This is a genomic window from Frankia sp. QA3, assembly GCF_000262465.1.
Classification (GTDB): domain Bacteria; phylum Actinomycetota; class Actinomycetes; order Frankiales; family Frankiaceae; genus Frankia.
This window is the reverse complement of the sequence record NZ_CM001489.1, coordinates 6,020,336-6,077,536: the sequence shown is the minus strand read 5'-3', so window position 1 is coordinate 6,077,536 and position 57,201 is coordinate 6,020,336. Positions and strand designations below refer to the sequence as shown.

At 71.4% G+C, this 57,201-nt stretch carries 42 protein-coding genes, 1 tRNA gene, 6 pseudogenes and 1 riboswitch; of the genes and pseudogenes, 22 read left to right on the top strand and 27 right to left on the bottom strand.

Features of this window, described 5'->3' with window-relative positions; genetic code table 11:
* Positions 1–188: 188 nt before the first annotated feature.
* The 4 genes from FRAQA3DRAFT_RS24925 to FRAQA3DRAFT_RS24910 form a co-directional block, all read right to left on the bottom strand.
* Positions 189–587, bottom strand: coding sequence for a hypothetical protein (locus FRAQA3DRAFT_RS24925; protein WP_009741823.1), 399 nt, complete (start codon positions 585–587; stop codon positions 189–191).
* Positions 588–906: 319 nt separating this feature from the next.
* Positions 907–1,110 (bottom strand): hypothetical protein, encoded by a 204-nt coding sequence (locus tag FRAQA3DRAFT_RS35425; protein ID WP_157467650.1) that lies wholly within the window; start codon positions 1,108–1,110, stop codon positions 907–909.
* Between the two features lie 325 nt (positions 1,111–1,435).
* A complete protein-coding gene (locus FRAQA3DRAFT_RS24915; protein ID WP_009741821.1) occupies positions 1,436–2,221 on the bottom strand; it encodes an SDR family NAD(P)-dependent oxidoreductase in 786 nt (261 codons plus the stop codon).
* 1,512 nt (positions 2,222–3,733) lie between these two features.
* On the bottom strand, positions 3,734–3,937 hold the full coding sequence (locus tag FRAQA3DRAFT_RS24910) for a hypothetical protein (protein WP_035921455.1): 204 nt from the start codon (positions 3,935–3,937) through the stop codon (positions 3,734–3,736).
* 121 nt (positions 3,938–4,058) lie between these two features.
* Here FRAQA3DRAFT_RS24910 and FRAQA3DRAFT_RS24905 point away from each other — a divergent pair, with 121 nt between their 5' ends.
* Positions 4,059–4,244 (top strand): hypothetical protein, encoded by a 186-nt coding sequence (locus FRAQA3DRAFT_RS24905; protein WP_035921454.1) that lies wholly within the window; start codon positions 4,059–4,061, stop codon positions 4,242–4,244.
* Between the two features lie 88 nt (positions 4,245–4,332).
* Here FRAQA3DRAFT_RS24905 and FRAQA3DRAFT_RS24900 read toward each other — a convergent pair whose 3' ends face one another.
* The 3 genes from FRAQA3DRAFT_RS24900 to FRAQA3DRAFT_RS24890 form a co-directional block, all read right to left on the bottom strand.
* Positions 4,333–4,662 (bottom strand): hypothetical protein, encoded by a 330-nt coding sequence (locus tag FRAQA3DRAFT_RS24900; protein ID WP_009741819.1) that lies wholly within the window; start codon positions 4,660–4,662, stop codon positions 4,333–4,335.
* Between the two features lie 1,202 nt (positions 4,663–5,864).
* Positions 5,865–7,694 carry a WD40 repeat domain-containing serine/threonine protein kinase gene (locus FRAQA3DRAFT_RS31795; RefSeq protein ID WP_009741818.1) on the bottom strand — a complete coding sequence of 610 codons (1,830 nt, stop codon included), beginning with the start codon at positions 7,692–7,694 and terminating at the stop codon, positions 5,865–5,867.
* 450 nt (positions 7,695–8,144) lie between these two features.
* On the bottom strand, positions 8,145–8,951 hold the full coding sequence (locus FRAQA3DRAFT_RS24890) for an SAM-dependent methyltransferase (protein ID WP_157468733.1): 807 nt from the start codon (positions 8,949–8,951) through the stop codon (positions 8,145–8,147).
* 184 nt (positions 8,952–9,135) lie between these two features.
* Between FRAQA3DRAFT_RS24890 and FRAQA3DRAFT_RS33600 the strand changes: the two are divergent.
* Positions 9,136–9,597 (top strand): annotated as a pseudogene (locus tag FRAQA3DRAFT_RS33600) (IS3 family transposase); the annotation flags it as partial.
* Positions 9,598–9,634: 37 nt separating this feature from the next.
* Here the strand turns inward: FRAQA3DRAFT_RS33600 and FRAQA3DRAFT_RS24885 are convergent.
* Positions 9,635–9,964, bottom strand: a complete 330-nt coding sequence (locus FRAQA3DRAFT_RS24885; protein WP_157467648.1) for a hypothetical protein — start codon at positions 9,962–9,964, stop codon at positions 9,635–9,637.
* Between the two features lie 454 nt (positions 9,965–10,418).
* On the opposite strand from FRAQA3DRAFT_RS24885, the pseudogene FRAQA3DRAFT_RS33595 reads away from it, so the two are divergent.
* The 3 genes and pseudogenes from FRAQA3DRAFT_RS33595 to FRAQA3DRAFT_RS38940 form a co-directional block, all read left to right on the top strand.
* A pseudogene (locus tag FRAQA3DRAFT_RS33595) lies at positions 10,419–10,769 on the top strand (helix-turn-helix domain-containing protein); the annotation flags it as partial.
* A gap of 290 nt (positions 10,770–11,059) precedes the next feature.
* The gene (locus FRAQA3DRAFT_RS24880; protein WP_063820816.1) at positions 11,060–11,950 is read left to right on the top strand and encodes an alpha/beta fold hydrolase; all 891 of its coding nucleotides are present in this window, start codon (positions 11,060–11,062) and stop codon (positions 11,948–11,950) included.
* 1,416 nt (positions 11,951–13,366) lie between these two features.
* Positions 13,367–13,447 carry a hypothetical protein gene (locus FRAQA3DRAFT_RS38940; RefSeq protein WP_369809477.1) on the top strand — a complete coding sequence of 27 codons (81 nt, stop codon included), beginning with the start codon at positions 13,367–13,369 and terminating at the stop codon, positions 13,445–13,447.
* Positions 13,448–13,896: 449 nt separating this feature from the next.
* On the opposite strand, the gene FRAQA3DRAFT_RS24875 is transcribed toward FRAQA3DRAFT_RS38940, so the two are convergent.
* Genes FRAQA3DRAFT_RS24875 through FRAQA3DRAFT_RS24850 form a run of 6 tightly spaced genes read right to left on the bottom strand, consistent with a single transcriptional unit; the run spans position 13,897 to position 19,557 of the window.
* Positions 13,897–15,159 carry a cytochrome P450 gene (locus tag FRAQA3DRAFT_RS24875; RefSeq protein ID WP_009741813.1) on the bottom strand — a complete coding sequence of 421 codons (1,263 nt, stop codon included), beginning with the start codon at positions 15,157–15,159 and terminating at the stop codon, positions 13,897–13,899.
* Positions 15,152–16,411, bottom strand: coding sequence for a cytochrome P450 (locus tag FRAQA3DRAFT_RS24870; RefSeq protein ID WP_009741812.1), 1,260 nt, complete (start codon positions 16,409–16,411; stop codon positions 15,152–15,154). The genes FRAQA3DRAFT_RS24875 and FRAQA3DRAFT_RS24870 overlap by 8 nt, the downstream gene beginning before the upstream one ends.
* The gene (locus tag FRAQA3DRAFT_RS24865; RefSeq protein WP_009741811.1) at positions 16,408–17,037 is read right to left on the bottom strand and encodes an ATP/GTP-binding protein; all 630 of its coding nucleotides are present in this window, start codon (positions 17,035–17,037) and stop codon (positions 16,408–16,410) included. Before FRAQA3DRAFT_RS24865 ends, FRAQA3DRAFT_RS24870 begins: the two co-directional genes overlap by 4 nt.
* Positions 17,018–17,371 (bottom strand): DUF742 domain-containing protein, encoded by a 354-nt coding sequence (locus FRAQA3DRAFT_RS24860; RefSeq protein ID WP_009741810.1) that lies wholly within the window; start codon positions 17,369–17,371, stop codon positions 17,018–17,020. The genes FRAQA3DRAFT_RS24865 and FRAQA3DRAFT_RS24860 overlap by 20 nt, the downstream gene beginning before the upstream one ends.
* A 3-nt stretch (positions 17,372–17,374) precedes the next feature.
* Positions 17,375–17,806 (bottom strand): roadblock/LC7 domain-containing protein, encoded by a 432-nt coding sequence (locus FRAQA3DRAFT_RS24855; protein WP_009741809.1) that lies wholly within the window; start codon positions 17,804–17,806, stop codon positions 17,375–17,377.
* On the bottom strand, positions 17,803–19,557 hold the full coding sequence (locus FRAQA3DRAFT_RS24850) for an ATP-binding protein (RefSeq protein ID WP_232291747.1): 1,755 nt from the start codon (positions 19,555–19,557) through the stop codon (positions 17,803–17,805). The genes FRAQA3DRAFT_RS24855 and FRAQA3DRAFT_RS24850 overlap by 4 nt, the downstream gene beginning before the upstream one ends.
* A gap of 515 nt (positions 19,558–20,072) precedes the next feature.
* Between FRAQA3DRAFT_RS24850 and FRAQA3DRAFT_RS33590 the strand changes: the two are divergent.
* The 4 genes and pseudogenes from FRAQA3DRAFT_RS33590 to FRAQA3DRAFT_RS24840 form a co-directional block, all read left to right on the top strand.
* Positions 20,073–20,363, top strand: a pseudogene (locus FRAQA3DRAFT_RS33590) (IS6 family transposase); the annotation flags it as partial.
* Between the two features lie 27 nt (positions 20,364–20,390).
* Positions 20,391–21,457 (top strand): annotated as a pseudogene (locus FRAQA3DRAFT_RS24845) (integrase core domain-containing protein).
* Positions 21,458–21,642: 185 nt separating this feature from the next.
* The gene (locus tag FRAQA3DRAFT_RS35420; protein WP_157467644.1) at positions 21,643–21,912 is read left to right on the top strand and encodes a NucA/NucB deoxyribonuclease domain-containing protein; all 270 of its coding nucleotides are present in this window, start codon (positions 21,643–21,645) and stop codon (positions 21,910–21,912) included.
* A 10-nt stretch (positions 21,913–21,922) separates the two neighbouring features.
* Positions 21,923–22,435, top strand: a complete 513-nt coding sequence (locus tag FRAQA3DRAFT_RS24840; protein WP_009741807.1) for a hypothetical protein — start codon at positions 21,923–21,925, stop codon at positions 22,433–22,435.
* Positions 22,436–23,233: 798 nt separating this feature from the next.
* On the opposite strand, the gene FRAQA3DRAFT_RS24835 is transcribed toward FRAQA3DRAFT_RS24840, so the two are convergent.
* Positions 23,234–23,309: transfer RNA gene (locus FRAQA3DRAFT_RS24835), tRNA-Thr, on the bottom strand.
* Positions 23,310–23,593: 284 nt separating this feature from the next.
* Here FRAQA3DRAFT_RS24835 and FRAQA3DRAFT_RS24830 point away from each other — a divergent pair.
* Together FRAQA3DRAFT_RS24830 and FRAQA3DRAFT_RS24825 are read left to right on the top strand one after the other, a co-directional pair.
* Complete coding sequence (locus FRAQA3DRAFT_RS24830; RefSeq protein ID WP_232291746.1) at positions 23,594–24,250, top strand: hypothetical protein; 657 nt, start codon at positions 23,594–23,596, stop codon at positions 24,248–24,250.
* Between the two features lie 58 nt (positions 24,251–24,308).
* Complete coding sequence (locus tag FRAQA3DRAFT_RS24825; RefSeq protein ID WP_083873667.1) at positions 24,309–24,485, top strand: TraR/DksA C4-type zinc finger protein; 177 nt, start codon at positions 24,309–24,311, stop codon at positions 24,483–24,485.
* 18 nt (positions 24,486–24,503) lie between these two features.
* On the opposite strand, the gene FRAQA3DRAFT_RS24820 is transcribed toward FRAQA3DRAFT_RS24825, so the two are convergent.
* Together FRAQA3DRAFT_RS24820 and FRAQA3DRAFT_RS24815 are read right to left on the bottom strand one after the other, a co-directional pair.
* Positions 24,504–25,220, bottom strand: a complete 717-nt coding sequence (locus FRAQA3DRAFT_RS24820) for a PP2C family protein-serine/threonine phosphatase (RefSeq protein WP_035921450.1) — start codon at positions 25,218–25,220, stop codon at positions 24,504–24,506.
* Between the two features lie 479 nt (positions 25,221–25,699).
* Complete coding sequence (locus FRAQA3DRAFT_RS24815) at positions 25,700–26,185, bottom strand: SsgA family sporulation/cell division regulator (RefSeq protein WP_009741804.1); 486 nt, start codon at positions 26,183–26,185, stop codon at positions 25,700–25,702.
* A 641-nt stretch (positions 26,186–26,826) separates the two neighbouring features.
* Here FRAQA3DRAFT_RS24815 and FRAQA3DRAFT_RS24810 point away from each other — a divergent pair.
* Complete coding sequence (locus tag FRAQA3DRAFT_RS24810; protein ID WP_009741803.1) at positions 26,827–27,678, top strand: CYTH domain-containing protein; 852 nt, start codon at positions 26,827–26,829, stop codon at positions 27,676–27,678.
* Here the strand turns inward: FRAQA3DRAFT_RS24810 and FRAQA3DRAFT_RS24805 are convergent.
* Both FRAQA3DRAFT_RS24805 and FRAQA3DRAFT_RS24800 read right to left on the bottom strand, forming a co-directional pair.
* Complete coding sequence (locus FRAQA3DRAFT_RS24805; protein WP_009741802.1) at positions 27,605–28,792, bottom strand: iron-containing redox enzyme family protein; 1,188 nt, start codon at positions 28,790–28,792, stop codon at positions 27,605–27,607. The two genes, FRAQA3DRAFT_RS24810 and FRAQA3DRAFT_RS24805, sit on opposite strands and share 74 nt — an antisense overlap.
* Positions 28,789–29,772, bottom strand: a complete 984-nt coding sequence (locus FRAQA3DRAFT_RS24800; protein WP_009741801.1) for a methyltransferase — start codon at positions 29,770–29,772, stop codon at positions 28,789–28,791. The genes FRAQA3DRAFT_RS24805 and FRAQA3DRAFT_RS24800 overlap by 4 nt, the downstream gene beginning before the upstream one ends.
* Positions 29,773–30,105: 333 nt before the next feature.
* Here FRAQA3DRAFT_RS24800 and FRAQA3DRAFT_RS24795 point away from each other — a divergent pair, with 333 nt between their 5' ends.
* Complete coding sequence (locus FRAQA3DRAFT_RS24795) at positions 30,106–30,858, top strand: MgtC/SapB family protein (RefSeq protein ID WP_009741800.1); 753 nt, start codon at positions 30,106–30,108, stop codon at positions 30,856–30,858.
* Positions 30,859–30,929: 71 nt separating this feature from the next.
* Here FRAQA3DRAFT_RS24795 and FRAQA3DRAFT_RS24790 read toward each other — a convergent pair whose 3' ends face one another.
* Both FRAQA3DRAFT_RS24790 and FRAQA3DRAFT_RS33580 read right to left on the bottom strand, forming a co-directional pair.
* Complete coding sequence (locus FRAQA3DRAFT_RS24790) at positions 30,930–32,477, bottom strand: serine hydrolase (RefSeq protein ID WP_009741799.1); 1,548 nt, start codon at positions 32,475–32,477, stop codon at positions 30,930–30,932.
* A gap of 191 nt (positions 32,478–32,668) precedes the next feature.
* Positions 32,669–32,803, bottom strand: coding sequence for a 2-oxoglutarate and iron-dependent oxygenase domain-containing protein (locus FRAQA3DRAFT_RS33580; RefSeq protein WP_157467642.1), 135 nt, complete (start codon positions 32,801–32,803; stop codon positions 32,669–32,671).
* Positions 32,804–33,160: 357 nt separating this feature from the next.
* Here FRAQA3DRAFT_RS33580 and FRAQA3DRAFT_RS24785 point away from each other — a divergent pair, with 357 nt between their 5' ends.
* Positions 33,161–33,751, top strand: coding sequence for a superoxide dismutase family protein (locus FRAQA3DRAFT_RS24785; protein ID WP_009741797.1), 591 nt, complete (start codon positions 33,161–33,163; stop codon positions 33,749–33,751).
* 171 nt (positions 33,752–33,922) lie between these two features.
* Here the strand turns inward: FRAQA3DRAFT_RS24785 and FRAQA3DRAFT_RS33575 are convergent.
* A pseudogene (locus FRAQA3DRAFT_RS33575) lies at positions 33,923–34,168 on the bottom strand (DUF3291 domain-containing protein); the annotation flags it as partial.
* A gap of 655 nt (positions 34,169–34,823) precedes the next feature.
* Here FRAQA3DRAFT_RS33575 and FRAQA3DRAFT_RS24780 point away from each other — a divergent pair.
* Positions 34,824–35,288, top strand: coding sequence for a hemerythrin domain-containing protein (locus FRAQA3DRAFT_RS24780; protein ID WP_009741796.1), 465 nt, complete (start codon positions 34,824–34,826; stop codon positions 35,286–35,288).
* A 326-nt stretch (positions 35,289–35,614) separates the two neighbouring features.
* Here the strand turns inward: FRAQA3DRAFT_RS24780 and FRAQA3DRAFT_RS38935 are convergent.
* Positions 35,615–36,182, bottom strand: a pseudogene (locus tag FRAQA3DRAFT_RS38935) (radical SAM protein); the annotation flags it as partial.
* A 483-nt stretch (positions 36,183–36,665) separates the two neighbouring features.
* On the opposite strand from FRAQA3DRAFT_RS38935, the gene idi reads away from it, so the two are divergent.
* The 4 genes from idi to FRAQA3DRAFT_RS38305 all read left to right on the top strand — a co-directional run bounded on the left by idi (position 36,666) and on the right by FRAQA3DRAFT_RS38305 (position 45,089).
* The gene (gene idi / locus FRAQA3DRAFT_RS24770) at positions 36,666–37,250 is read left to right on the top strand and encodes an isopentenyl-diphosphate Delta-isomerase (protein ID WP_009741795.1); all 585 of its coding nucleotides are present in this window, start codon (positions 36,666–36,668) and stop codon (positions 37,248–37,250) included.
* 1,813 nt (positions 37,251–39,063) lie between these two features.
* Positions 39,064–40,482, top strand: coding sequence for a family 2B encapsulin nanocompartment shell protein (locus tag FRAQA3DRAFT_RS24765; protein WP_009741793.1), 1,419 nt, complete (start codon positions 39,064–39,066; stop codon positions 40,480–40,482).
* Positions 40,483–40,601: 119 nt separating this feature from the next.
* Complete coding sequence (locus FRAQA3DRAFT_RS24760) at positions 40,602–42,878, top strand: family 2 encapsulin nanocompartment cargo protein terpene cyclase (protein WP_009741792.1); 2,277 nt, start codon at positions 40,602–40,604, stop codon at positions 42,876–42,878.
* A gap of 318 nt (positions 42,879–43,196) precedes the next feature.
* Positions 43,197–45,089, top strand: a complete 1,893-nt coding sequence (locus FRAQA3DRAFT_RS38305) for a serine/threonine-protein kinase (protein ID WP_009741791.1) — start codon at positions 43,197–43,199, stop codon at positions 45,087–45,089.
* Positions 45,090–45,138: 49 nt separating this feature from the next.
* Here the strand turns inward: FRAQA3DRAFT_RS38305 and FRAQA3DRAFT_RS24750 are convergent, their stop codons facing one another.
* Entirely contained in the window at positions 45,139–47,031 is a 1,893-nt protein-coding gene (locus FRAQA3DRAFT_RS24750) for an ABC transporter ATP-binding protein (RefSeq protein ID WP_009741790.1), read from the bottom strand.
* Positions 47,032–47,815: 784 nt separating this feature from the next.
* On the opposite strand from FRAQA3DRAFT_RS24750, the gene FRAQA3DRAFT_RS24745 reads away from it, so the two are divergent.
* Entirely contained in the window at positions 47,816–49,186 is a 1,371-nt protein-coding gene (locus tag FRAQA3DRAFT_RS24745) for a lipase (protein WP_009741789.1), read from the top strand.
* A 52-nt stretch (positions 49,187–49,238) separates the two neighbouring features.
* On the opposite strand, the gene FRAQA3DRAFT_RS24740 is transcribed toward FRAQA3DRAFT_RS24745, so the two are convergent.
* Positions 49,239–50,132: a hypothetical protein gene (locus FRAQA3DRAFT_RS24740; protein WP_232291743.1), complete on the bottom strand. Its 894-nt coding sequence runs from the start codon at positions 50,130–50,132 to the stop codon at positions 49,239–49,241.
* Between the two features lie 899 nt (positions 50,133–51,031).
* On the opposite strand from FRAQA3DRAFT_RS24740, the gene FRAQA3DRAFT_RS24735 reads away from it, so the two are divergent.
* Together FRAQA3DRAFT_RS24735 and FRAQA3DRAFT_RS24730 are read left to right on the top strand one after the other, a co-directional pair.
* The gene (locus FRAQA3DRAFT_RS24735) at positions 51,032–52,684 is read left to right on the top strand and encodes a peptide deformylase (RefSeq protein ID WP_009741787.1); all 1,653 of its coding nucleotides are present in this window, start codon (positions 51,032–51,034) and stop codon (positions 52,682–52,684) included.
* A gap of 533 nt (positions 52,685–53,217) precedes the next feature.
* Positions 53,218–53,394: riboswitch (cyclic di-AMP (ydaO/yuaA leader) on the top strand.
* Between the two features lie 2 nt (positions 53,395–53,396).
* Positions 53,397–53,777, top strand: coding sequence for a transglycosylase family protein (locus FRAQA3DRAFT_RS24730; protein ID WP_009741786.1), 381 nt, complete (start codon positions 53,397–53,399; stop codon positions 53,775–53,777).
* A 121-nt stretch (positions 53,778–53,898) separates the two neighbouring features.
* On the opposite strand, the gene FRAQA3DRAFT_RS24725 is transcribed toward FRAQA3DRAFT_RS24730, so the two are convergent.
* Both FRAQA3DRAFT_RS24725 and rlmB read right to left on the bottom strand, forming a co-directional pair.
* Positions 53,899–56,064 (bottom strand): hypothetical protein, encoded by a 2,166-nt coding sequence (locus tag FRAQA3DRAFT_RS24725; protein ID WP_009741785.1) that lies wholly within the window; start codon positions 56,062–56,064, stop codon positions 53,899–53,901.
* Positions 56,065–56,259: 195 nt separating this feature from the next.
* Positions 56,260–57,201, bottom strand: a 942-nt coding sequence (gene rlmB, locus FRAQA3DRAFT_RS24720) for a 23S rRNA (guanosine(2251)-2'-O)-methyltransferase RlmB (RefSeq protein WP_009741784.1), incomplete at its 5' end; no start/stop codon positions are given.

Sequence of the window (57,201 nt, the reverse complement as noted above, 5' to 3'; positions counted from 1 at the left end):
TAGGTGCGTCCCTTCCGAATCGGGAGTGTCGCACGGGCCAGCAGTCGTCGGACAGTGAATGGTCCGCTGAACGGACCGGAGCGCCCTGCGCTCGGTCCCGTTACGCCCGCGTCTGTGGCGGCTGTCACCAGCGGAGGTCTTCCTTCACCACTACCGGCGGCTGATCGCCCCGGACTCCGCCGTCGCTTTCACTCGGCAAGTCGCGGTAGGCACAGGGCCGTGCAGGTGTTGTCGTCGCCAGGAAAGACTGCCGCTATCCCGTTGCGCAGGGCGCAGGCCACCAACGGTGGCGCGGAACGGGTGGGCTCGGCGTCGGAGGGAACGTGGACCGCGCCTCTGGAGTCGGGGGCGAGCAACCCGTAGCGCCACAGCGTGGAGCAGACCTCGGCTGCCGGAATCACGGTCTTGCTGCCGTCGGCCGCTGTCGCCTGGGCCGCGGAGGTGCCGAAGAGGTTGTCGTCCCCGCCGTCCAGAGACGCCCTGGAGTAGCAGCGGATCTGGTCGGTAACCGTCGCCGGGGCGAAGGCCGCGAAAGCAGCCGCGGTTCCCCCTCCCGTCACCACGACCGCGACGGCTCCGATAATCACCAGCCGCCGCGCTCCGATCCGACGAGTCCGGTCGGGCTCGGACGAACCAGTCACATAGCTGTTGAGGAGCTGGCGGCGCCGCTCCCACCGTTCCGGGGGAACGGCTTGTTCCGGCGGAGCTCAAGAAAATCAAAGTCAGACATCTTCATCACGTCCTCTCTCCGGAGCTACCTGCCGCCCGAATTCGTCTTTTCGGTTGAAATGCTTTCACCTCGCCATGGGTTTTTGCCAGGCGAGCCCGGGCCCGCGAGCCGTGGCCGTACGGTCCCGACGGGTATATCCAGCGCAAGCGCGGTCTCCTCATAGCTGAGGTTGGCCATCACCACCAGAGCGACGACGTCGCGTTCCCCCGCTTCAGTCCCGCGAGGTCGCTCAGGACCTTCTGGCACCGCCGCTCGTCGTCGAGCCGAGCGGCGACATCGTCGGCGGGATCGGGCTGCACATCGGGTGGCTGAAGCCGATGCAGCGCGGCGTCATAGCGGCGGGCCGCCCGAGTCTGGTTTCGGACGACGTTCGTGGCCACACCCAGCATCCACGGCAGCAGCGAACCGGACGGGGCAACCACGTCCGACCGACGTCGCCACGCCTCGACGCCGCGCGGAGTGCGGGGGCCGCTGGCGGAGATCGGGGCGCAGTGGTCCGAGCTCGCCGGCAGGCCGCAGATCGCCACCGGCCAGTGGAGGCGCGGGCCTGTCTGGATCGGACGGCCGAGTGGACCTCTGCAGGTGATGCGGTCACCCTGCACGCGGCCACGATCAGATTCAAAGGGCATTGGTCGGCCCCGGCGATGCGGTCGGAGAGGGCGGCTGCTGCTGCCGCCGGGTCACAAGCGCCGCCAAGTCAGGACACTAAGGAAGCGTCGTCAGGCCGCCCTCGACCATGAACGTCATCCCCGTGAGGTAGCTCGCGTCGGGCCCGGCGAGGAACACCGCCACACGCGCACAGTCTCGGGGAACCCCCCACCGCCGCAGCGGGATCTGAGCCTCGGCCGCCTCTCGCGCGCCGGGGTGATCGGCGAAGACACCTTCGGCGGCGTCGGTAAGGATGACCGGGTTGAGGACGTTCACCGTGATCCCGTGCTGCCCCCAGCCGTTGGACGCGGTCCGGCTCAGCGCGCGGATCGCCTCCTTGTTGCAGTTGTAGGAGGCAGACTCGGCGTTACACATGATGCCGCGGCGGGACCCGAAGTTCAGGATCCGTCCGCCGCCCGCGGCCTTCATGTACGGAAAAACGGCCTGCATGGCCCTGAGCGTCGCCTTGACGCCCGTCTCGAAGTTCCAGTCCCACTCAGCTTCGTCAACGTCCTCCAGATTCGTCGGTTTGCTGGATGCACGCGGCTGGTCGCGGGTGCCGAAACTCTGCGCGTTGTTGACGAGGATGTCCACGCCGCCGTACTCGGCCACTGTGCGGTCGACCATCTCGCGGATGTTCTGCGCCACGCCGACGTCGCAGGTGACGCCCAACGCGTCGCCGCCTCGGGAGCGGATTCCGCCGACCACCTCGCTGACGGTACTGGCGGTCCGGGAGGCGACGGCGACGCGAGCTCCTTCCAGCGCGAACTCCTCCGCGATCGCTCGGCCAATACCCCGTCCGGCACCGGTCACGATGGCAACCTTGCCGTCTAACACACCCATGCGATTCTCCTCGATCCGTCGTCGGCGGTTGGCCCGCCGCCGACCGCCGCCACCGACCGCCGTCGCGGGCCGCCCAAGCGTACGGTCTCGGCCTACCTGCGCAGGATGTTGCTGGACGAGCACGCCGGACTGACCTGGTTCCGGAAGTCCCTGCTCGTCGCTACCGAGGAGCTGCGACAGCGCGCCGCACTCGGTCAGGCAAGCCACGTCAAGGATCCAGAAGCCGTCGCGGCGGTGTTCTTCGTGCTGTCCACAGCACCGCTGGCAGCCGCCGGTCACCGCGGTCAGACAGCGGCGGGCCTGAGGGCCGTCCGGACTGGCTCACCGAACACGCCTGAGACCGTCGCGGGGGCGCCATCTGGTCGGCGGCCGGGGGGTCCTCCGAGATGACGGCCGTCGTGCTGGGGCGCTGCCTTCATGCGGGTCGTCGATCTCGTACCACGTGTTGTTGCGATCCTCGCCGGGCGCGGACGCCCGGCGCTGCCCTGGCAGGCGGCCAGGTCGACCTCCAGGCCGCCGGCGGCCGATCAGCTCCCGGTCAGAGTCGTCGAATCAGAGTCGCCGAATCAGAGTCGCCGAAGAAGAAGAACCGCGCGAGCTCCCTCGCGACGGCACGCCGTCGAAGCGCCCGTACGCCGCTACCTGTTCATCCGAGAGGAACTCCACCGGCACCCCCAGATCATCGGCCCGGCCGCCAGCGGCTACGGAGCTACGGACCTTTAATTCGCCGGGTCGGGTGGATTGGTGGTGGCTGGGCTCTGGGTCTGGGGTGTGGTCGTGCTGGCTGTACGGGGGTGGGTGTGCGGTCCCGGGGTGTGGCTGTCGCCGCGTCGGCGAGGAGCGCCGGTGGTGTCTGGCTGCCAGGTGTCTGGGGTGGTGGGCCACGACGACGCGGTGGTGACGGGGCGGTGGTTGGGAGGGCGATGGCCGTGGTGCGGCGACGGTGTGGGTCGGGTCTGAGTGTGGGTCGGGTCTGAGTGTGGGTCGACGCGGGCCGGGGCTCGGTCCGGACGCGGTGCCCGGCCCCACGGAACATCATGATCGCGGCTGATGTCGATCCGGTCCGGTTCCGCGGAACATTATGATCACCGGGGTCCGGTTCCGCGGAACACCACGACCGCCAGGGCTGGGGTTGGGTTCGGGCGGGGTCGGGTTCGGGCGGGGTCGGGTTCGGGCGGGGTCGGGAAAGTGTCGGTGGTGGGTGGGAGCCTGCCCGTGTCCGATGATCCACGACACCCCTGGCCCGGTGATCATGATGGTTGGTTCGGCGGCGACTCCGACGGCTGTGTCCGCGGCGGTCCCGGTATCCGGCACGTCCCTGGCGGAGGGGGAGGTGGATACCGGTGTGTTGGTCGGTCTGGAGGCATCGAGCTGCCGGTGGGCGGGGCGGATCGCGGTGGCGAGGTGCGGCTGGCTGATGCTGCTGGCTGTTTTCCGACCGGCGGGAAGGCCGCTCCAGGGCCGGGACGCCCTCGTGGGCCCACCGGGGTGTCGCGGCGGTACGGCATCGGGCTACGTGCCGCCCGGCAATATCTGGCCACCGCCCACGCCGTGGAACGCCCCGTTACCGCGCAGGGCGCGCAGTTCGAGTAGCTGCACCGCGGCCGGTGCCTCGTCGCGTAGCCGGTCCAGCGGCATCGACCAGCAGGTGTCGATCCGGCCAGTCCCCGTGAGGTGACTGACAACCCGACGCGGCAGCCCCAGCTGCTCCCACATCCGACACAGATGGTGACGCTACGTGTAAACCATCACTCGTCGCACCCAGACCAGCCCCGGAATTAACGCGGAGGAAGCCTGGCTTTAATTTTGGGTGAATCCGCGTGTGCGACTCTGTGGTATGCAGCCAGGTGGTGTTCCCGAGGCCGATATCGTCAAGATAGCAGCGTCGATAGACGACATCCCCACCATAGAGGAAACCGACGCAATGCTGGAAGAGCTACGCCAGCTTCCCCGCACCGCAGACACGGTCAAGCTGATTGACGACCTTCTGGAGCTCCGGTCGCTACTCGGCGCGACGTGCTGAGAACGCGCGCCGAGTAGCGAACGGAAGCTGGGCTGCGCACCGGCTTACTTACGATGCGCCTAAGCCTGACCGACCTGACCTCGAAAGGCTACTGCTGGGAGCCGAACGGCTGGCCCTGCTGGCCACCCTGGCCGCCCTGGCCACCCTGCTGACCGCCGCCGAAACGCTCGCCGGACACTCCGCCCTGGCCACCGCCGACGCCCACCAGCTCCCGCAGGCGGTTCTCGACGTACCGCTCGCTGTGGTGCGTCTTGTCCGCAATCCGCGCGACGAGGTCCTCGATGTCCGTCGCGGCGTCGAGATCCGCCGCACTGACCTGACCGAACTGGTCAAGGATGCGGTAACGGAGCTGCCGCCAGTTCTGGCGCAGCTGCTGCTCCACCTGCTGGCGCTGCTGCTGCTGCTCCTGCTGGGTCATTATTATGATCCCTTCTCAGTAGTCATTCTACGAACGCGCTGAAGTTGCGGAGGGGACGCTACCCCAGCCGGTTCGGACAGTGCCAACCCGACATCGAATTCGAATGTATACACCCAGCCCAGGGCATCTGGCACCCAACGACCCGCAGCGGCCCGGACGCGTGTCCCCCCTTCGGGAATCAAAGCGGAAACACGGACTATAAAGGCTCTCCTGTCGGGCGCCGTTTGCCGCCTTCCTGGCCGCGTCGGCGCACAGCCGGTGGCACCTGGTTCGCGCACATTACTAAGCCCCCGTCCCCGCTCGCCTGCACTGCCACTCTCAGCTGTATTCAGGAGTGTTGGTGACAACGGTTCCGTGAAGACCGGTATGGCGCCCAGTCCGCTGAACGCTGCTGGCAGGCTGGGAATCTGCAACGCGCCAGGCCGGCGCGGGGGGTCGCCGGGCGCAGATGCCGGCGCTACGGCCGCCGCCGGCGGCGCTTCCGGCGGCGCTTCCGACAGGGTGCCGCGCCCGATCGTTGCGGTCCTGTCTTGTGGGCGTCGGTGTGCTGACGGCTCGTGATGCCCGGTTAGGCTTGCCCCACTAGGACGGGGGCCGCCCGGTAGCGATCAAGGCGATGAAGGCCGACAGCCCCACGTCGACCTACGACCTACGAAGTCACAGGTCAGGGGGTATATTTCTGGAGCCGGAGAGGGGACTTGAACCTAACCGCCCGATTACAAGACGCACGGATATATGCCCTATCGTGCCGGAACTTGCCGCGTAGTGCCGTGTTTTCCCATGCCATGGCGCTTCCGATGTCCCGCCGTGTTCGCGGCTGTCGCGACGTGCCGGAACATCTGCACCCACAATGAGCCCACGTCCACGCCACGCCTATGCGTTAGCCCTCGACCGCGGACTGATTGAACGGGTTCGGCCTTCCTGAAGCCGCAGGTCGACCGTGCGCGGCGTTTCCCCGGGCATGTCCAGAGGCTGCGATCGTCAGCACACGGAAGTTACACTCACCCTGCGTGACTTCGATGGGGACCGTAACGGTGTCATACCGGACGGGAAGGGGCCAGGGCCCGCGCTGGTCGTCGACCCGCTCGAGCCGCTGGCGGCGAAGTACGCCGCGGACTGGCCGGCCTGGGGCCACCGGAAGATCCAGCAGCCGCGTGCACCGAGCTGGCGGCGCCGGCCAGCCGCTGGAACCACCCGGGGCCCTACTGCGTCCACAGCCGTATCGTGCGGTCGCCGGCGCTGGCAAGCAGGGTGCTGTTCGGGGCGAATGCCACGGAGTACGCCGTGTCGGTGTGGCCGGTCAGTGGCTTGCCGAGGGGGCGGGGGGTGGCCGGGTCGGCGAGGTCCCACAGTCGCACCGTCTGGTCGTGGCTGGCACTGGCCAGGATCGTGCCGTCCGGGGTGAACGCCACCGCCTGCACCCCGCTGGTATGGCCTGTCAGTGGTGACCCGAGGGGGCAGGGAGCGGCCGGGTCGGCAACGTCCCACAGCCGCACCGTCGTGTCGCCGCTGGCGCTGGCCAGGATCGTGCCATCCGGGGTGAACGCCACCGCATGTACCCAGCTGGTGCGGGTCAGCGGTTCGGCGAGGAAGCGGGGGGTGGCCGGGTGGGTGACGTCCCACAGCCGCACTGTCCCCTCGTAGTCGGCGCTGGCCAGGATGCGTCCGTGCGGGGCGAACGCCAGCGCGTGTACCCAGCCGGTGTGGCCATGCAGCGGTTTGCCCAGTGGACGGGGGATGGCCGGGTCGCTGACGTCCCACAGCCGCACCGTCTTGTCATCGCCGCTGCTGGCGAGCAGAGTGCTGTCCGGGGCGAACGTCACTGCGTTCACCGTGCTGGTGTGGCCGGTCAGCGGGCTGCCGAGTGGGCGGGGGGCGGCCGGGTTGGCCACGTCCCACAGCCGTACCGTCCTGTCGCTGCTGGCGCTGGCCAGGGTGCGCCCGTCCGGGGCGAACGTTACCGCGTTCACCCAGCTGTTGTGGCCGGTGAGCGGGCCGCCGAGTAGTCGGGGGGCGGCCGGGTCGGCGAGGTCCCACAGCCGTACCGTCCACCTGTCGCCGCTGGCCAGGGTCGTGCTGTGCGGGGAGAACGCCACCGAAAGCACCTCGCCGGCGCAGCCGGTCAACGGGGCCCCGAAGGGACGCCACAGCCGGTGACGCCTTTCGACCCGGCGAGGGAGCCGGGTGTTTCCCGGCGGATCTGTCCGGCCGATGCTCGCCAGTCCGGCGCGTACCTGGCCGGCGTCCGCCCGGGTGGCCGGGTCTTTGACGAGCATCCGGCGCAGTGTGTCGGCCAGCGGCGGCGGGGCGTGTCGCGGTGGGGGCGGGTCGGCGTCGAGGATCGCGTAAACGGTGGCTGGGATGTCCTGCCGGAGAAAGGGGGAGATGCCCTCGACCGCCTCGTAGAGGGTCACGCCCAGCGAGAAGATGTCGCTGGCTATGGTGCCCGCCGCGCCGCGCAGACGTTCGGGTGCGGCGTAGGCGAGCGTCATCGGGGCGTGCCCGTTCTTGGTGATCGTGGTGGCGCCCTGGAGGGTGGCGATGCCGAAGTCGGCCAGCTTGGCCGTGCCGGAGGCGGTCAGCAGGATGTTCGCAGGTTTGACGTCGCGGTGGACGATGCCCTTGCCCTCGGCGAACGTGAGTGCGTCGAGCACCGCGAGACCGACCTGGGTAGCCCGGGCGGGGTCCAGCGGCCCGTCGTGGCGCAGAGCGTCGGCCAGGGAACGGCCGTCGATGAGTTCCAGCACGATCCAGGGCAGGTGCTGGTCCTCGACAACGTCATGCACGGTGACGATGTGGGGGTGGCCCCGTAGCCGCGCGGCGCTGCGGGCTTCCCGCTGGGCCCGGGCGACGAGCTCATCCTGTTCGGCGGCGGACTGCCCGCCCAGCATGTTGATCTGTTTGAGGGCAACGGACACGTCCAGGATCTCGTCGACCGCTTCCCAGACCGAGCCCATGCTTCCGCCGCCGAGCCGGCGGATCAGCCGGTAGCGGGACGCGATGACCCGCCCCACAGCCGTGTCGCGCACCATCTCCTACCCACCCTGCGGTCGACACCGACCGGCGGCGATCAGGATGGGGGGAGCTATCACGGGCCAGCACCCACCATCCACCCCTACAAATCCACTTGTTGTCCCCACCACGAGGCGTGATCCTAACGGTGACCGGCGTGGCCACCGAGGGGTCGGGTCCCGTCAGCTCATCGCCGCAGGCAGCACCCCGGGGTGGGGTGACTCGGCCTGCGGATCACCCTCACGGGCATGGGGAGGACTCACACGCTCCGTTCCGCTTCGATCGCATCCCCGAGGCCGCCTGCGCCAAGCACCGCCGTCACCTCACGTCATTTTTCGGGTCAGTCCCGCGGCTGTCGGTAGCGTTCACCGAGCTCGCCGCCGCAGTCTGACTCCCAGGCCCGCCAAGGCCTCCGCGCGTCCCGGCTCTCCGAACGTCAACGGACCCCGATCGACCCCGTCGAGGATGGGCTACGGCTTGCGGCCGACCCCGCCGAAGATGTGGAGCGGCTGCGGCTCGGACGCGGGCGCGGGCCGCCAGAGGGGCGTCGAGACCACACCCGGCTCGACGAGCTGGAGGCCGTCGAAGAAGGACGCGACCTGCTCAGGGGTGCGCAGATTGTAGGGGTGCCCGTCCGCCTGGGTGATCTCGATCGCCTTGTCGACGGCCTCGCCGTGCGTGCCGTCGTTGAGCGCGAGATAGCTTCCCGGCCGCACCCCGTCGAGCAGCCGTTTCACGATCGCGCTCGCCTCGTCGTTGTCGGCGACGTTCCCCACGATGCCGAACATCACGAGAGCGACCGGCTTGGTGAAGTCCAGGAGCTCAGCCGCCTCCGCAAGAATCCTGTCGGGGTCGCGCACGTCGGCGTCGACATAGGCGGTGGCGCCACCGGGCGCGCTGGTCAGCAGCGCGCGGGCGTGCACCAGCACCAGCGGATCGTTGTCGACGTAGACGATCCGGGAGTCCGGGGCGATCCGCTGCGCGACCTCATGGGTGTTGTCGGCGGTCGGCAGGCCGGTGCCGATGTCCAGAAACTGGCGGATGCCCACCTCGCCGGCGAGAAAGGTGATCACTCGGACCAGGAACTCCCGCTGCGCGCGGGCGACCCGCACGATGTCCGGGTAGACCTCGAAGACCTTGTCCCCCAGCTCCCGGTCGGCGGGAAAGTTGTCCTTGCCTCCGAGCCAGTAGTTCCAGACCCGAGCGGAGTGCGGCACGCTCGTGTCCACCCGCGACCATGCGTTCTGCGCCGGCTCGTCAGCACCCATATCGCCCATCATGCACCCCGGGTACACCCCGTACGCGCCCCGCAGCCGGAAGCCCGGTGCCCGGCGCCCGCGGTCCGACGCTTGTTGGCCAGAGTCCGGTGTCCGGCGTCCGGGGCTTGATATCTGACCGCATCGATCGTGTACGCAGTACAGATCGGACGTCACCTACGTCCCGACCGCCCAGGGCTTCCTCTACCTCGCGGTCGTCCTCGACCTGTACGCCCGCAGGATCGTCGGATGGTCCATGTCCGACGAGCAGAAAACACCCCTCGTCGCCGATGCCCTCACCATGGCACTGCGCCACCGCCGCCCCGCACCCGGAATTATTCATCATTCCGATCAAGGAACTCAATATACGTTTCGGGACTTCGCCAAGATCTGCCGCCGCCAGGTACGGCGCTCCGTAGGTCCCGCCGGTGATTGTTATGATAATGCGGTCACCGAGTCGTTCTTCGCGACCCTCGAATGTGAACTTCTCGCCCGGACCAGCTTCGCCACTCACGACGAGGCCCGAGCCGCGATCTTCGACTTCATTGAAGGGTTCTACAACCGGCAGCGCCGCCACTCCACCAACGGATATCTCAGCCCCACGAGCACGAAACCCGTTTCAACGAGTACCATCAAGTCGCATAAACTTTCAAAGCCCTACCTGTGAACGGAACCGGGGCAGCTTCAGGAACGTGTTGCGTGGCTCAGCAGAACACCTCGAACCCGAGGAGCTGCCTGTCACCACGGCGCCACAGCACCGCGGCATACGTGAGACCCTCGGCGTCGCCGTCGGCTCCGTACTGGCCGGGCACCGCGCAGTGTGGTCGGATCTGCCGCCAGCGAGCCGCAGCCTCGGCGGAGGTCAGCCACTGCATCGGACGGCGGAATCCGTGCAGGACGACCCGGCACGCGCTAGCCAGGTGCCGTTCCACCTCCTCGGCGTCGGCCCACTCGCCCCGGTCGCGGTACCACACCTGTCCTTCGTCGTCCCACAACCGGTCGCCGAGCACCCAGTTCCGCGAAGATCTCCTCACCAACCCACACTGGCACACTCGTCCGCAGCCAGAACGGCGGGCCCAGCCGATCGCGGCACTGCCGGCCCTATACCGCGGCGAACCTTCCGTTCCGTAGTTAGATCTGAATCTTCTACTGACGTCCGTGGACGTCCGCCGTGTCCGCTGGTCTGGTGTGTTCCGTCCGCTGTCGTCCGCCAACATCCGGGGTCGTCCACCGGCTTGACTGTCAACTTGGCTGTCATCACCCGGCGGCAAGCCGACCCGTACCGCAGGTGCGCCAGCACCGAGGAACGGAAGCGGCGCGGCAGTATCTTGGCGCGAAGCGGCGGCTCATGCCCGTTAGCCACGCTGACCTGCTGGAGATGCTGGCCACGTGAGAAACGCTCTTAATGCCGTTGGTAGTCAGACTCGACGGGTCGCCTACGGACCCTGTGGGGCTCCGGAACCCCGATTTGGACGGTGACCTGCACGTTTGCCTGCCGGACCGGGCCCGTGTCAGGCAGGCTGGATGGTCATGGTGTGGTCGCTGCTCTACGCCCTGACTCGGAACACTCTCGGGCTGATGCTGCTCCGCGTGCGCGGGGACACAGCGAAGGAGGTGGAACTCCTCGTCCTTCGCCATCAGGTGGCGGTACTGCGCCGGCAGGTGAATCGTCCGACGCTGGAGCCGGCGGATCGGGTGATCCTCGCAGCCCTGTCTCGGCTACTCCCCCGGGCCCGCTGGGGTTCGTTCTTCGTCACCCCGGCCACCGTGTTGCGCCGGCGCCGTGAGCTCCTCGCACGACAATGGACCTACCCACGCAAGACCCCTGGGCGGCCACCAGATCCCCGCACTGGCGGTCAACCCGTTGAATTTGGTGCCATCCTGTGGTCGGTGTAACCAGCTGAAGTCAAATCGACTTGACTCGACGGCGCATTCCTAAGTCGGGGAGCCTGCGACCTGCGTCGATGCGGCGTCGGGGTGCGCGTCACATCACCGCCGCGCAGCGGACAGGCCAAGGGCTGGCGCCTGGGATGCGCGGGGATCATCGGGCGCCCAACCGGCACGCCGGATTGGTCTCGCCTTCACCAGCACCGGTCGACGCTCCAGCACCGGTCTGATGACATGGACGGGTGCCGGCGACGCGATGGGGACCTTGGATCGACGAGCGGTTCGCTCGGCCGCTGCGGCGCGGGCTGCCCGCGTCGGCCCGGACACCGGGGGTGCGCGTCGTCGAGGCCGCCGGTGCGCTGCTGCGCGTCCGCGACGTCGGACATGGGCGGACGCTGGTGTTCGTCGCGGATCCGCCGGTCACCGTGGAGGCCTACAGCGAGGTGATCAGCCGGCTCGCCGGGCGTCACCGGGTGGTGGTCCTCGAGCCGCCGGGATTCGGCTTCTCAACCCCGCCGGCCGGCTTCGACGGTTCCTTCGCCGCGACCGCCCGGGTCGTCGAGGCCTTCCTGGCTGGCCTCGGCGGTGCGCCGATGGGGCTGGTGTTTCCCTGCGCGTTCGGCTACCTCGGCCTGGACATCGCCACCCGCCGCCCCGACCTGGTCGACCGACTCGTGCTCACCCAGGCCCCGGGCTGGGCGCAGCAGATCGCCTGGCGGAACACCGTCGCCCGCAGATCGCCGCTGCGCCTGCCGGGGGTCGGCCAGCTCCTGCTGCGGCCGTGCGCGCCGCTGGTCGCCCGCCGCTGGCTGCGCGCCGCCACCGCCGACGCCACGCTGACCGGCGCGCTCGTCCGCCACAGCGACGCCGCGTTCGCCGCGGGGGCGATGTTCGCCCTCGCCACCGCGTTCCAGGCCTATCTCAGCGGCCCCGCGCCGACCCTGGCGCCGGCCGTCCCGGTCACCCTCCTGTGGGGCGACGCCGACCGGTCCCACCGTGCCAGCGATCCGCAGACGCTGCGCGACCACGTTCCTGCCGTTCGTATCCACCGGTTGCCCGGGACGGGGCACTTCCCCGAGCTGCAACGCCCAGACGCCCTCGCGGCCGCCCTGGCGCTTGACGCAACGACGTGACACCTCCGCCCCTGGCATCCCACTGTCCGTGACAGCCGGAGGGGGCCGTGCCGCAGCCCGCTCAGGACAGCCGGCCAGATCACGAGTCTCGGCGAGAGCGTCGTGGCCGCCGCCCGCCCGGCTGCCTTGGCCAAGCTCACGCGAGCGGTCTGAACAGCCGATCGGCCGGAGGCGCCATGCCGTGACTCCACGCAACGCAACAGCCCCGGCCGGTCGACGGCCCGCCGTCGACACGCCGCCATCGCCTCCCGTCGCGGACGGTCCCACCACCATCGCATACTGGTACGTACTCGACGCGGCCGCCCGAAATCCCCATCACGACATTTCCGGATCCCCGGGCCAAGCCCGCCCGGCAGACGGTCAGGACTGACCTTGCCCGACGCCTCCCGGCAAGCAGCAGACCAGGCAGAAACCGCAGGAAACAGACGGATAGACCCACCCCCGGCCGGTCGACAAGCACACGACGCCCAGAGCGTGCAGACGAACGGGGTCGACGAGCCCACCTACCAGGAACGTCGACTCTTCCCGCGCCCAGCTTCTCAACGTCCCATTCACGATCAGCCAGACTGGCGGGTCGTCACTTTCCGTCACCATTCTCGGCGGACTCAATCATCGATCGAACACCGGCCCTTCGCGCCCCTCCATCGCCTCGCAGCCGGGGCCCCACCGTGGCCAACCCGGACTGCAATCCACCCCTGAGAACGGCACGTAGGCGGACGATTGATCGACACGGTTCTGCCAAATGAGCCCATCTCGAGCCCATCCACGATCTTGAAACCCGTAATTTTGATCTTCAATGCGGTAAAATCGCAGGTCAAAGGGGGTGCGTCTGGAGCCGGCGAGGGGACTTGAACCCCTAACCGCCCGATTACAAGTCGCGCGGTGACGTGCCGCGCCATGCCGCGTCGTGCCGGGTGATGCCGCGTTCTCCCAGGTCACGGCGTTTTCGGTGCCGTGGCGTGCCCGCGGGTGCCGCGCCGTGCCGGAACATCTGCACCCACAATGAGCCCACATCCACGCCGCTCCGGAGATCATCGCACCACTGTGGCCTGATTGGAGAGGGGCTGCCCTTCCTGGGACGGCAGGTCGGCGGGTACTCGATCCTCCTCGGAGGAGGTCGAAGGCTGTGGACGTCCGGGCGCAGGGGATCAGTTGCACCCTGTGTGACTGGAATGCGGATCGGCGGCGTGTCGCCGGGCCAGTACTACTGCGGTGAACCGCTTGCCGATGCCGATCCCGATGCCGGTCAGGACTGCGTACAGGAAACAAGGATCACGCGGAGTCACCCTCTGTACACCACGCCGCTGGACGTGACCGGGCGCGCTCGTCATAGGTGAGCAGGGCCCGCAACTGTCGGAGTTGGGCGAGGCTCAGGGACCGCGGTGCTGGCTTCGGGGTGACCTGCATCCGGAGAACGTGCTGATGGGGCCCGGCGGACCGGTCGTGATCGACTGGCTGTCGTCCCTCCTGGGCCGACGGGCCTGGACGTGGCGATGACGTCGCTGATCCTGGCACAGGTGGCCGGTGCCCTGGGGCGCTGACGCTGGACGCAGAGCGGGCATGACCGGTGCGCGACGCGGTGACCGTTCTTTGCGTGCCTTCGCAGCGGCCGGCCGAGGTCATTCCCCGCGAAGGGCAGATGGCTATGGGCGTGCCACCGCCCGTGATGCCGTGATTGTCCCTACGCGCTTCGGGATCACGAACGGGAGCGCCGCCGTGATCGCCGAGCGCGTATGGCAACGGGCGTCCCGGGGCCTCAGCGGCAGCGCGCGGCCAGCTTCGGCGATCGCTGCCCACCAGGGGTGCGGCGACCGAGCCGCGAGAGTGACCACGTTGCGACAAGCACGGCTCCCCCGGGTAGGCAGCCGGTGGCGATGGCGCGCGGCGTCGAGCGGATGGGAGCAACGCGCGCCTCGGCCGGCTCACATGACGGCCCCGAGCGTCTCTCAGATAACGGAGGGCGGGGCCACGGCGGCCTGGCCGAGCTGGACCGGCAGCGCGGCGGCACTGTTGGAGAAGAACGACGGAACCGGCGGCAGGGTCGCGGGGTCGGCCGCCAGGCGCAGGTCCGGGTACCGGGCGAACAGAGCGGGCAGGGCGACGCCTGCCTCCAGGCGCGCCAGGTGCGCGCCCAGGCACAGGTGCGGTCCGCCGCCAAAGGACAGATGCCGCTGGGGGGCGCGGGTGACGTCGAACTGTTCGGCGTCGGGGCCGTACTGGCGGGGGTCGCGCCCGACACCGCTGTACGCGGCGAGAATCGCGTCGCCCTTCGCGATCGTGACGCCCGCGATCGTGACATCCTCGAGCGGGTAGCGGGCGGGGAAGTTCCCGATCGGCGCGTCCCAGCGCAACACTTCCTCGACCACACTGGACCAGGTCGCGGCGTCACCGGCGACGGCGATGGCCTTCTGGTCCGGATGCGTGAGCAAGGCGCGTACGCCGTTGGTGATGAGGCTCAGCGTGGTCTCGTGGCCGGCGGTGAGCAGCAGCCAGATGGTGTCGACGAGCTCCTCGGTGGTCAGCGCCGCCTCGTCCTCCTCGCGCAGCTTGATCAACGCGCTGGTGAGGTCATCACCGGGCTCGTCGCGACGCAGCCGCACCAGCTCGGCGAGCAGGGCCAGACGCTGCCGCTCGGTGGCCACGGCCTCCTCGCTGCTGGTGTCCGTGCGGAAGATGCTGTCGACAAGCCGGCGGAGCTCGGCGCGCCACTCCCGCGGGACGCCAAGCAGCTCGCAAATCACCTGCATCGGCACCGGGTAGGCGTAATGCGACCGCAGATCCACCGATCCGTCGGGGCCGGCATGGGAGGGGAGCTCGTCCAGCAGTTCGGCGACGATCTGGTTGACGCGGGGACGGAGCTGTTCCACCCGGCCGCGCGTGAACACCCGGGTCACCGGTCGGCGCAGGCGGGAGTGCGCGACGCCGTCGCTGGTCACCATGTTGGTCACCTTGATCATGCCGACCAGCGGCCAGTCGTCGGTGATCGTCCCGTCCTGGATGGCGCTCCAGTTCCGCCAGTTCTTGCTCACCCGCTCGTCCGCCACCAGGTCGGCGAGCAGGGCGTGGTCGGTGACCACCCACACGCGGATGCCGCCGGGCAGCTCGGCCTGCACCACCGGACCCGCCTCCCGCAGCCGGCGCTGTTCGCCGTGGTGATCGGCGCCGAAGGGATCCAGGGGAACCAGCGGGATGGCGGTCGAGTCAGCCATGCGAGACCTCCTGCTCAACGATGGGCACGTCGGATGCGACGAAACGCACTGGAAGGCTCGCCGGGCAGCGGGTCCACGGCGAGGACAACAGCTCGATCTCATCCGGAAGAATGGCCAAGGTGAGATCGTGCAGTTCTGTCAAGACGGTCGTGACGGCTGTGCGGGTGATCAGACGGCTGGGGTCCAGGGCCGGGCAGGTGTGCGGGCCGGCGGAGAACGCCAGGTGCGAACGGTTGCCGGTCTCCAGCCAGGGGTCGTCGGTGTGCATGCGCGCGTCGGCGTTGGCCGCGCCCAGGCCGAGGATCAGGGCGTCGCCCGCGCGGATGGGCTGCCCGGCGAGCTCGGTGTCGGCGAGCGCGTACCGGGCGGGCATGTTGGCCATGGGTGGATCGCGGAACAGCACCTCGTCGAGCGCGTCGTCCACGCCCAGACGGCCGCCGTGCAGGCGCCCGGCGAACCGAGGGTCGGTGAGCATCAGCCGGATGGTCTGCGCGATCCACGAGGTCGTCGTCTCGTAGCCGGCCGAGATCATCAGAACGATGGACTGCACGACCTCGTCGCTGTCGTGCAGGTTCGGGTGCGCCAGGAAGGCGGTGGTGAGGTCCTCGGCCGGGCTGGCCGCGTGCGACTGCATGACCTCGGTCAGGATGCGTTCGAAGGTGCGGTTGCCCTCCTGCGAGTCCTCGCCGCTGCCGAACAGCGCGATCAGGCCGGCCCGCAGCTGATGGCCGTGCTCGGTGGAGATTCCGAACAGGCTGGAGACCGCCAGCATGGGAATGACCGACGCGTACTCGGTGACCAGGTCGGCCTCGCCGCGTTTCGCGAACCCGCGGATCAGCTCTCGGCAGGTCGCCTGCAGCGAGCGCCGGAGGGCGTGCTGGTCCATGCCCGCGATGCCCTCGTCGAGCGGGGCCCGCAGCCGGCGATGCCGTGCTCCGTCCGCGAAGTAGGCGTTGTCCCGCGGGAACATCATCGGTCCCAGTCCGGAGTCCTGGCGCACGACACCGTCGGACAGCAGCCGCCAGTGCGAGGGATTGCGGGCGAACAGGCGCTCGTTGCGCACCACGTGAAGAATCTCGGGATAGCCCATGACCAGCCAGGCCGGTACACCGGGTTCGAGCTCCACCGGTGCGACCTGCCCCCACCGCTCCCGCAGCATCCGGTAGGCGGCCTGTGGGTCGGCGCAGGTGGTGGTCTCCGACAGCGGAGTCAGACCCGTGAAGTCCGACAGGGAATGGCGGGTGGAAATCATCGATGCGCCCCTGTCAGCCGGGAGGATACCGTCGCGTGCTCAACCAGAGTGATCAGCGCTTGGATCGAGGACTGCCTGTCCAGAGCCCGGCAGGACGTCATCGGCGTATCGGTGGGCAGGTCCAGCGCGGCGACGACCTGGTCCAGCGGGATATCCGGCGTATCGGGGAACACGTTCACGGCCACGGCGAAGGGCGTGTCACTCAGTTCCATCTGGTCGAAAACCTCGAAGCTCTCCTCCAGCCTGCGCGTGTCGACCAGGACCAGGGCGCCGATCGCGCCCTCGGCCAGCCCGGCCCAGTGGTCCCAGAATCGTCGTTGCCCGGGAGTGCCGTAGAGATACAGCACGATGTCGTCCCCGAGGGTGATCCGACCGAAATCCAGGGCGACCGTCGTCGACGTCTTGCGCTCGACACCCGTCAGCGAGTCGACCCCCAGGCTTTGCTGGGTCATCTGTTCTTCGGTATGCAGCGGTATGATCTCGCTCACCGAGTCGATCAACGAGGTCTTGCCGACGCCGAACGGGCCCGAGACCAGAATCTTGACCGACTGGCGCACCGTCGGCGAGACATACCGGTCCGCCTCGTCACGATCAGCTCCGCGGTGATCAGAGGCTACGGAGACCATGCAGGACCCTTTCGAGAAGCTCTTGGTTCGGGGTGTCCGGATCGGCCCCCACCGTGCGCACGGCGAGATGGCCGCTGTCGACCAGGTCCGAGACCATGACCGCCGTGACGCTCACCGGGATTTTCAGGTGGGCGGCGGCCTCGGCCAGCGACAGCATTCCCCGGCACAGCTGCACCAGGGACCGATGCTGACGCGTGGCCGAGGGCGGCAGGCTGGCGTCCGCGTTAGCCACCAGCAGGGTCTCCGGCCGGACCGTGTTGCGGCTGGGGCGCGCCTGGCCCCCGGTCAGCACATACGGTCGAACTGGGCCGAGGTAGTCCGTGGGGTCGACCACGGCTTAGTGCGGGCGCTCGGCTGAGCTCAACGACTTCTCGCCGATCTTGCGTACCGTCGTGGTCATCTGGTGGGCGACGAGCGCCGGGTCAATCACGGCCTCGGTGATCACACCCAGGTAGGTGCGTTCGCCGGCGCCGCGGAACATCAGCTTGGCGCCGTTGAGTTCGTACACCACGTGGCTGGGAATGCCACCCTCACCGTGGTCTCCGGCGACCGCCCTGCCCAGGGACGCCATGGCCGAGCACGCGGCGGCGAGCTTCTCGGCGCCGTCGCGGTCCATGGTGCTGGAGACGGCGGTCACAAAGCCATCGGCGGTGAAAACGAACGCGTGCCGTACGCCCTGCGTCGTCTCGATTTCCTCCACCATCCAGCGGTTGGCGTCGATCCCACGCCAGTGGTCGGTGTGGAGAGTGCCGGTGGCATCGGGGGTCATTCCGTGTCCTCTGCGGGAGTGAGCGGGGCCGAGGGCGGGGTGCAGTCGCCCGGGTCAGTGACTTCGCCACCGGAAGCGGCGTCCGGCGAGACGCTCAGAATCGCCGCGAGGAACGATCCGGCTTCGTCGGCTGACGGCGGCGGTGCGGGCGGGCTCGCGGATGGCGTGGCGGGCGGCGGAACCTTCTCGGCGAGCGCGGCATGGCGGGGCGATCGGCGTTGCGGGAGCACCGGCTTCGACGGGCGGTCCTTCCCCACGGCCGAGGCCGGGTCGCCAGAGGGGGCCGAGGCGGGGTCGGGCGGGGACACAGCGTCAGGTGCCGGGGGCGTGCCAACGGCCGGAGATCCTGTCCGGTGGCGGTTGCGCGCAAGACGTGTGGCGGGGTTCAACAGCTCGGTCAGCTCGTCGGGCACGAAGACCACCGCCCGGACGCCGCCGTAGACCGACTCGCTGAGATCGACCCGCAGTCCGTGGCGGCGCACGTACTCGCCGACCACCGCCAGGCCGGTCTGCGGCGTCTGGCCGAGATCCGCCACCCGCACGGGCCGGCGTCCCGAGGCGATCTCCCGCGCCCGGTTCAGGCGGAACTCCTCCATGCCCACGCCACAGTCGTCGATCTCGTAGACCACTCCGCGCTGCACCGACCGGATTCCGACCAGCACCTCGGTCGTCGAGGGCGAGGACTGCGCCGCGTTGGCCAGCAGCTCGGCGATGACGCTGATGAGCGGTTCGGCGACGTGAGCGACGACCGCGGTGTCCGGGTCGCCGGATGCGTGCACCCGCTGATAGGCGATGATCCGTGAGGCAGCCGCGGTCACGATGTCGGCTACGGCCACTGGCTCCTGCCACTGCTGGCCCGGCGATTCGCCGCACAGCACCGCGAGGTTCTGCGCGTAACGGGCCTGCTGCGCGGCCGCATGGTCCACGCGGTAGCCGCTCTCGAGCACATCCGGTGTCGTCGGATGCGCCAGCACCATGGCCGTGGCTTCTTCCTGCACCCGGTGGGACACGGCCTGCACGTTGCGCGCGAGCCCGACCGTCGCGGCCCGCAGGGCCTCCTCGCGGTCCCGGAAACGATCGTGGGCCTGCTCCACCAGCTTCGCGACGACCGCGCCGATCCGGTCCAGCACCCCGACGATCGCCTCGTCACCGGCGGCGTCCGGCAGTGCCGGAACCAGATCACCGGCGGCCAGGGCGGGAAGCTGGTGGTCTGTGACGAATCGCACACCCTCCTCCCAGGCGACGATTCGTCGTTCACCGATTCGCAGCGCCTCCTGTGCCTGTCGCAGCGCGTCGCGCAGCTCGATGATCTGGCCGGCGATGCCGTCGTAGCGGGCCACGATGTCGGCATTGCCGTCGAGGGCCGCCGGCAACGCGGGCGTATGCGTGCCCTCGATCAAGGCGGGTAGCGCCTCGTGGGAGATGAACCCCAACGCCTGCTCGGCGACCTCCAGCCGCTTCCCCAGCTGACCGATGGTCTCGGCCTGCTCGGCGACTCGCTGATCCCGTTGGGCGAGGTCTGCGGCCAGTCCCCCGATCCGCTCCTGGAGGCGCCCGAGCTGCAGCTGGCACTCCGCCAACTGGGTATCCCGTTGTGCCAGCTGCGCGCGAAGCTGATCGGCGTGGCCGCGGGCGACGGCCACGACCGCCGTCTCCTTCCGGTGACGGTCGGCGAGACGGGCCGCCAGCCCGGCGAGGTACCGCCCGGACATCGTCGCATGACGCGCCGCTGGCGATGAGGGGTCAGTCATGATCACCTGATGTCAGTCGAGTACGGGACAGCGACCGGCGGCGGGGCCCGTCAGAACAGCTGGGCCCGCCACGGGCTGGCCCACGAACCATCGGCCGAATTTTCACTTTTTGTAAACCCTCAGGGCAGTATGCCGAAGAAGGCTGCGTCGAATCGTAGCTGAGAGGCTGGCAACAAGAGGAGACCGGGACCAATCGGCTCGCGTCCAGAAGCGCCGATACCAGCGTGTGTGCCCGCGGGCTGTGGCGCAGTTCCTCGGGCGCTGTCTGCTCCGCGCTCAGCAGCGTCGTCACCGCACCGTCGAGATCACGCTGGTGGGCGTAGCTGTGGGCCGCCATGGAGGCGGCCTGTCATGACGGTGATCTCGTTGTCGTCGAGCAGTAGCGTTCGCCGCGACCGGCGCGTTGCCGGCGGCGTGCGCGGCGGCGACCCTCTGGCAAGGTAGCGGCGGCGGGCGGCGTGGGGGGGTCTGTTGCACGGGCTGCGGTCCACCCCGGCGGCCGGCATGATCAGGTGATGCGCCGCCGTCGCCAGCACGTCCGACCAGCCGTCCCGGTTTCGGAGTTCGCCGGGTTCCGGTTCTCACCGGAAGTGATCGTTCTGGCAGTCCGATGATACCTGCGGTACGGCCTGTCCTACCGCTCCTACCGCGACGTCGAGGAGCTGCTCACGGAACACGGCATCACCGCCGATCACGTCACGATCTCCCGGTGGGTCCAGCGGTTCACTCCACTGCTCGTCGACGCCGCCCGGCCCTTGTGGGGTGCCAGAAGTCGGCCTGGGCCCGTGACCTGGGCTGATGCGACGATGCGACTGTCGGCATGATGGTCAGCTATGTCCATCCGCCTGCTCTATCTGATCTTCGTGCGGGTGTGTGGCTGGCTGGTCCTCCTCGGTCGTTCGTCGGCGTCGCAGGACATCGAGCTGCTCGTGCTGCGGCACGAGGTCACGGTGCTGCGCCGTACCCAGCCGAAGCCCCGGTGGGACTGGGCGGACCGGGCGGTCCTCGCCGCACTGATCCGACTCCTGCCCAGGGCACTGCGCACGCACCGGCTGGTCACGCCCGGCACCGTCCTACGGTGGCACCGCCGTCGATCACACGGACATGGACCCACCCGCAGCGGACGGGACGGCCACCGATCAGCCCGGAGATCGCCACGCTGATCAAACGGCTCGCGACCGAGAACACGACATGGGGCTACCAGCGAATCCAGGGCGAGCTCCTCAAGCTCGGCCACCGGGTCGGCGCCTCCACAATCCGCCGGGTCCTGACGTCCCTGGGGCTGCCCCCAGCCCCGAAACGGCAGACCGACACGACGTGGCGGCAGTTCCTACGTACGCAGGCCTCGACGATGCTGGCCGTGGACTTCTTCCACGTGGACTGCGCCGTGACGCTGCGGCGTCTGTACTGCTTCTTCGTGCTGGAAGTCGGCTCCCGCACCGTCCACATCCTCGGGGTCACCGCCCACCCGGACGGCCTGTGGACCACCCAACAGATCCGGAACCTCCTCATGGATCTCGGTGACCGGGCTGCCGACTTCCACTTCCTGGTCCGTGACCGCGCCGCCCAGTTCACCGCATCGTTCAACGCGACCCTCACCGACGCTGGCATCACCACCGTCAAGATCCCACCCCGGACTCCCCGCGCGAACGCCTACGCAGAACGGTTCGTCCGCACGGTCCGGACCGAGGTCACCGACAGGATGCTGATCTTCGGCGAGCGGCACCTGCGTACCGTTCTGGCCGAGTACGCCGCCCACTACAACGGACGACGACCCCACCGCGGCCGCGACCTGCAGCCACCACGGCCCGACCACCCCGTCGCAGACCTGACCAAGGAACGGATCAAACGCCAGCCCCTCCTCGGCGTCCTGATCAACGACTACGAACGAGCCGCCTAAAAGGCCAGGTCAACACCGGTGGCCGAGTTCTGGCACCCCACACCGCACAGCCGGTCCAGAGCCGTCGCCGACCTCATCCGGACTGCGACACGTCTCTAGCATCACACATCGACGACGCCATCAACCGGCCCGAGACGACTGACCCGAAGTTCAAGGGTAAGACCATCCCGAGCACGCTCCATCGCGTGACTCAGCGGTCCAAGATCGACGCGAACCGAGCCGCAGCGGTCAAGATCTGCAAGGGCATCGATCCCAATTACTCCAAGAAAGGAAATGATTGTGACGAATACCCCTTTGCCTCCACGGCAGAGGGAGCAGCCAAAAAAGGCAGCCGTTTCTCGGCTCGGCCGCTGAACTCGGAGCAGAACCAAGCCGCAGGTCGGGCGATCAACCCCTTCTTCGTCGGAAGCCGGGTCCTGGACGGCGACGCCTTCAAGGTGGCGATCACTCGCTAGACTGGGCCCGTTGCCACACCCAGTCAGCGGGACCAATACGGAGTGCCTAGCCCTGGCCATCGCAGCGCCACAGGCCGTCCTGGACGAGAAGGTCAACGTCGAGTACCGGCAGTTCTTCATCAAGGATGAGGGCTTCTGGGAGGCAGAGGAAACGCCGGAACCCGAAGGCCCTGCGGAGGGCGAGTTCCTCAGCACCGGTCCAGACTGGATCGTCGTTGTCAGCGGCGCTGAGTACCACGTTGCCGCCGTGCGGATCGAGGCATGGACAGCGGCACCGGACCGCCAGGGCGACGACTGGGAGCTGAGCACCGACTTCAAGTTCACCTGTACCACGGGGGAACTGGGGGTCGAGACGCTCACCACCGGGCCCGCCTCGGAGGAGCGGATCACCATCGGCCCCCCTGGTAAGTACTACGGCCGCGCCTACTCCAAGGGCCGCGACGAGGCAGCGGGCCAGTTCGCGGACAGGGACGAGATCGACGAGGGCACAGAGCAGTACCTGATCCAGTTCTGGCCGGCCTAGACGGTCTGGGACCCCGTCGCGACCTGCGGCGGGGTCCCGGCCTCTTCGATGCCTGGCCGGACGGCGCTCCAGTTCGCAAGCCCCAAAGCAGGGGTCGCCGCGGGCTCCCCTACACAGCGAGCTGACGTAGACGTACGCACTCCGGGAGGTTTGCCGGGTGCCAGTTCCACGGCTACTGGCTCACGGCACAGACCAGCGCACCAGACCGAGCCGCGCCCCGATCGTCAGCTGACTGGCGGAGTGCTGCTATCCGAACCCTGCGGTATTCCGCATCCCCCGATGTCTTGATGTCCATATAGGCGTCGGCTCGCCGGCTGGAGCCGTCCTCGGCATTCCGCGGCAGCCGCCACAAACGGGCCCACACGCGGCACGCCGCCCGACATCCCACACCACGACGTTCCGGCCCCGGCGGCACGGTCCCGCCCGGCTGCCGGCCACAGCGCATCTCGACCGACCCTTCCCCAGACAGGACACCCCGAACACCCGGCGCGTTTAGCCGTCCCCATGCCTTACCGTACCCGGCACCGGTAACGCTCTGTCACTACTCTCGCGTCTTCGATCAAGCGTCAATCTCCAGCCCGACACACCCCCGAACCTTTCCAAGCCATGGGACTTGCCGAGGCCAGACCGGGCTACCGCGGGCACCGAGAACGCCACGAGGCGGCGAAGAACTCGGCGGCGACGGACCGTTGATCGACACAGTCGTGTGGAATGAGCCCATAATGAGCCCCTAAATGGTCTTTGGGTCCACAAGTCGATCTTTGTATCGACAAAACCGCAGGTCAGATGAGGTATCTCTGGAGCCGGCGAGGGGACTTGAACCCCTAACCGCCCGATTACAAGTCGGGTGCGCTACCAGTTGCGCCACGCCGGCCGGCGATCTCACGATACCCGACCGCCGGGTCGCCTCGGTCACGCCACCCGCCCCCCGTGCCCGGCGCGGTCGGCCTCGCCCACGGACGGATCCCCCTGATCGTCTTATGATCGCGTTCCTGGTCGTGGCGCTTCGGGTATGACAGATGGGCTGGCTTCGTGCCGTCTGTCCTAGAAAGCGGGTCGTTACGGATGGGAAGCACCGTCAGGGCGGGGGCGATGTCCGCGGGGGCCCCGCCGGAGCAGGGCGGGAGCCGCTCGGCTGGTCCGCGTGGGCGGGGGAGGTTGGCCCGCACCAGTCTGCTCGCGTCGGTGCTGGCGGCGCTGGTCGTCGCCTGCTCCGGCTCCGGTGGCGGCGAAGCGGCCTCCCCTGCGCACTCCCCGGTGCCGACGGCGTCCGTCGGCACCACCTCGCCGGCGGCTCCGGGCGGCACGGCCGCACCGCCGTCTCCGACGGTTTCGAAGACGGCGGCGGCCGGGTCGACGGGACCGCGGGTCGACGCGCGCAGCTGGTCGAGTCAGCCGGCGACGGCTACGCGTCAGCCGGCCCGGCCCGTCCGGCTCGTGTCGTTGCGCAGCGCGACCAACGTGGAGAACGGGGTCCGGTTCGAGCGGCTCGTGCTGGAGTTCGCGGGGGGTGTCCCCGGCTACCGCGCCCAGTTCGTGCCGCAGGTTTTCCGGCCTGGCTCCGGCGCGCCGCTGCCGCTGAGCGGCCAGGCGGCCTTCGAACTCGTCCTGACCTCCGCCGCCGCCCACGACGATCAGGGCTCCTCGACGCTGCGCACGCCTCCCGACGGCGGCGACCGGTCCGGGTTGAGCTACGCGCTGGCCGGCGACTTCGAGGGGACGGTGCACATCGGCGTCGGGCTGGGACGCGTCGCAGGTTTCCGCGTCGTCGAGCTCACGGGACCGGACCGCCTGGCCGTCGACTTCCTGTCTTGACGGCCCGCAGGCCCGAAGGCCCGAAGGGCCGCAACGGGCCCCGTTCGAGCGGGAACAGGTGCGCGCGACGCCGCGGCAGGCGACCGCCCGCCTGGCGGAGGTCGACGCCGCGCTCGGCCGGCTGGCGGCGGGAACCTACGGCCGCTGCGAGGCGGGGGGGGAACCGATCGGCGAGCAACGCCTGGCGGCCCGCCCCTCGGCCCGTCCCTGCATCCCCTGCGCCACCCGCCGGTGACCAGTTACGGCCGGGCGGTCACCGGCGCGGCGAGGCGGTGGAAGCCGGCGGGGCTTGGCGGGTCAGGACCGCGACGGTGCGGTCGTCGCGGGCCTCGGCGTGGGTATGGGCGGCGACCGTCGCGAAGAGATGGTCGATGAGCCGATCGGGCGGGGTGTCGCAGGCGCCGGCCGCACCGACGCGGTCCATGCCGAACTGCTCGCCGGCGGCGTCGCGGGCCTCGCTGATGCCGTCGGTGTACAGCACCAGGCGGTCGCCGGGGGCCATCCGCAGCGTCCGGGATGACCAGATCGCCATGCCCGCGAACAGGTCCGACAGGATCGGGCCGGTGGGTCCGAGCGGCCTCGGCCCGCCCGCGGCGCCCGAGTCGGGCCCCGGATCGGGTCCGGACGCGGTCAGGTGCACGGCGGGCGGGTGCCCGGCGTTGACGTAGACCACGCGGCCCGTCCGCGGGTCGGCGATCGCGACGAAGGCCGTGGCGAACATCTCCCCGAGGTCACCCGGACCGGCGACCTCGTCGACCGTGCGGCTGACCACGGCGTCGGGTTCGTCCCCGGCGAGCAGGCCTCGGCGCAGCACCGCCCGCACCCGGCCCGCGAAGGTCGCCGCCCGCGTGCCGTGCCCGGCCGCGTCGCCGACGCAGACCGCGAGCCGGCCGTCGTCGAGGTCGAACGCGTCCACCCAATCCCCGCTGGCGCCGGGCGTGACCGCCTGCATGCCCCAGTAGGCCCCCATGCCGCAGGCACACGGGCTGCCGGCTGGAGTCGGATCGGACGCGGGGTCGGGAGCCGGTCGGGGTCGCGGCATCGGGGCGTCACCCACAGCGAGCCTCCCGGATCATCCCGCGGAAAGTTGTGCGGATGGTGCAAGCGTGCCGTCCCGCGGTGGCGTCTACCAGGGACCTTCGGCGGGTGCTCAAAGGTCTTGCGCCCTGTCCGTCACCGTGGTCGCCGGGGCCGCCTCCTCCTGGCTCTGGCTCCGCGGGGGTACCCCGTCCCGGCGCGGACGAGCGGCGAGTCCGGCGTACGGGCGTCCGATCCGCCGAACCGGGGTTCCGGCGGTCCCACGCCGGCAGGACCTCCGGCCCGCGCCGGAACGGACCTTCGACCGGCCGGCGGGCCGCGCGCACCCCTGGCTGGTCACGCGACCGCTCCCGGACGATCGGGCCACCCGGGCGCCACGGGCTGGCCTGGCGTCGGCGGTGGTCGTCGGAGTCAGGTGCGGGCGTGGGGGGTGCGGACGCCGGGCAGGCCCCGGGACCGGCGGGCACCGACGCCCGGCATGAAGCGGAACTCGGCGGTCCAGTCGATCACTGCGGCCTCCGCGTCGGCGGACACCATGGCGTACGTGCGCCACAGGAACGCCGCCACCTCCCGCGCGGGCAGCTCCAACTCGGCGGTCCCGGACGGGCCGCACAGGCACAGCGCGAGCGCCGGCTGGCCGCCCAGCACGATCGGGCGGACCCGCACGTCGCCCAGGCCGACGGGCCGGCGCGCCCCGTCGGCGAGGAGTCGGCGGGCGAACCGCCACACGACCGGATCCGCCCCGGCCGCGCCGGTGACCGTCAGGGCCACGGCGATCGGATCGGTCGGGTCGTAGCCGAAGACGACTCGGACCGGCCGCGGTGGCTCGGCCTCCGGCATCAGTCGCGCGGTCATCCCGCGGGCAAGGGTGCTGCGGCGCACCGATCTACGGAGCATGGAGTCCTCCTCTGGAGGTCGGGTCAGGGTCGTCGGACAGCGGCCCCGGCGGGATGGCGGTGCGCCGGGCGGGCGGTCCACCCCACGCCCCGGCGGAGATCCCCGGCCGCAACCCCCGATCGACCGCAAACCGGCCGATGGAGAATGTGCCCCCATCAGGATTCGCGACACGCGTCCGAGGATGCGCCTATCCGAGCCGAAGTTCGTCCCCGGACGGGACTTCCAGCCGTTGACGCGAACATCCGCCGGTGCCCACGTTCGCGGGCGTTCTCGCCGCCGGAGAGATATCCCGCGTTGGGTGGCCCGGCGCCGGGCCGGTACCCACGCCACATTATCGCCGCGAAGCCCGTCGACACCGCCAGAAAGGCCGACTATCGGCACCTCAGGGCCATGTGGCCAGACCTCGACCGAGGCCGATCTCGCCCTGACCGCACCCGGCCGGCGACAGGCCCCGACGGTGCCGAGCTGGTGCTCGAGGCGGCCCACCGCATGCGGCGCCACCCCCAAAGCCCCGCCGGAGATTACGTTTGAGAGCCGATTCGGGTGGTAAAGGTCCTCTTGTCGCGGAAGAGTAGACGCTTGCCAACGCGCGGCATAACAAGGCTGTGCGCCGCGGAACCGGCGGGTGGGAGGGCGATGCAATGGCTGCCGCGGCGGCCGGTCCTGCCGCGATGCGCGCGGCGCAGAAATTTTGGCAGCTACCCGACGACGACCTGCACGCACTGGTGAAACTCACCCGCCAGGTGGACCGGGTGGAGCTCAAGTTCGTCGTGCCCACGGCCGCGCACCAGCGGGCGTGCGACGTGTTCGAGATTGCCTCGACGAAGGCTCGCCGTCAGCGGGTCTACTACCTCGATACCCCCGACCGGCTGTTGCACCGGCGCGGAGTGGTGGTCCGCGTCCGCAGTACCGGCGGCAGACCGGACGACTCCGTCGTCAAACTCCGGCCGGTCGTTCCGGCGAACGTTCCGGCGCACCTGCGCCGATCGAAGCAGTTCGTCGTCGAGGTGGACGGCATGCCCGGCGCCTACGTCTGCTCCGCCGCCCTGCGGACCCGGCTGGACGCCGGCGACGTGCAGCGGGCGATGGCCCGCCGCGGCCCGCTGCGCGCCCTGTTCACAAAACAACAGGCGAAGCTGCTCGCCGCCCACCTGCCCGGGTCTGGTCACATCGATGATCTCGCTGTCCTCGGACCGATCGAGGCCCGGCGACACCGGTTCAGACCCGAGGGTTTCGATCGCGTGCTCCAGGCCGAACGGTGGACGTTTCCGGACGGCTCCCGCCTGCTTGAGCTGTCGGCCCGCTCGGCACCGGAGGCGGCTCTGTGTGCCGCCGCGCGCATGTCCACCGTCCTGCGCCGGCACGGCCTCGACCTCACCGGTCCCCAACAGACCAAGACACGCACCACGCTCGACTTCTTCAGCACGGCACCGACGGCTGGCCACGCGGCGAGGAAACGCGCAGGGAGGAGTGGCCCTCGTCCCAGGCGGTGAGGATCGCCTCCGCGCAGTGGCCTTCGATCGCGGTGGTGGCCCGCGCGCCGAAGACGATGTCGGCAGCCAGGGCCGGATCCTGGGCGACGAGGGCCGCGGCAAGATCGCGGGCGGCGACCGTCTGGTGATGGGCGTCGGCGACGACGTGGACCTCGAAGAAGTGGCGGGCCCCGGCGGCCAGCCCGAGGCGGCGCAGCGCCGCCGCGTAGGCGCCCATCGGCTCGACCGATGTCATCTCGAACAGCGCCAGGTGGCCGACCAGCGCACCGCGCAGCCGCCGGTGCAGGCCGAACAGCGACGGTACGTTGACGGTCGCGAACGCGTGACCGGGCAGCCGATCCAGGTAGGCGCCCGAACGTGCGTCGAGGTCCAGGGCACGCATGGTCACGGCGAACAGGTTCTGGTGCATGTCGCGCTCGACGCCGTGCCCGTACTCGTCGGCCTGGATCTCCACCAGCGCCGCCTTCGGGGCGCCGGCCAGGCGCGGGATGGCCCAGGTGTGCGGGTCGGCCTCGATGAGCTGGAGCAGCGAGCGGTGCATCGCGTACTCGCGGAACTGGTCGAGCGTGCCGGTGGTGGCCAGGCGCCGCGACAGGGAACGGCCGCCGGCGTGCGCGATCACCTCCCGCAGCGCGGTGGCGACGTCCCGGACAGCCCCGGCCCCATCAGCACCGGCAGCACCAGCAGCACCAGCGGCACCAGCGGCACCGGCAGCCGCCTCGTCGCGCAGGCGGGCGAGCAGGTCCGTCTCCAGCCGGCGGCGCACGGCGAGCAGCGACGGCTCCCACTCCCAGTCGTCGTCGACCTCGGCGAAGCCGCGGTAGTGCAGGCCGTAGAGGCAGTAGAGGGCGAGGGGACCGTCCTCGCCGTACAGCACATCGTCGTCCGCGGCCGGCGCCGCCGGGAGGCCGGCTGCGCCAGGCGCGTGCCGCAGCCGGCCGAGCAGGAACTCGGACAGCGTCCCCCGCGGCTCGGGCAGGCGCGGCTGGCCGAGCTCGGCCGGCGCCAGCACGGCGCCGTACTGCGCCCCCGGCCGGAGCGGGCGCGCCGGCCGGTCACCGGCCGCCGTCGAACCTGCGGCCGGGGCGGTCACAGATCCCGCCGCGGCGGTCATCTGCCGCTCCCGGACAGGTCGGAGGCGGACCGACCCCGCAGCTCACCCTGCCCAGAGACGATCCGAATCCGTTGGCGGTCGGGCCCGACGATCTCGCCGGCGCCCGCGATCTCACCGACACTCGCCGACTCGCCGACGTGGGTGGCGCTGCCCGCCGAGGTGAGGACCCGGCGCAGGACGGCGCCGGCATGGTCGCAGTCATTGCCGGCGTCGGCCGGACCACCCGCGTGCACCCAGGTGACCCCCGCGAGCAGGTAGCCTTCCGGGCCGAAGAACGCACGGCCCGACCGGGCCAGCTCGCCGATGCGCCGGCTGACCCACGGTTGGCGGCAGTACCGGCCGAACGAGATGGGCCGTACCGACCAGTCCGCGACCCGGTAGCCGGCGGCGCGGGCGTGCTGCACCAGGCCCACCGGGTCGGAGATCGAGGCAATCATCAGCAGCACCACGTCCATCCCCTGGGACAGCACGCGCCGCGCGACGTGCGCGCCGTCGTGGCCGCCCCACAGGTGGGACGCGCCGACGGGCCGCACGATCGCCGGCAGGTAGGGCGGGTTGCCGATCGCGCACCGCGCCCGCCGCGCCGGTGCCCCCCGCTCGGCACCGACCGGCCCGCCGGCACTGCCAGCACTGGGCGCATCCGCGGCTTTCCGGGGCCCGCCCCGGCGCGTGCCCGGGTCGCCGGTGGCGGTGGCGGTGGCGGTGGCGGTGAAGAAGTCGCCTTCGATGACGGTGTAGTTCGGCAGCGCGGCCCTGGCCGCCGCCCGGCTCGCGATCTGCGCGGCGTCGGCGTCCAGCTCGTAACCGGTGATCGGCACTCGTGACCCGGACCGGCGCAGCGCCTCGACGACCGGCCGGGCGGTTCCCGGCCCGATCTCCACGATTCCGTCGGCAAGCAGCGGCGCAAGTTCGGTCGACGTCAGCAGTCTCTCGACGCAGTGGCCGTAGAAGGTGGACTCGACCGGATCGAAGAAGGGCATGCCATCGCTCCTCGGCTACGCCGCATGGCGGCGCGGTCACAGGGTGGGACGGTCACAGGGTGGGGCGGTCGCACAGTGACGCGGTCGCTCGCGGTAGGGGACAGGTCCGTGGGCGGCAGGTTAGGACGTGTCCTGTGACGGCCCAGCAAAACACCCACCTCCCGCCCGCGCCGCAGCGGCGCTCGCACCGAGGCGCGGTCCCGGTGAACGCGGCCAAGTCCGTGGCCACACCTCGACAACCGGAACCGAGGACGCGACTCGATGACCAACGGTAACTTTTGCGTGGCCGATGGTTGACCAGACGTCACCAAGAGTCATGTCAAGCTGACGGGCATGGTGCCGAACGCGTCGAGCCTGCTGGCCGCGGGCATGGCAGCCGGCCACGGCCAGGGCTGGCGGCAGGTCGGCGAGCTGCTGCTGGCCTTCGGGCTCAGCTCGGTGGTCGGGCTGGAGCGGCGGGCACGCGGGAAGAGCGCCGGCCTGCGGACCCAGACGATCGTCGGCACGGCGTCGGCGCTGTTCCTACAGGTCAGCAAGTACGGCTTCGGCGACGTCCTCGCGCCGGGCACGGTGGTGCTCGATCCGTCGCGGGTCGCCGCGCAGGTGGTGAGCGGGATCGGTTTCCTCGGCGCCGGGCTGATCCTCACCCGCGGCGGGACGGTCCGTGGGCTGACGACAGCGGCCTCGGTCTGGGAGACGGCGGCGATCGGCATGGCGGCGGGGGCGGGCCTGCCGCTGCTCGCGGTCCTGGTGACCGCCCTGCACTTCGTCGTCGTCTACGGCTACACCACCCTGGCGAACCTGATCCTGCGCGGTCAGCCGGTCGACGTCCGGCTCACGGTTACATACCTGGACGGACGCGGCGTCCTGCGCCGGCTACTCGGCACGGCGACGGGCCGCGGCTGGACGCTGTCCGCCGTCCGCACCGAGGAGGGCCACGTCGGCATGGCCGACCACGCCGGCGCCCGCCTGGTCCGGGTCGCCCTCGAGCTGCGCGGCACCGGGGCAGTCGACGAGCTGATCCCGGAACTCGCCGACATCAATGGGGTGGTCGAGGTCGCCCACGACCACGACGCCGACCTGTGAGAGCCGCCCCGCGAGAGAGCCGACCTGCGAGCCGCCGTTCCCGTTCCCCGAGAACGGCACGCGGCGGTCGCTCAGCCCTGCCCGCCACCCGCGGCCGGGCCCGCTCCCCAGCCGCCCGTGTCGACGCCGCCGGGCACCGGGCCGGCGGGGGCGTACGGGGCCCGGGTGAAGACGAACGAGGCGAGTTCGAGATGGCTGATCCCGCCGTCGGCCTGGCGCCGCGGGGTCAGCGTCTCCCCGGCGAAGTAGCCGTCGACGCCGAGAAAGGTGCCGCGGCCGGCGGGGTCGGGACGGAAGCGGGAACGCCGGCCGGAGCGGCCCAGCGGTGCGAGCAGCAGCCCGCCGTCCGGCCGCAGCGACAGCGTGTAGGGCGCCGGTCCCCAGTACCAGACGCCGGTGACGTCCAGCGGCTCCCGCCCGGTCACCGGCGCGGGCAGCCATTCGGCCGGCAGCGGCGGCTCGGCGGTGTCGACGGCGTCGATCAGGTCGACGGCGAGGTCGACGACGGCGACCCCGCTGGTCGCGTTCGCCATCGCCACCGCCGCGGTCCCCGCCGGCCGGCCCCACAGAGCGGCGACGAAGCCCGGCATCGAACCGCCGTGCCCGACGAGCACGCCGCCGGGTTCGCGCAGCAGCTGCACGCCGAGGCCCGCCCCCAGCCGCCACTCGCCGCTGTCCCCCTCGACGGCGGCCGGTTCGCGCATCTCGGCGAGGGTGTCCGCGGACAGCACCGCGTCCGTGTGCCCGGCGAGGACGGCCGACCAGCGCACCAGGTCCGCGGTGGTCGACCAGAGCTGGCCGGCCGGGGCCAGCACGCCGGCGTCGTGGGCGGGCTCGGGCAGCAGCACGTCGGCATGCGGGTGAACGGCGAAGCCGTGGGCGTGCGGCGCGGCGGGCAGCGCGGTCGTGCGGGACATCCCCAGCGGCGCCAGCAGCTCGCGGTGCAGCGCCTGCGCCCAGCTCATCCCGCGCAGCCGGGCGACGAGCTCGCCGAGGACCGCGAAACCGACGTTGGAGTAGTGATGGCGACGTCCCGGGCGGAACCGGTCCGGGGCGGGGCCGAGCGCGTCGGCGAGAGTGGGATGGGCCTGCCCCGCCACCCGCTCCCACCAGGGCGGCGGGGTCTCCGCCGCGATGCCGCCGAGGTGGGACAGCAGCTGCGCGACCGTACGATCACCGACGGTGGTGCCCGGCAGGTGCCGGTCGAGGGGGTCGCCGAGCGCCAGGCGTCCCTCGTCGCGCAGGCGCATGACCAGCACCGCGGTGAAGGTCTTCGTGATCGAGCCGATCCGGTACTGGGTGTCCGCACCCGGCCGCCGAACGCCGCGGCCATCGCCCCCACCACTGCCGTCGTCGCCGGCCTGATCGGGTCCGACGGCGCGGCCCCGCCCGGCCGTCCACACCGGTCGGCCGTCGCGCGCCACCGCGGCGACGAGCGACGGCGCCCGTCCCCGGGCCTGCTCGGCCGCGACCCGGTGCAGCAGCAGCAGCTCGGTGGCGGGCAACAGGCCCTCGCCGTGTCCCGGCTCCGACCCGGGCTCCGGCTTTGGCACCGACACCGACACCGGCACCGCGGGCGCCCGCGTCGGTTCCTCCGACCGCGGCGAATCCGGCGGCATCGACACCCCCCGTCTGGCGACCAGTTTCCCGGATCCACGTCCGGCGTCCTCATCCGATCAGCCTCTTTGCCCCGGCGCCAGTGGAACGCCCCCCAGGAGCGGGCCCATCGTGGCGCGGCGTGGGCGGGACGACGTCCCGGCCGCGGCGACGCGACCCGGTGGGCGGCGTCCAGGTCTACTCCACCAGGAGCTCACCGTTCCTCCTGGAAGGCGGCGTCGAGGACGGCAGCCGGCACCCCGTGCCCGATGACCTGGAAGAAGCCGACCTCCCGGCACGCCCGGCCGGTGGCGGCGGCGACGACCTCGGCGACCTCGGGGCTGTCCACGTCGGGTCTCATGTCGATGACGGGAACCGCGGACACCCGGGGTGCTGTGCACCGCACCGGCGGCGGGCTGACCCCACCGTCCGCCCCGAGCCGCCGACCCAGTCAGAACTCGACACTTGGTGAGCGATACGTGACCGCACCCGCGGGAGAACGCTACACTCGGACAGAATGATTCGACGGCGACGGTCGAAATTTTCCGACCAGTGATCGAGGCGGCATCGCACGTGCTTCCCAGATAATGCCGCGGACCTGGATGGCACCTATTTCCGAGGTGAAATCCGGCCGACGTGGTCGGCCGGCTCCGTCCGCCCTACGATTGTCGCCACCGACCGGAACTCCAGCACCGGAGAGGTCTTCATGCGACGGCGTCTGTCCATCATCGCGGCCGGGCTCGGGCTGATCCTGCTCACCGCCGGGCCGGCCGGGGCCGCCGGCTCGCCGTCCCCGAGCCCGCCCGGAGCCGGCCAGGTCGTCGTGGCGCCGGGGGTGTTCAGCGCCTGGAACGACCGGCAGCCGCCCACGGCCGTCACCTACGACGAGCATCTGGTGCCGGCGGGCGCGACGGCGGTCGCGCTCGCCGTCCGCGGCAAGAGCACCGTGATCGGGCTCATCGTCCAGGGCCTGGCGCCGAACCACCAGTTCGGAGCGCACGTCCACCAGAAGGCGTGCGGGGCTACCGGCGCCGCCGCCGGCCCGCACTACCAGAACGTCCCCGACCCGGTGCAGCCGTCGGTGGATCCCGAGTACGCCAACGCGCGCAACGAGGTGTGGCTGGACTTCACCACCGACGCGCGCGGCACGGGAGCGGCGTTCGCGGTCGTCGGATGGGACTTCCGAACCGGCGGCGCGCACGCGATCGTCTTCCACGAGCATCACACGGACAGCTCGGTCGGGGCCGCCGGGACCGCGGGCGCGCGGGCGGCCTGCCTCACCGTCCCGCTGTCCTGACCCTCCGCAGCCACCCGGTCGGGCGGACTCAGGCCAGGCAGCTCCAGTCCGCCCGCCGGCGCGGCGGCGCCGCCGCGCCGGCGGCGGGAACGGCTGGCGCAGCGTGAAGGCGTAGGCCTCGCGCATCGTCTCGAACCACTCGCGCCGACGGCGCAGCACGTCGCGGTGCAGACCGGAGAACACGAAGTTCCCCAACGATTCGACCGAATCCCACACCGACATGTCGACGATGACCCCGGCACTCTCCCCCGCGTCCGCAGAGAAGGCGCGTATCGCGGTGGCGTTGCCGTCCTCGGTCTGCAACCGCCAGCGAAAGCCCGACGCCGTATCCGCGCGGGTGTTCACAGGATCGAGCGCGGCCACGAAGTCGGTGAGGGTCGGATCGTTCAGTGGTGCCCGCAACCGGGCGATGTTCACCTGGGCCAGCTCTCACATCCCCTGGTGGTCGCGACCGGCGGCAGGCTGACGGCGGAACCCGGGCAGGTAGGTCCGCGGACGGCGCTTGGCACGCGCGGTGACCGCGCCATTCTCGGGCTGCCGGATGAAATGCGTTCGGACGGTGATCAGAAGACATCTTCGGGGCAGGTCGGAGGCATTCTTCTCGGGATTTCCATACGCCGACCGTGGTGGACACCGGCGACTCCCGGACCCGCCGTCGCAGTCGTTCGGAAGGCCGCGAACGGGACGAAAGTCCATATAGCTGCCGCGCGCGCCGGCCCATGATGGCGGCAGCGGCGCGCCCCGTGCGCCGCCGGGCGGGGCAGGAGCGAGATGACGATGCCGGAGCTCGATCGCGTCACCGGTTGCGGCGCGGCCACACGGTCGGCCCGTCCCGGCCGGCCGACGGGCGCCTGGCGGACCTCGCCGGCATCCACTCCGCACGGCCCGCCCCCATCGGCCCGATTCCCGTCCGCGACCGCGCCTCCGGGCGTCCCGCAGAACCGGCACAACCAGCACAACCAGCACGGAGCATGGTTGGGCCGGTCCCCGGCGGCGCGCGGCGGATCCGGCGTATCTCGTTCCCCGGCGCCGGAAATCAGCCGATCTTCTTCTCCCCGAGGACGGCCCTACTATGTCTGAATACTGCTGGTGCACGGCCACTCCGGCCATCGAGGACCTGATCCGGGAGCATGACGAGCTGGTCGAGCTCTCGGCCGAGGCGCGTGCGGCCTACCGGCGGGGCGACGTCGAGTCGCTCATCGACTACTGCGCCAGGATCTCCACGGTCCTCGGCCCGCACACCGTGGTGGAGGAGCGCGGCCTGTTCCCCCCGATGGCCGCCGAGTTCCCCGAGAAGATCGCGATCCTGCGCGGCGAACACCGCAGGATCGAGGCGGTCCTCGCGGGCGCGGCCGACGGCACCGCCCGCACCGATCCCGCCTGGCCCGCCCGGGCCGTGGAGATGCTGACGCTGCTACGGCGCCACATCGTCAAGGAACAGGAGGGGCTCTTTCCCGCCGCCCTCGCCGTCCTCAGCAACGAACAGTGGGACCTGCTCACCGACATCCGCGCGGGGACCAGCCTCATCGGCTCCTGAGCGGCTGCGGCGAACCGGCGTCCACGGCCGCGGCCACGACCGCTGCCGAGCCCCTGCCCAACCCGGCCACCCTCCCCCTGGCCACATCGCTCCCCCAGGGCGGGGGTCCGTCGGCGAGTCGGGCGCGCGACTGTGCCGCCGGTGCACGGCCTGCACACCCGTCCCACCGACGGACGGACCGTCCGCCGTGCCCGGCCGGCTGCCGCCCTGCGCTCCGTCAGGCGTTGGGGGCAGGCCGGTACCCGCCCCACGGCGGCGCAGGGTCACCCGCTCCGGAGCGCCCGCCCCGGCGTCGGCGGCAGCCGGATGGCCGTCCTCCAGACCCTCGCGAGGATGCGCAGGCAGCGGCGCGGGTCGCGGTTCCACCGGCCGGCCAGCGGGGTGCCCTCGAAGGGCATGAGGGAGTTGACCGGGATCGAGTCCGGGGAGAGCTCGCGCAACGCGAACGCGACGTCGACCAGCTCGGTGTCGCTCTCCCCCATCCCGGCGATGATCCCGGAGCAGGGCGAGAGCCCGGCGTGCGTGGCCTCCCACACGGTGTTCACCCGGTCGTCATAGGTGTGGGTGGTGCAGATGTCGGCGTAGTTCTCGCCGGCCGTGTTGAGGTTGTGGTTGTAGGCGTCCGCGCCAGCCTCGCGCAGCCGGTCGGCCTGCCCGCCGGAGAGCAGGCCGAGGCAGGCGCACACCTCCGCCTGGGATGGGCGGCCTTGATGGCGCCGATCGCGTCCGCCACCCGATCCACGTCGCGGTCCGTCGGGCCGCGCCCACTCGCTACCAGGCAGACCCGGCGGGCACCCCGGCGATGCCGGCCCCCGCGGACGAGGCTGCCTGCTCCGGCCGCAGCCAGGTGTACTTCAGGATCTCCGCGTCCGAACCCAGCCGCTGCGAGCAGCGGCCGGCAGGTCCGGGCCCGTCGCCGAGGGGACATCACGTGGCCGCGAGGCGTCTGGTAAGCGAAGGTCCAGGTCCGTCATCGGCGTTCCTCCACTGGTGCGGCGGGCGCGGACGGCCGGTGGCGGCCGGTCACGCCCGCCCGGTCCGCCGCGGTTCATACTTCCAGCGCCGACATGATCAGAATGACTGTCGAAGCGGCCTCGATCGGACGATCGGCGCGACCACGGTGCGGCCCGCCCGGCGCGCCCGCCGGCGGGCCGGTGCGCTCGCCATCCGCCACCTCCGGGCGCCCCCTCGCCGCCTGCCGGCCCCCACCGGTGGCCGGTCGGCGGCGGATGTGACCAGCGGGATCCGGGGTCGGGCCGACGTCTGGTCGCGGCGGCGGGAGGATGGGCGAGTGAGGACACCGACCTGGGACGCGACGCCCGACTCACGCGCCCCGGCGGGATCCGTTCGCTACTCCACGGAAAGCGAGGCCCACGCGTGAGTCCACAAGGACCCGGTACCGCCGTCGACGTCGACGACCAGGTCGTGCTGCTGGACGCCGACCGCCGACCCTGCGGGACGGCGCCCCGGCTCGCCGTGCACGGTCTCGACACGCCGCTGCATCTGGCCTTCTCCTCCTACCTGTTCGACGCCGCCGGCCGGCTGCTCGTCACCCGCCGGGCGCTGGGCAAGCGCACCTGGCCGGGGGTGTGGACCAACAGCTGCTGCGGGCATCCCCGCCCCGGTGAGGACATCGCCGTCGCCGTCGAACGTCGGGTGGACCAGGAGCTGCGGCTCGCTGTGACCGACCTGCACTGCGCACTGCCGGACTTCGCCTACCGCGCCACCGCCGCCGACGGGCTGGTGGAGAACGAGGTGTGCCCCGTCTACGTGGCCCGGGCGGTGGGCGACCCGGACCCGGACCCGGCCGAGGTCGTGGAGTGGCGCTGGGTCGACTGGGAGAGCTACCGGCAGGCGGCGCTCGCCGCGCCGTGGGCGCTGAGCCCCTGGTCGGTAGACCAGATGACCGCGTTCGGCCGGGCCGCGCACCCGCTGACGGCCGCGCTGCGCGCCGCCGGCTGACCGGTCACCGCACGAGGAGCCCATCCGGGCACGGTCCCCGGTCGACACCGGTGAGGCCGAGCACCGCCCGGGTGGGCCCGTCACCCCGCGGCTGGCGTCGGGAGAGGACTAGATCTTCCGGCCAGATGAGCTAGCCCAGCTTCCCCGCTGGTAGCTACTTGTTACTAGTAGCAGGCCGACCATAGTCACGCTTCGTCAACAAGCGAACGCGAAGCGATCATCGCCGGAGGTGGCCGACCAGCATTCCGATAAAGCAGGCCGAGTTACAGTGCTGTCATTAAACAGGCATCCTCCCGGAATCGCCGAGACGCCGCTGCGCCCCAGCAAGCCATGGCCCTTCGGCCGTCGTGGAGTAACCGAGCGCGTCCGCGGACGAGCCTGCCACGGCGGCTGTCCCGCGCCCCGACGGTGTCCTTCTGGCCGAGCATCGGTTCGAATACGGACCACACCTCAGGTGGAATGCACTGCACACATGTCGGCAGCCGGCAATGGTACGAAGTCCCGCCTTCACTAGGCAGTTGGTCCCGGCCGGGCACCACGTTGGTGCCGGGTCGCCTGCCGGTCGGCGCCGGCCCGGGTCCGGGCGGCCGTACCCGGTCTCGCGCGCGGTCCCGGCCCGGCTTTCCGCGACTCCCCTCGGGCGGCCCCTCCCACGGCGATCCGGCACCCCGTCACTGACCAGGCGTTCCGCCCACGCCGACCGCACGGGGCGCGCGGGCTCGGTCGCCGTCCGCCCCGCCCACCGGCACAGGCCGCCTCCGCCCGGCCGCCTGCGCCCGGCGCGGCGCGGGCGGTTTCGGCGGACCCGGGCACCGGCCCGCGGGACCGCGGGACCGCGCAGGAGCGAGCGCGCCGCGGATCGGCGACCGGCCGGAGCCATCCACGCACCCCGGGGGGCGCATTCCACGGCGTTCACCGGGAGGCCGGTCGACGCGGGGGCGGGCCGCGGGCCGCCCGGCGGGCCGGCGGCCGCCCGCGCATTCCGCGCCGGCCGCGGCATCCGGCCGGGCGAACGGATCTGTGGCCCCGGCGACGCCGGGCGGTCGCGGGGAACGGGTTCATTTCGGCCATGCCGGCCGTACCCGGACAAGCGATTCCGGGACGATCGCCCGATCGGATCTCCGGGGCGACGGTCATTCATTCCCAAGAATTCCCGGGGCCGGGCAGGCATTGACTGTCCGTGACTGCGGGCCCTGGGACCCGGACTAGAAGAGGCCCTCTCCCCGGGCCAGTCCCCGATTGGTTCCGCGAAGTGCTTGCCGCCCACGCCGTCGATGCGGGAGGCTGCCGATGCGCGGCGAGAGACGCGCCTGCCAGCACGAAAAAATGCATGTCGACGAACCGCGCGACACCACGGGGGTTACTGGTATATGGAACGTTCAACGGTGCGATCAGCTGGGCGGCGTGCGGCCGCACCCCGCCCGTACCCATTGTTCGAATCCTGACCGAGCGGGGCCGCCAGCCCCGTCCCGGACGCCGGTTCCACGGCCGGAAAAAGACCGTTGAAATCGCCGAGAAGCCGTCGTTCTTCCGTACCGATGAGGCGGTGGAGGCGCGGCCGCGGCGGCGAGAATCACCCTCCAGCCGGCAGCTGCCGCCAACACCTCGACCGGCCTGACAACCGCCGGCGCCTCGGGCGGCAGCCGACAGAGGACACCGGCGGGTTTGGCGTACGACCGCGCCGCCGTTCCACTCCAGCCCCAGGGTTTCACCGCAGAGCCCCAGGGTTTCACCGCAGAGCCCCAAGGTTTCACCGCAGAGCCCCAAGGTTTCACCCCAGCCCCTGGAAGACCAAAGATAGGTGGAGTCTGCCATGACCGAGCCCGTACAGACCGACCCCGGAGCGACCGGCGCGGCCGCCCCCGGCGAGGACTCCCGGCTGAGTCTGAGCACCGCGGCCGCGCGCAACCTCGCGACGACCACCAAGTCCGTCCCGCAGATGCAGGAGATCACCTCCCGGTGGCTGCTGCGGGTGCTGCCCTGGGTCCAGACCGCCGGCGGCGTCTACCGGGTCAACCGGCGGTTGACCTACGTGCTCGGCGACGGGCTCGTCACGTTCACGTCCGTCGGGTCCGAGGTGCGGGTGGTGCCCGGCGAGCTCGCCGAGCTACCCGCGCTGCGCGGCTTCGACGGCGGGGCACTCGCCGGCCTCGCCGACCGGTTCGTCCAGCGTGAGTACGCCGCGGGCGACGTGCTCGCCGAGACGGGCGCGCCCGCCGACGAGGTTTTCCTCATCGCCCACGGCAAGATCGGGAAGTTCGGGCCCGGCGAGTACGGCCACGAGCGGTCGCTCGGGGTGCTCGGCGACGGCGAGTACTTCGGCGACGAGATCCTCGCCGAGTCGGGGCTGTCCTGGGAGTACACCGTCCGGGCGCTGACCGCCACCACCGTGCTGGTGCTCTCCCGCCAGCAGCTCGCCGAGGTCACCGGGCAGGACGCCGAGCTCAGCGGGCATCTGGAGGACTACCGCACCCGGCCTCAGCCACCGCGCAACCGGCTCGGCGAGGCGGAGATCGCGATCGCGGCCGGGCACGTCGGCGAGCCGGACCTGCCGGGCACATTCGTCGACTACGAGCTGGCCCCGCGGGAGTACGAGCTGTCCGTCGCCCAGACGGTGCTGCGCATCCACAGCCGGGTCGCCGACCTGTACAACGAGCCGATCAACCAGCTCGAGCAGCAGCTGCGGCTCACCGTCGAGGCATTGCGCGAGCGCCAGGAGCACGAGCTGGTCAACAGCCCCGACTTCGGCCTGCTGCACAACGCCGACCTGCGCCAGCGCATTCACACCCGTTCGGGTCCGCCGACCCCGGACGACCTCGACGAGCTGCTGAGCCGGCGGCGCAGCACGCATTTCCTGCTCGCCCACCCGCGGGCCATCGCGGCGTTCGGCCGGGAATGCACGGCGCGGGGCATCTACCCGGCGACCGTTCTGTTCCACGACGAGCACGTGCCGGCGTGGCGCGGCGTGCCGCTGCTGCCGGTGAGCAAGATTCCGATCAGCGCCACCGGGACGACGTCCATTCTCGCACTGCGCACCGGCGAGGAGCACCAGGGCGTGATCGGCCTGCACCACACCGGGCTCGCCGACGAATACGAGCCCGGTCTTTCCGTCCGATTCATGGGCATCAACGAGAAGGCGATCATCTCCTACCTCGTGACGACCTACTTCTCCGCGGCCGTCCTCGTGCCGGACGCGCTCGGGATCCTGGAGAGCGTCGAGATCGGGCGCTGAACCCACCGACCGGTGCGCCGCCGCGGGAAGCACGCCGCGGCGGCGCACCGGTTCCGGTGACGCCTTCCGGGCCGCACCGGTCCGGCCCCGCGGCAGACAAGGGTTTTCCCGGAGAAATCATGCAGCCTTTCACCCTCCCCGAATTCTACGTGCCCTATCCGGCGCGGCTCAGTCCCCATCTGGAGCAGGCCCGGGAACACAGCAAGGCGTGGGCCCGGGAGATGGAGATGATCGACACTCCCCAGCACGGCATCGCGATCTGGACCGAGCGCGACCTCGACGCCCACGACTACGCCCTGCTGTGTGCCTACACCCACCCCGACGCCACCGCCGATCGCCTGAACCTGATCACCGACTGGTACGTCTGGGTCTTCTACTTCGACGACCACTTCCTCGAGCTCTACAAGCGGACGCACGACATCGCCGGCGCGCAGGCCTACCTCGACCGGCTCCCCGCCTTCATGCCGGTGGAGGGCGAGATCACCGAGGAGCCGTCGAACCCGGTCGAGCGGGGCCTGGCCGACCTGTGGACGCGGACCGTGCCGGCCAGATCCACCGACTGGCGGGCCCGCTTCGCCGTCAGCACCCGCAACCTGCTCGACGAGTCCCTCTGGGAGCTCGCCAACATCAACGCCGCCCGGCTGGCCAACCCGATCGAGTACATCGAGATGCGCCGCAAGGTCGGCGGCGCCCCCTGGTCGGCGAACCTCGTCGAGCATGCCGCCGACGCCGAGGTCCCCGCCCGCGTCGCCGCCACCCGCCCGTTGCAGGTGCTGCGCGACACCTTCTCCGACGCGGTGCACCTGCGCAACGACCTGTTCTCCTACGAGCGGGAGGTCGCCGAGGAGGGCGAGCTCAGCAACGGGGTGCTGGTCGTGGAGCGGTTCCTCGACATCGACACGCAGGCCGCCGCCGAGACCGTCAACGACCTGCTGACCTCCCGGCTGCACCAGTTCGAGCACACCGCCGCCACGGAGCTGCCGGCCGTCCTCGACGAGCACGGCATCGACCCGGCGGGCCGGCTGGCCGCGCTGGCGTACGTCAAGGGTCTGCAGGACTGGCAGTCCGGCGGGCACGAGTGGCACCTGCGCTCCAGCCGCTACATGAACCGGGAGGCGGCGCCCGACGCGGTCCCGCCCGACCTCGGGCTCCCCGCCGGGCTCGGGGGGACGGGCAGCCTCGTCCCCGCCGCCGGCCTGCCGGGCATCCCCGGGATCCCCAGCCTCGGCACCTCGGCCATCCGGGTCATACCGTCGCTGCTCGCCACCGCACCGCAGCGGATCCGGTCGTTCTCCAACGTGCCGTTCCGGGTCGTCGGTCCGACCCGCCTGCCGGAGTTCTACCTGCCCTACGCCACCGGACAGAGCCCCCACCTGGACTCCTCGCGCCGCAAGATCATCCGCTGGGCACACTCGATGGGCATGCTGGACCGGGTCCCGGGCATCTGGGACGAGCACAAGCTGCGGGCGTTCGACTTCGCCCTGTGCTCGGCGGGCATCCACCCCGATGCGACCGCCGACGAGCTCGACCTCACGACGGGCTGGCTGACCTGGGGGACCTATGGGGACGACTACTACCCGGTGATCTTCGGCGCGTCCCGGAACCTGGCCGCGGCGAAGCTGTGCAACGAGCGGCTGCGTTCCTTCATGCCGGTCGACGGCCCGCTGACCGAGCTGCCGGCCAACGCCCTGGAGCGGGGCCTCGCCGACCTGTGGCAGCGCACCGCCCAGGGGATGGAGCCGCCCGCGCAGGCCACGTTCCGCCGGGCGATCGAGGTAATGATCGACAGCTGGCTGTGGGAGCTGGACAACCAGGCCCACAACCGCATCCCCGACCCCATCGACTACCTGGAGATGCGCCGCGCGACGTTCGGCTCGAACCTGACGATGAGCCTGAGCCGGCTGGCCCGCGGGAACGGCGTGCCGGCGGAGGTCTTCCGGACCCGCCCGCTGCGGGCCCTGGAGAACGCCGCCGCGGACTTCGCCTGCCTGCTCAACGACGTCTTCTCCTACCAGAAGGAGATCCAGTTCGAAGGTGACATCCACAACGCGGTGCTGGTCGTCGAGAACTTCCTCGACTGCGACCGCGGCCGCGCCGTCGAGGTGGTCAACGCGCTCATGACCGCCCGGATACGGCAGTTCGAGCACGTCGTGGACAGCGAGCTGCCCGACCTGTTCGACCGCCTCGACCTCGACGGCGGCGCCCGCGCGGCGATTCTCTCCTACGCCCGGGAGCTGGAGAACTGGTTGGCCGGCGTCCTGCGATGGCACCAAGGGACGCACCGATACGAGGAGGCCGAATTGCGCTACCACCCCTCCGCCGACCGGCGGCCCTTCGGTAGCCCGACCGGGCTAGGAACCTCCGCCGCCGACGTTCGCCGGCTGGCCTCCCGCTAGCCCATCAGCCGCCACACCCGACCGAACGTGCAGGTGAGCGCGGGGTCAACGCGTCTGTGTCGGGGGGTCGGTTTTGGTTGGCCTGCTCGCCCGATCGGACCCCTCGGGGGTACCAGCCCGGCCAGGCGTACTTCACAGACGGTGGCCGCCTGGTACGTATTTCGACCCAATCGTCCGGGTACAACAGATTCGGTCGGGTAGCGGCGTGGGCCGCGACCGGGCGTGCCGGCGTTCGTGGTGTCGCCGCACCCCCGGTGCCCGGCACGGCGGCGCCTGGGCGCGGCCTCGGCGCGACGCAGCATCCGAGGGGGACGTGGCGTGTCCTGGAAGGCTTTGCGGGCGGGCGATCCGCCCGAAGTGGGTCCGTACCGGCTGATGGGTCGGCTCGGCAGCGGTGGCATGGGCATCGTGTACCTCGGCGTGGACGACGCGGGCACCCGCGCCGCGGTCAAGGTCATGCGGGAGGAGCACACCGCCGACGCGGCGTTCCGCAACCGCTTCGACCGGGAGGCCGCGGCGGTGGCGGCGATCGACAGCCCCCGGGTGGCCCGGCTGCTGGCCGCGGACGTGGACGGCGACCAGCCGTGGATCGCCACCGAGTACGTGGCGGGTCCCACCCTGTACTCGTCGGTCGTCACCGGCGGTCCGCTGTCCGGCGAGGCGCTGTGGGAGGTGGCCCGCGGCCTCGCGGAGGCGCTGTGCGCCATCCATGACGCCGACGTCGTGCACCGCGACCTCAAACCGGGCAACGTGATGCTGGCCGCGGACGGCCCGAAGGTGATCGACTTCGGGATCGTCGCCGGCCTGCCCGGCATGATGACCGCCTCGGGAGTGGTGATGGGCAGCATCGGCTACCTCGCGCCCGAGCTGCTGACCACCACGCGCCGCCCGCGGCCCGCGGCCGACGTCTTCTCCTGGGGCCTGACGGTGTGCTTCGCCGCGAGCGGGCGCCCGCCGTTCGGCGGCGGCCCGCTGGACGCGCTGCTGTACCGCACGGTCCACGGCGAGGCGGACCTCAGCGGCCTGCCCGGCCCGTTGCGCGGCGTGGTCGCCGCGAGCCTGCGCAAGAAGCCGGAACGCCGGCCGGACGCCCACCGGATCCTCAGCCAGATCGCCGCCGCCGCGGGCGAGGTCGCGGCCGACGGCGCGGACGCCAGCGTCGCCCTGCCGGGCGGCCGCCTGCCCGTCACCCGCCTGCGCGCGGCCGGCGGCGAGCCGACCCCGACACTCCCCCGCGAGCGGCGCGGTGCCCGCCGGACGCGGCCGCGGCGCGGCGTGCTGGTCCCCGGTGCGGGGGCGACCGCGGTCGCCGCAGCGGTGACCGCCGCGATCCTCCTCGCCTCCGCACCGGTGGAGCCGCCCACCGCCGTCACGGCGGGCGGCTCCACCGAGGGCGACGCGACCAACTCCCGTCCCGCCGTGACCTCCCCGGCCGGCGACGGGAAGTCCGTCGTCGCCGCCGGCCCCACCGTTCCCCCGACCGCGGGCGACCCGGCCGGGGCGGCCCGGACCGGGGCCCAGGTCGTGCCCGGCACCGCGGTGCAGCCGCTGCCTGGCGGCGACCAGACAACCGCAACGGCACCGGCCGGCTCGGCGGCGGCTCACTCGGCGCCGCCGGCCGGCCCCAAGGCGCCGACTCGTTCTACGGCGCAGGTCTCCTCGACGGCGCAGGTCTCCTCGACGACGCAGGTCTCCTCGACGACGACCGCTGCGGGCCCGGCGGTGTCGACGGCCGCAGGAGGTGGGGCGGCCCCCGCGGCGTCGACGGCCTCGGCGGGGGGCGCAGGCCCTGCCCCCTCGATGCCGGGAGGGGCGGGCGCGGGGTCGCCGTCGGCGGTGGCCGTCCGCGAGGTCGGTTTCCAGACACCGATCCAGCGATCCGAGCCGGGCACCGCGCCCGCGAACGGTTCCGGGCCGGCCACGACGCCCCCGGGTACAGCCCCCGGCATCACCGCGCCCGCCTACCGGAGCGCCCAGGCCTTCACGGCCCGGCCGGCCACCGCTAGGTCGGCGGGCACCTGCCTGCCGGGCGGGCCCTGGGGGCCGCTGCAGTTCGCGGCCGGATGCGGCAGCTGGTCGACGCCCGCTCTCCCGACGGTCCTGACCGCCGCGGCGGTTCCGCAGCCGTGGTCGACGGTGCTCGCCGAGGGCATCCCCCGACTGATCGCCGCCGCCGTCAGCTCCGATGTGCCGTGGGACGCGATCGATTGATCCGGCCCCCGGGCAGACGTCAGATCCGGCTGGTCGGCGCCGGCTGGCCTCAGTCGACGGAGAGCATGCCGCCGCTCTGCCGCTGCCAGAGCGCGTGGTAGCGGCCACGCTGGTCGAGCAGCTCGCGATGCGAGCCCTGTTCCACGATGCCGCCGCCGGCCAGGACGATGATGCGGTCCATGTTCAGCAGCGTCGACAGCCGGTGCGCCACGGCGATCACCGTCTTGCCGCGCCAGAGCTCCTCCAGCGCGTTCTGGACGAGCACCTCGCTCTCGCTGTCCAGGGCGCTCGTCGCCTCGTCGAGAACCAGCATGGGTTTGTCGTCGAGGAATGCTCGGGCGATCGCGATCCGCTGCCGCTGCCCGGTTGACAGCTTGATGCCGCGCTCGCCGACGAGGGTGTCGTAGCCTTCCGGCGCCTGGGTGATGAAACCGTGCGCGTGGGCCCGCCGCGCCGCCGACTCGACCTGTTCCTGCGTCGCGGCGACGGCCGTCCCGTAGGTGATGTTGTCCCGGATGGACCGGTGGAACAGGGTGGTGTCCTGCGGGACATAGGAGATTCCTGCGGCGAGCTGATAATTCGACGTCGGACGGCCATCCACGCGAACGATGTCCACCGGCAGCGGATAGTAGCCGAGCAGCAGCTTGACGAGCGTCGTCTTACCGCTCCCGCTGCGGCCCACGATGCCGATCTTTTCGCCGGGTTCGATCGTCAGGTCGATGTCGGCGAGCACCGGCCTGCCGTCGTTTTCGGGATAGGCGAACGACAGCCCGCGGAACTCCAACCGCCCCGGCGCCCGCGGCGCGGCCGCAGAGGCCGGCCCAGGCAGGGCGACCGGCTGATCCACGATGATGGCCCGGTCGGCGAAAAGGTAGCGGTAGGCCTCCTCGACCCGCGCCAGGCGAAGATTCAGCTGCGCGATCTCCCAGACCGTTCCCCAGATGAAATCGGAGAACATCACCAGCACCGACAGGAACGTCGTGAACTGCGCCAGACTCAGCTGTCCCGTCAGGTACAGATGCAGGTTGAGCAGGATCGAGACCGGCCAGACCAGATAGCGTACGACGAGGGACATCGAGGCCCAGAACACGACGGTCCAGAAGTACGAGCGGCGGGCGGCCTCGATGACGGTGCGGCGGCGTCGGATGACCTGCTCGTACTCGGTCTCCTCCTGTCGGAACGACTTCACGCTGACGAAGTTCGCGATGACGTCGATCACATAGCCGTCCATCTCGGAGACCTCGTCCGCGAGCCGCTTCTCCGCCCGGGACGTGCGGCGCACGGTATGCCGGCCGACCGCCATCATCAGCAGCACGGCCACCAGGAAAGTGAGTCCCGAGTAGAGGTTGACGGAGAACATGATGATGATGATCGACGGCACCCTGATCATCTGCTCCACGTAGGTGAAGCAGGTGGTTTCCAGGATATCTCGGAACTCGCGGCCCAACGTCGCGATGTAACTGCTGATCTTCCCGGTGAACTTGCCGACGAAGTATGGATAGCGTTCGTTTATGACGCTGCGGAAGAGGATGTTCTCGTACTCGTAGCCCCGATCGTTCAGTAGCCGGAGATACAACAGCTCGCCGGCTCGCCAGGTCAGGTCGTGGAGGATGTTGCAGCCGATGATGATCGCCGCATACCGGTACACCCCGTCGGTGGACTCCGCCGCGCCGGCGAGGGCCTGCACAAATCTCCCGATGAAGACGGGCAGGACCGCGAGCACCGTGTTGGACACGACGAAGCAGGCGACCACGAGCAGCATGGAACCCTTGAAGGTGCCGACGAAACTCAGGTAGGAACGCAGCCCGGCGTGCCGGCCCGGATCGCCGGGGTCGGCGCCCACGATATCGCCGGTTGAGGATTCGAGGGATCGTATCCGTTGCCAGGGAATATCGTCGCCCGCAGCGTCCACCCGGGAATCATGGCAGGCGACGGGCGGCATCCGCATCCCATTTTTCGGGCGCGACCCGGCCGTGGCCGCGAAACGCCCCCAACCAGGCCGGACGGCTCGGGTCGACTCGAGCCGGTGAAACATCCGGGACCAGAGCGGGGCCGGTCGGGGCGGGCGGCCCGGGAGACCACCCGCCTTGCCGATGTCACCGTCCCGCGCCGGCCGGGGCGACGATCCCGACGCTCAGCCTCGCCCCCGTGAGCGGTTTCGGACGTGAGCGGTTTCGGACGTGAGCGGTTTCGGAGAGGCCATGCGGCGCCAGGGACGGTTCCAGCAGCCGCGCGGGCGCCCCAGCGAGGCGCGTGCCGTCCGGAGCCAGCCGGGCAGCCCAGGCGGCGGGGGTCTGCCCCGTCCGGATGCCCTCGCTCTTCCAGGTCAGGTAGCGGTCGGCGCGGACGGCGAACGGGCTGGGATCGATGCTGCCCCCGGACAGAGCATTCAGCGCGACCGATGTCCGCCGGGAAGCCGGCGATCTGGCCGTCCTGTGAACAACACGTTCCGTGTGGGCCGGATGTGAGGAACATCGGGATCGGCGGTCCGATCCGGCACCCCTCCAGTCAGCGGGCAGCGGAAATTCTCTCCAGCGCCCCAACATGCACCGCACCCCACCGCGCATGGTTGGCGACGAAGACCGGGAACGATAGATTTTGCTGTTCGATCGGGCGATTCAGCCCCGCCTCGGCGGGTTCACGCCCCTCTGTAGCGTAATGAGCGGAGAATTACCGGTGGCCGGCCGGCCGCGGCCGCCGAACATCCGGAGGGAAAGGGGCGTCGCATGCCTCGCCGACGCTGGTTCGGCCTAGCGGCCGCGGTGGTTCTCGCCACGGCGACGGGCGCGTGTTCCACCAGCGCGGGCTCCGCCTCCGCGCAGGCCCGCTCGGCGGCGCTCGCCCGGGAGGTGGCGGGACCCATGGCCCCGCCGGACACCACACGCCTGCCGCTGCTGTTCGTTCACGGCAACCTCGGTTCGGGTGACCTGTTCGAGTCGCAGGCGCAGCGGTTCGCCAGCAACGGATATCCGGCCGACCGGATCGCCGCCTTCGACTACGACGCGTCGTCCTCGGCCAATCCCCCGGAGAAGGTCTTTCCGCAGCTCGACGCCAAGATCCAGGGCCTGCTCAAGGCGACCGGTACGAAGAAGGTCGATCTGGTGGGCCAGGCGGAGGGCGCCGAACTCACCGAGCGGTATCTGGCAAGCTCCGCCGCGCGGGCCGACCGGGTCGCGCATCTGGTCAGCGTGGAGGGCTCCCTGGCGACCAAACCCCCCAGGGGAGTACCGATGCTCGCCGTCTGGGGCATCGGGGATCCGACTCGCCGGGTGCCCGGCGCGGGCAACGTGCGGTTCCTCGACCAGGAGCGCGCCCGGCTGCTGACCTCGACCGGCACCTTCCGGGAGATGTTCCGCTTCCTCACCGGGACCGAGCCGTTCACCACCGACATCACCGCGGAGAAAGGCCAGATCGAGATCTCCGGCCGCGCGCTGCTCTATCCCGCGAACGCCGGGGCCGCCAAGGACCGCCTGGAGGTCTACCAACTCGATCCGAAGACGGGTAAGCGCCTCCCCAAGGGCCTCAAGGGTCTTTTCGCCCTGCCCGCCGACGGCTCCTGGGGTCCGTTCCGGGCGGACGGCACCGCCGCCTACGAGTTCGCCGTCGTCCGGTCCGGGGAGCCCGTTCACCATTTCTACTACCAGCCCTTTCGCCGCAGCGATCGACTCGTCCGCCTCCTGACCAGCCGGCCGGGCCAGGAGATCGGCGGCGGTATGCAGACCGGTCCACGACAGACCGATCTCGTCGTCAACCGCGCCCTGGAATGGTGGGGCGATCAGGGTCGGGCCAGCGACATCCTCACCGTCGACGGGACCAATGTCCTGAGCCCGGCGGTCGCCCCGCGGTCCAAGCTGGCCCTGGGCGTGTACCTGTTCGATCGCGATGCCGACGGTATCTCCGACGTCATGGCCCCGATCCCCGCGTATTTCGGGATCGGCTTCATCACCGGCACGGATCTGCACATCCCGGCGGGTGACCGCTCGGTCGAGGTCGCGGTGACCCCACGGGGGCAGGCGGCGCACCGCGGCGTGCTGCGGGTGCCCGCCTGGCCGTCGGATACCCATCGCGTCACGCTGCACTTCCGCGACGACGGTTGAGGGGCTGGCCGCGGCGGGCACGGCCGGCGGTGGCTCTGCGGCCCGCTTCGGGCTACGCCAGGGCTCGCCGAATGCCGTCGACGGCGGCCGCGCGCCCCGCCCGGAATGCCTCCCGCTCGCCTGCCGTCATCCACCGCGCCTCCACCAGCCCCGCCGGCTCGACGCCGAGCGCGGCCTCCACGACGGTCGGCGGTCGGGTCGGCGCCGGATCCCCGCCGGGCACCCGGCCGTACACCAGCACCACGTCGACATCGCCGTAGGCGGCGGTGAAGACCAGCCCGGCCGGCAGCCGGCCGACGGCCCGGAACACCTCCACCGGATCGGACCCCGCGCGTAGGGCGACCGCCCAGTGGTCCATCCCCCACGGCGTCACGGTGACCCGCCGGCCATCCTCCCGGTCCGCCGCCGTCTGCGCGGCGCTCGCGTCCTGCGCTCCGGCCGCCGTGGTCCCCGCCTGACTTTCCGGGCGCGCCGCCGCAGATCCAGGGGGTCCGGCCGGATCGGCGGCGGCGGGACGGTGACCCTGCTTGGGCAGGGCAGGGTCACCTGTCCACGGCCGCCGGTCGGCGGGGACGGCCGGCTCGCCCGGGCAGGCGCCGGTCGGTGACTGCCCGGGAGCGGTGGGGGGCGACGGGCGCGACGGCTGCTCCGGCGGGACAGATGATCCCGTCGGAGCAGGCGATCCCGGCACCGGCCGGGGTAGTGGCCTGGCCGAGGATGGTGATGGCCTGGTCGGAGGGGGCATCGCCTCGACGGCGGACTGCCGCTCGTGGACGAAGAAGCGCACCGGCGCCACCTCGTACTCCGGCCAGCCCTGCTCGGCCGCGAAGGCGTCCGCCGCCGACGCGGAGGCGAAGGTGATCACCACGTCGGCGACCTGCCGATTGCCTCCGGGCGCGAACCGGACAACGCCGTAGACGACCGCGGGCTGGTCATGGTCTCTCATCGGCTCCGTCACGATCGGCACCGCCCTTCCGCGCCCACGCCGCCTGCCCTGGGGTCGACCGCCCCGCCTGCCCCGCGTACCTCCTCCCTGCAGCCCTCGGCTCCCCTGCGGTTCCCGCCCGCACCCGTGGGCCGCCCGGACCCCGCCGCAGCCCGGCCCCCGGCCACGCCCTCGCGCCGGCCATCGCCAACGCCCGACCCGCCGGGCCGGTGACCGCCACCCACGCTGGTGGCGGTCACCAGGGTCGGTGACCGTCGGTCCGCCCCTCCCATCCGGGCCGGCGGTGACCGACAGGGCCGCCGTGTGCGCCGGCCCCGCCCGGCGGAGGTCGCGGCTCGACGCGGGGCGGGGCCGGCCTGCATCCAGGGTGGCCCGGCCCGGGGGGGCCGGGAAACGTCAGTCAGGCATGCTCTTCTCGTATCGCCTCTGCTGGTCCGGCCCGGACCACGGCCGCCCCCGCGCCGATGCGCGTCCCCTGCACCGGTGGCGGATGGACAGCCTCTCCGCCTCCCCCGAACGGGGCAGGGGAGGGTGACCCGGCCGGGTGGGTCGGGGGCCGGGCCGCCGGTTGGCTACCAGATCCGCCCCAGTGCCGCCACGCCATCTGGCGCGAGCGGATGTCGGATCCGCGACAACCTCGCGGTAGCGGCAATCGCCGGCAAACTATGCCGGTTTGGCATAGCGTCGTCATCCTGACGTGTCGGGCTTTCCGCCGTATCAGCCGGACGAACCTCAGCCACGCACCCGGCGCGGTCGCTGCACCAGTCGGCCCCACCGCCCGCCGACGGCGAGGCCGTCGGCGGGCGGTGGACGCGGGCGATCGACCGGCCCGACGCGGCGGCGGGACACGGGTTGGCACGGCGATCGACGCAGGTCGGAGCCCGACGGAAGGCCGGTCGATGTCCTACGAATCCGGTCCCTACCGGGTCTCCCGCACGCTGCTCGCCCGGCCCGACTTCCGGACCGCCTGCGAGACCCGGGACTTTCGGATGGCCTTCCGGCTGATGAAGAAGTACGACGGCGCGAGCCAGAACCGCATCGCGTCCCCGGTCGAGGGCCTCAGCCAGAGCCGGGTCAGCCGGATCATGCAGGGCGAGGACCACATTGCCAGGCTCTCCCTGATCGAGCGCATCGCCGACGCGCTGCGCATCCCGGGCGCCTACTTCCAGCTCGCCGCGCGCCCGTGGGAGGCGGCCGACGAGGCGGATGACGCCGCCCTGCGCTCATCGGGTGCCCAGCCGACCGGTCCCGGCGGCCGACCGTCCCCGCCACCGGCGGGCTCGGCGTCCCCGATCACGGCATCCGAGTCGGTTGGGGCATCCCGGGCGACCCGTGGCGTCCCCGACCCGGGCGGGCTCGTCGTCGAGGAGGACCGCGCCGAGCTCCGCTACGAGGACGGCATGTACGTCGCCCACCAGCGCCGGCGCGTGCTCAACACCGGCGTCGAACCGGTGACCCGCTACCTGATGCGGATCTCCGTCGACCGCTTTCCCGGGGATCAGGAACGCTCCGCCCGGCTTTACCGTAGCAACCCGCTGCGCTGGGAGGAGCTGCAGCTGAGCGCGCGTTGCGGCGACGAGCAGATGGCCTGGCAGATCAAGACCGACTGGGACGCGCTGAAGGAGGTCTGGCTCCTTTTCGAGAACAATCGCGGACGATTCCCCCTCTACCCGGGCGAATCAGCCTGGATCGAGTACAGCTACCGGGTCGGCGAGGAGAAGTGGGGCCCGTGGTTCCAGCGGGCCGTCCGGGTTCCCACCAGCTTCCTGTCCGTCGTGCTGGACTTCCCCGCCGAGGTTGATCCCGTGGTCTGGGGCATGGAGACCTCGATGACCGCGGACGCCTTCCCGTTCCGCACGGCGATCGCGCGCGCGGATGCCGCCGAGAGGCGTGTATTCACCTGGTCCACCAGCAAGCCGCCGCTGCACGCCCGGTATCGCCTGGAATGGAACTTCCGGGCGGGGGCGCCGAGCCGGGATCCGGCCGACCGGACCGTTCCCCGACCCAGCGAGCAGATGGCCGCGACGGGCATCGTCCAGGTGGGCGATCCCATGCTCCACCAGCCGGCCCGGTCGTTCGAGCTGCCCACCGAGGCCGAGGATGCCCGCCGCGTCGTCGCCGAGCTGTCCTCGGCCATGGAGCGAGTGTCCGCATTGCACACGTTCGGGAAGGGAATGGGCATCGCCGCGCCCCAGATCGGGATCAACCGGGCGGCGGCCATCGTGCGGTCCGCGGACGGCGACATCCTCACCCTGCTCAATCCGCGCGTCATCGAGTCCTCCCCCGAGACCGACGAGCAGTACGAGGGGTGCCTGAGCTTCTTCGACGTCCGCGGGATCGTCCCGCGGCCCCTGGAGCTGCACGTGGAGCACACCGACATCTCCGGCCGCCGGCACATCACGGTGTACCGCCAAGGCCTGGCCCGCCTGGTCGCGCACGAGATCGACCACCTACATGGCCATCTCTACACCGACCGGATGCGCCCCGGGGTCGCGCCCATCCCCGTCGAGCAGTACCGCGGCACCGGTTCGGCCTGGACCTACAACCCCTGATCCACCACCCCACCGGCCGCGCCACCCCGCCAGCGGCCGCAAGCACCGCCGCCCCGCCAACCCGCCACGCCAACCCGCCACGCCGCAAGCAGGGCCGCCCCGGCCGGCCGCCGGTCACCGACACCCCGCAGGCCGCCGACCGGACACATCCACCTATGCAGGATCCTTCACGGCGTGCCGTATAGTTCGGAAAGGCGAGAAAGAGGGCGTTCCCCGCGAGGCAGCGGAAAAATTTTTCCCGGCTTCGTTAGCAGCCCCGTCGACGCGGGTACGGAACGCGCCCCGCCACGCGCGGGAGAGAACCGGCCACGGACCGCAAAGGATTTACGGTGAGCGTGGCGGGCCAACTGCAAAACAGGTGTTCCCCGACGCTTCGACGACCGTTAGAATCGGGCGCGCACGCAGGCGCGAAACCGCAATTGAAAGATCAAAAAAAGAGCTTAGAACGTACTGTGCTCATCTTCACGTACCCTTGATTTCCCGGGGTCACGCTCAGCTATGTTCGTCGCCATGCCGTCAACTGATGGCAGACGTCGGGTGGCACGCCGAACCCTGCCCCCACCCGACGAGAATCAAACCTGTGGCAGGGACGGGGGAACCAATTTCCGGGCGCCGAGGTCGGGCGCCCTAGGGGTGAAGCCGCGAACTGCGGCCGGGCATTCCCAGCCCGAACCCGACAGCTCACCTCGCAGGCGTGGGGAAGGGCAACTTAATGTCCAACGCTCGTTCGCTCGGTCGGGGCCTCAACCGGATCAAGCTCGGCACCCGGGCCGCTGTCATCGCCACCACTCTCGCCGCCTCGGTCGGCGGCGGCCTCGCGCTGTCCCAGCCGGCCAGCGCGGCCCCCAACGCCGACCACTTCCTGCGCGCCGTGATCCCCTGCGAGTCCGGGGGGAACCCGCGCGCGGTCAACTCCATCGGAGCCGGCGGCCTGTTCCAGTTCCTGCCCAGTACCTGGCACGGTCTGGGCGCCAAGGGTCTGCCGCAGAACGCCAGCGTCGCGGAGCAGTGGCAGCGTGCGCGGCAGCTGTACGCGCAGGCGGGTACCAGCCCCTGGTACGCGTCGAAGCCCTGCTGGGGTCACCGGATCTGAGGCCCCGACACACCGCGCCGACATCCGCACTCGGCCGGCTCTGATCCGCACATGATCAATCGGATCGTGCTCGACAGATCGTGAGCCGCAGCCGGCGCGAGGCGACGCGACCCAGCGCGGGTCAGGAGCCCCGTCCCCCGTCCGGGGGGCGGGGCTCCGTCGCGTCCACGGGCCGGCCGCCGGTCAGCACCCCCGGCTGCACCCACGGCCCGGACGGCGCCCCCGCGGGCGGCCAGCGCAGCTCCATGCAGAGCTGCCCGTCGTCGACGTCGACGATCATGTCGATGGCCCGGCCCGACGGTGCCGGCGGCAACTGACCCGCCGGCCATGAACAGGACAGGAACAGGCTGGCGGTGCGGGGCTCGGCGGTCACGGTGAGCAGCACCCGGCGGCTCGGCATCTCCCGCAGCGCGTGGTGCAGCTGCTCGACGAACTCGCCGCGCACCGACGCGGGCAACTGGTCGAGGCCGCCCTGGATCTGACTGGACACGACCGTGCCGTGCCGTTCGGCGGCGTCGATGGCCTCCCCGATCGCGCTGTGCACGGCGTCGTCGTCGAACAGCAGCCGCCGCACGGCGACCGCGCGGCGAGCACACTCCGTGCGTACGACCTCGGCTCGCGGATCGAGCCGCCCCGCCGCCATGGCCGCCAGCAGCGGCGCCACGTCCCCCTCGACGGCCCGCAGCAGGCCCCGGCGACGCTCGCGAGCCCGGGCCCGGCTCTCGGCGCGCCGGCCCAGCTCCCGCTCGCAATGGCCGGCCCAGGCGCGGACATCGGCCGTGCTCCATAGCAGCGGCCCCACCATGACCAGGCAGATCTGCATGATCCACAGGTAGTAGAGCCACAGGAGAAGATGGGACAGCGCAAGCGGGTCCCGCGGATTGCACAGCAGGCTCACCGCGATCATGGCGGCGGCGACGGCTACCGCCGCGAGCACCCATCGCCACAGCGGGCGGGACACCGTCACCAGCATCAGCAGCGGTGGCACGCTGGCCATCGGCCACGGCATCATCCGCACCTCGCCGGCACCGGCGGCGTTCCACGCGCCCCCCACCGGGATCGCCATGCAGAGCAGCACCACGGCGGCCGCCTGCGGCCACGTCAACGGCCCGGCGCGGAAGCGCCGCCGGGCGACGGCGACCGCGGCGAGCGGCGCCAGCAGCAACGCAAGCGCGAGCGGGATCGAACGGACGTGCGGCAGGGCGCGGCCGGCGGGCAGGACCAGCAGGATCAGCCAGAACGCGGCGAACCGGCTGGTCACTTGACGTAACTGCGTGGTGTAGAGGGTGCGCAGCGAGCCGGCCGCGGGCGCCACCGTCGCCCAGGCGTCCCGACGTCCCGCCCCGCCGGGCGGGTGGACGGCCGGCGCGGACCCGATCACCCGTTCACCCGCCGCGCCCTCGACGAGCGTCGGCCCACCGGCCACCAGGATCTCGGCGCCCGCCGGCCGGTGTCCCGAACCGGCGCCGCGCGGTGGCTCGTGCTCGCCGAGCAGCTCCCCCAGGGCCGTCGCGCCGTCGGCGCAGCGACGGCGAGTGAGATGTCCGTCGCCACCACCACCCCAGGCGATGCCGGTGAGGGTGTTGAGCACCGCGTTGTGGATCGTCAGTTCACGTTCCCGCTGCGCCCGCAGCAGGGTGAGCACGTCGTCCTCGCCGGCGCGCCGCTCCGCCACCTCGGACAGCCGTGCCTCCACCCCGCCCGCGAGCGCGCGCACCTGGGGCAGGACGTACCGGACGAGCAGCCCCGCGCAGATGATGGTGGCCAGCGGCGCCGGGGACGGCGGCCCGGCAGCGGATGCCCCCGCGCAGAAGGCGCCGACCGTCAGCGCCATCACGGCCAGGAACAGACCGGTGGGGAAGGCCCAGGCGGCCACCGCCGTCGCGTGCGTCGCCGCGAGCAACACGAACGAGGCCGAATCCCCGACCGACTCCGGCGGCAGCCACAGCCGTGCCCCCGAGGCCAGGACCAGGGCCACGACCACGTTGCCGCCCGCCAGCGCCCGCCCGATGCCGCCGCGCAGCGCGACCAGGGCGAAGGTCAGCGACCAGGCGGCGGCCAGCGCCGCGATCAGCAGGCCGAACGGATGACGCGTATACCAGTCGTGCCACAGCAGCACGAAACCGACGAGGACGAGCACCGCGTACAACCGCAAGGCCGCGAAGACCGCCTCCAGCACCAGCCGCAGCGCGACGGTGGGCAGCAGGGTCAGCCGTGGGCACGGTTCGGGCATGAGGAAACGCGGCAGCGCGAACAGCCGCGCCGACGGTTTCCCCCTGCCCCGCACCGTCGTCCGTTCCCCCGAGATGGCCCGACGCCCCAGTAGGGCATGAGGCTACAAGGACGCCTGGACGGTCCGCGCGCTCCGCCGCGTAAGACTCGGCTGCGTCACCGGCCCGGGACCACCGGCCCGAGACCACCCACAGTCACGGCGGCATGGGTGTCGCCGCGTCCCGGCGGGCGCAGCCGTGGCGGGGACCGGTCAGGCGCGCCGGCGACGACGGGCGATCTCGGCCAGCGCGACGCCGGCGGCCACCCCGGCGTTGAGGGACTCGACGTCCCCGGCCATCGGGATGCGCACCGTCACGTCGCAGCGCTCCTCGACCAGCCGGGACAGCCCCCGCCCCTCGGACCCGATCACCAGGACGACCGGGTCGGTGGCCATCTCGAGCTCATCGATGGTCGGGCCGGCGTCCGCGGCCAGCCCGACGACGAACAGGCCCGACTCGGCGTAGGAGACGAGGGTCCTGGCAAGGTTCGTGGCCCGGGCGACCGGTAGCCGGGCGGCGGCACCCGCCGACGTCTTCCAGGCGGCGGCGGTCATCCCGGCGGCGCGCCGCTCGGGTACCACGACGCCATGGGCGCCGAAGGCCGCCGCGGACCGCACCACGGCACCGAGGTTGCGGGGATCGGTGACGCCGTCGAGGGCGACGAGCAGGCCGGGAGCCGCGGCGCGCGCGCGGGCGATCAGGTCGTCGGGATGCGCGTAGCGGAACGGCGGAACCGACAGGGCGAGCCCCTGATGCGGCGCCGTGCCGCACATGCGGTCGAGATCCGGGCGCGCGACGTCGACTACCGCGATCCCGGCCCGGGCGGCGAGCCGGCGCGCGTCGACGAGCCGCTCGTCGAAGTCCAGGCCGCCGGCCACGTAGAGGGTCGACGCCGGCACCCCGGCGCGCAGGGCCTCGACCACCGCGTTGCGGCCGACGACCAGCTCGTCGGCCTCGGCCCGCCGCGAGCGCGGGCCCCCCTGCCCTGCCTGGCCCGCCTGGGCGGCGTCGGCGGCGCCCCGCCCCCGCTCCCCGGTCTGCGCGGCTCGGGCCGCGGCGGCCGCCCGGCGCTGGGCGGGATGGCCGGGACGCAGGTAGGCGGGCGGGGTCGCCCCGCGGCCCTCCAGGGCCTTGCGGCCCTGGCCGCCGCTGCC

Coding starts and splice junctions, on each gene's coding strand:
- FRAQA3DRAFT_RS24875 (WP_009741813.1), bottom strand. CDS start 15,159: ATGGCTGACTCGACCGCCATCCCGCTGGTTCCCCTGGATCCCTTCGGC.
- FRAQA3DRAFT_RS24785 (WP_009741797.1), top strand. CDS start 33,161: ATGCGACGGCGTCTGTCCATCATCGCGGCCGGGCTCGGGCTGATCCTG.
- FRAQA3DRAFT_RS24795 (WP_009741800.1), top strand. CDS start 30,106: ATGGTGCCGAACGCGTCGAGCCTGCTGGCCGCGGGCATGGCAGCCGGC.
- FRAQA3DRAFT_RS24800 (WP_009741801.1), bottom strand. CDS start 29,772: ATGCCCTTCTTCGATCCGGTCGAGTCCACCTTCTACGGCCACTGCGTC.
- FRAQA3DRAFT_RS24905 (WP_035921454.1), top strand. CDS start 4,059: ATGCAGCCAGGTGGTGTTCCCGAGGCCGATATCGTCAAGATAGCAGCG.
- FRAQA3DRAFT_RS24810 (WP_009741803.1), top strand. CDS start 26,827: ATGGCTGCCGCGGCGGCCGGTCCTGCCGCGATGCGCGCGGCGCAGAAA.
- FRAQA3DRAFT_RS24850 (WP_232291747.1), bottom strand. CDS start 19,557: ATGACTGACCCCTCATCGCCAGCGGCGCGTCATGCGACGATGTCCGGG.
- FRAQA3DRAFT_RS24780 (WP_009741796.1), top strand. CDS start 34,824: ATGTCTGAATACTGCTGGTGCACGGCCACTCCGGCCATCGAGGACCTG.
- FRAQA3DRAFT_RS24890 (WP_157468733.1), bottom strand. CDS start 8,951: ATGGGCGATATGGGTGCTGACGAGCCGGCGCAGAACGCATGGTCGCGG.
- FRAQA3DRAFT_RS24915 (WP_009741821.1), bottom strand. CDS start 2,221: ATGGGTGTGTTAGACGGCAAGGTTGCCATCGTGACCGGTGCCGGACGG.
- FRAQA3DRAFT_RS24750 (WP_009741790.1), bottom strand. CDS start 47,031: ATGCCGCCCGTCGCCTGCCATGATTCCCGGGTGGACGCTGCGGGCGAC.
- FRAQA3DRAFT_RS24745 (WP_009741789.1), top strand. CDS start 47,816: ATGCCTCGCCGACGCTGGTTCGGCCTAGCGGCCGCGGTGGTTCTCGCC.
- FRAQA3DRAFT_RS24760 (WP_009741792.1), top strand. CDS start 40,602: ATGCAGCCTTTCACCCTCCCCGAATTCTACGTGCCCTATCCGGCGCGG.
- FRAQA3DRAFT_RS24730 (WP_009741786.1), top strand. CDS start 53,397: ATGTCCAACGCTCGTTCGCTCGGTCGGGGCCTCAACCGGATCAAGCTC.
- FRAQA3DRAFT_RS24740 (WP_232291743.1), bottom strand. CDS start 50,132: ATGAGAGACCATGACCAGCCCGCGGTCGTCTACGGCGTTGTCCGGTTC.
- FRAQA3DRAFT_RS24900 (WP_009741819.1), bottom strand. CDS start 4,662: ATGACCCAGCAGGAGCAGCAGCAGCAGCGCCAGCAGGTGGAGCAGCAG.
- FRAQA3DRAFT_RS24855 (WP_009741809.1), bottom strand. CDS start 17,806: ATGACCCCCGATGCCACCGGCACTCTCCACACCGACCACTGGCGTGGG.
- FRAQA3DRAFT_RS24820 (WP_035921450.1), bottom strand. CDS start 25,220: ATGGGGGCCTACTGGGGCATGCAGGCGGTCACGCCCGGCGCCAGCGGG.
- FRAQA3DRAFT_RS24865 (WP_009741811.1), bottom strand. CDS start 17,037: ATGGTCTCCGTAGCCTCTGATCACCGCGGAGCTGATCGTGACGAGGCG.
- FRAQA3DRAFT_RS24735 (WP_009741787.1), top strand. CDS start 51,032: ATGTCCTACGAATCCGGTCCCTACCGGGTCTCCCGCACGCTGCTCGCC.
- FRAQA3DRAFT_RS24870 (WP_009741812.1), bottom strand. CDS start 16,411: ATGATTTCCACCCGCCATTCCCTGTCGGACTTCACGGGTCTGACTCCG.
- FRAQA3DRAFT_RS24765 (WP_009741793.1), top strand. CDS start 39,064: ATGACCGAGCCCGTACAGACCGACCCCGGAGCGACCGGCGCGGCCGCC.
- FRAQA3DRAFT_RS31795 (WP_009741818.1), bottom strand. CDS start 7,694: ATGGTGCGCGACACGGCTGTGGGGCGGGTCATCGCGTCCCGCTACCGG.
- FRAQA3DRAFT_RS24910 (WP_035921455.1), bottom strand. CDS start 3,937: ATGTGGGAGCAGCTGGGGCTGCCGCGTCGGGTTGTCAGTCACCTCACG.
- FRAQA3DRAFT_RS24790 (WP_009741799.1), bottom strand. CDS start 32,477: ATGCCGCCGGATTCGCCGCGGTCGGAGGAACCGACGCGGGCGCCCGCG.
- FRAQA3DRAFT_RS24815 (WP_009741804.1), bottom strand. CDS start 26,185: ATGCTCCGTAGATCGGTGCGCCGCAGCACCCTTGCCCGCGGGATGACC.
- FRAQA3DRAFT_RS24805 (WP_009741802.1), bottom strand. CDS start 28,792: ATGACCGCCGCGGCGGGATCTGTGACCGCCCCGGCCGCAGGTTCGACG.